General features: G+C 60.6%; 60 protein-coding genes, 2 tRNA genes and 2 pseudogenes (2 of these 64 cut by a window edge). 23 read left to right on the top strand and 41 right to left on the bottom strand.

Going from position 1 to position 54,836, the window contains the following annotated elements; translation table 11 throughout:
- Both NKI20_RS01655 and NKI20_RS01660 read right to left on the bottom strand, forming a co-directional pair.
- Positions 1-631, bottom strand: partial view of a putative bifunctional diguanylate cyclase/phosphodiesterase gene (locus NKI20_RS01655; protein WP_352827746.1) — the 5' portion only. It extends 899 nt beyond the left edge of the window; only the first 631 of its 1,530 coding nucleotides appear in the window; it begins with the start codon at positions 629-631; the stop codon falls past the left edge of the window.
- A complete protein-coding gene (locus NKI20_RS01660; protein ID WP_023757560.1) occupies positions 632-1,186 on the bottom strand; it encodes a heme NO-binding domain-containing protein in 555 nt (184 codons plus the stop codon). It lies immediately after the preceding gene.
- A gap of 263 nt (positions 1,187-1,449) precedes the next feature.
- Between NKI20_RS01660 and NKI20_RS01665 the strand changes: the two genes are divergently transcribed.
- Entirely contained in the window at positions 1,450-1,752 is a 303-nt protein-coding gene (locus NKI20_RS01665; RefSeq protein ID WP_352827750.1) for a hypothetical protein, read from the top strand.
- 199 nt (positions 1,753-1,951) lie between these two features.
- A complete protein-coding gene (locus tag NKI20_RS01670; protein ID WP_502898025.1) occupies positions 1,952-2,197 on the top strand; it encodes a hypothetical protein in 246 nt (81 codons plus the stop codon).
- Positions 2,198-2,524: 327 nt separating this feature from the next.
- On the opposite strand, the gene NKI20_RS01675 is transcribed toward NKI20_RS01670, so the two are convergent.
- On the bottom strand, positions 2,525-3,019 hold the full coding sequence (locus NKI20_RS01675; RefSeq protein WP_352827753.1) for an iron-sulfur cluster assembly scaffold protein: 495 nt from the start codon (positions 3,017-3,019) through the stop codon (positions 2,525-2,527).
- A 239-nt stretch (positions 3,020-3,258) separates the two neighbouring features.
- Here NKI20_RS01675 and folE point away from each other — a divergent pair, with 239 nt between their 5' ends.
- From folE to NKI20_RS01690, 3 genes are all read left to right on the top strand, one after another.
- Positions 3,259-3,894 carry a GTP cyclohydrolase I FolE gene (folE, locus tag NKI20_RS01680; protein ID WP_352607207.1) on the top strand — a complete coding sequence of 212 codons (636 nt, stop codon included), beginning with the start codon at positions 3,259-3,261 and terminating at the stop codon, positions 3,892-3,894.
- Between the two features lie 36 nt (positions 3,895-3,930).
- Positions 3,931-4,392 carry a phosphoribosyl-AMP cyclohydrolase gene (hisI, locus tag NKI20_RS01685; RefSeq protein WP_352726827.1) on the top strand — a complete coding sequence of 154 codons (462 nt, stop codon included), beginning with the start codon at positions 3,931-3,933 and terminating at the stop codon, positions 4,390-4,392.
- A gap of 84 nt (positions 4,393-4,476) precedes the next feature.
- Complete coding sequence (locus tag NKI20_RS01690; protein ID WP_023757566.1) at positions 4,477-5,442, top strand: patatin family protein; 966 nt, start codon at positions 4,477-4,479, stop codon at positions 5,440-5,442.
- A 6-nt stretch (positions 5,443-5,448) separates the two neighbouring features.
- On the opposite strand, the gene recJ is transcribed toward NKI20_RS01690, so the two are convergent.
- The 8 genes from recJ to NKI20_RS01730 all read right to left on the bottom strand — a co-directional run bounded on the left by recJ (position 5,449) and on the right by NKI20_RS01730 (position 12,707).
- Positions 5,449-7,233, bottom strand: coding sequence for a single-stranded-DNA-specific exonuclease RecJ (gene recJ, locus NKI20_RS01695; protein ID WP_352827757.1), 1,785 nt, complete (start codon positions 7,231-7,233; stop codon positions 5,449-5,451).
- A 196-nt stretch (positions 7,234-7,429) separates the two neighbouring features.
- Positions 7,430-7,639, bottom strand: a complete 210-nt coding sequence (locus NKI20_RS01700) for a DUF6434 domain-containing protein (protein ID WP_352827759.1) — start codon at positions 7,637-7,639, stop codon at positions 7,430-7,432.
- Between the two features lie 73 nt (positions 7,640-7,712).
- Positions 7,713-8,696, bottom strand: coding sequence for a class II fructose-bisphosphatase (glpX, locus tag NKI20_RS01705; protein ID WP_352827761.1), 984 nt, complete (start codon positions 8,694-8,696; stop codon positions 7,713-7,715).
- 206 nt (positions 8,697-8,902) lie between these two features.
- Positions 8,903-9,070, bottom strand: coding sequence for a Thivi_2564 family membrane protein (locus NKI20_RS01710; RefSeq protein WP_023757570.1), 168 nt, complete (start codon positions 9,068-9,070; stop codon positions 8,903-8,905).
- 70 nt (positions 9,071-9,140) lie between these two features.
- Positions 9,141-9,491 carry a hypothetical protein gene (locus tag NKI20_RS01715; protein WP_023757571.1) on the bottom strand — a complete coding sequence of 117 codons (351 nt, stop codon included), beginning with the start codon at positions 9,489-9,491 and terminating at the stop codon, positions 9,141-9,143.
- 101 nt (positions 9,492-9,592) lie between these two features.
- Complete coding sequence (locus NKI20_RS01720; RefSeq protein WP_352726819.1) at positions 9,593-10,906, bottom strand: homoserine dehydrogenase; 1,314 nt, start codon at positions 10,904-10,906, stop codon at positions 9,593-9,595.
- A 49-nt stretch (positions 10,907-10,955) separates the two neighbouring features.
- Complete coding sequence (locus NKI20_RS01725) at positions 10,956-12,173, bottom strand: LL-diaminopimelate aminotransferase (protein WP_352827764.1); 1,218 nt, start codon at positions 12,171-12,173, stop codon at positions 10,956-10,958.
- 45 nt (positions 12,174-12,218) lie between these two features.
- Complete coding sequence (locus NKI20_RS01730) at positions 12,219-12,707, bottom strand: hypothetical protein (protein ID WP_352827767.1); 489 nt, start codon at positions 12,705-12,707, stop codon at positions 12,219-12,221.
- 2 nt (positions 12,708-12,709) lie between these two features.
- On the opposite strand from NKI20_RS01730, the gene NKI20_RS01735 reads away from it, so the two are divergent.
- From NKI20_RS01735 to NKI20_RS01745, 3 genes are all read left to right on the top strand, one after another.
- A complete protein-coding gene (locus tag NKI20_RS01735; protein ID WP_023757575.1) occupies positions 12,710-14,545 on the top strand; it encodes a PHA/PHB synthase family protein in 1,836 nt (611 codons plus the stop codon).
- Positions 14,546-14,760: 215 nt separating this feature from the next.
- The gene (locus NKI20_RS01740; RefSeq protein WP_352827769.1) at positions 14,761-16,005 is read left to right on the top strand and encodes a D-Ala-D-Ala carboxypeptidase family metallohydrolase; all 1,245 of its coding nucleotides are present in this window, start codon (positions 14,761-14,763) and stop codon (positions 16,003-16,005) included.
- A 177-nt stretch (positions 16,006-16,182) separates the two neighbouring features.
- A tRNA-Glu gene (locus NKI20_RS01745) sits at positions 16,183-16,257 on the top strand.
- A 174-nt stretch (positions 16,258-16,431) separates the two neighbouring features.
- Here NKI20_RS01745 and NKI20_RS01750 read toward each other — a convergent pair.
- From NKI20_RS01750 to NKI20_RS01760, 3 genes are read right to left on the bottom strand one after another with little or no spacing between them, the layout of a single operon-like run.
- Complete coding sequence (locus NKI20_RS01750) at positions 16,432-16,836, bottom strand: TadE/TadG family type IV pilus assembly protein (RefSeq protein WP_352827772.1); 405 nt, start codon at positions 16,834-16,836, stop codon at positions 16,432-16,434.
- Positions 16,826-17,266: a TadE/TadG family type IV pilus assembly protein gene (locus tag NKI20_RS01755; RefSeq protein ID WP_023757578.1), complete on the bottom strand. Its 441-nt coding sequence runs from the start codon at positions 17,264-17,266 to the stop codon at positions 16,826-16,828. The genes NKI20_RS01750 and NKI20_RS01755 overlap by 11 nt, the downstream gene beginning before the upstream one ends.
- A gap of 4 nt (positions 17,267-17,270) precedes the next feature.
- Complete coding sequence (locus tag NKI20_RS01760) at positions 17,271-18,509, bottom strand: pilus assembly protein TadG-related protein (protein WP_352827775.1); 1,239 nt, start codon at positions 18,507-18,509, stop codon at positions 17,271-17,273.
- Between the two features lie 337 nt (positions 18,510-18,846).
- Here NKI20_RS01760 and NKI20_RS01765 point away from each other — a divergent pair, with 337 nt between their 5' ends.
- Positions 18,847-19,209: a hypothetical protein gene (locus NKI20_RS01765; protein ID WP_352827778.1), complete on the top strand. Its 363-nt coding sequence runs from the start codon at positions 18,847-18,849 to the stop codon at positions 19,207-19,209.
- A 72-nt stretch (positions 19,210-19,281) separates the two neighbouring features.
- Here NKI20_RS01765 and NKI20_RS01770 read toward each other — a convergent pair whose 3' ends face one another.
- Both NKI20_RS01770 and NKI20_RS01775 read right to left on the bottom strand, forming a co-directional pair.
- Positions 19,282-19,545, bottom strand: coding sequence for a DUF6074 family protein (locus NKI20_RS01770; RefSeq protein ID WP_352827780.1), 264 nt, complete (start codon positions 19,543-19,545; stop codon positions 19,282-19,284).
- Positions 19,546-19,683: 138 nt separating this feature from the next.
- Positions 19,684-19,980, bottom strand: a complete 297-nt coding sequence (locus NKI20_RS01775) for a DUF982 domain-containing protein (RefSeq protein ID WP_023757582.1) — start codon at positions 19,978-19,980, stop codon at positions 19,684-19,686.
- 283 nt (positions 19,981-20,263) lie between these two features.
- Here NKI20_RS01775 and map point away from each other — a divergent pair, with 283 nt between their 5' ends.
- Positions 20,264-21,091: a type I methionyl aminopeptidase gene (gene map / locus NKI20_RS01780; protein WP_352827784.1), complete on the top strand. Its 828-nt coding sequence runs from the start codon at positions 20,264-20,266 to the stop codon at positions 21,089-21,091.
- Here the strand turns inward: map and NKI20_RS01785 are convergent.
- The 4 genes and pseudogenes from NKI20_RS01785 to NKI20_RS01800 all read right to left on the bottom strand — a co-directional run.
- Positions 21,088-21,358, bottom strand: a pseudogene (locus NKI20_RS01785) (hypothetical protein); the annotation flags it as partial. The gene map and the pseudogene NKI20_RS01785 sit on opposite strands and share 4 nt — an antisense overlap.
- A 665-nt stretch (positions 21,359-22,023) precedes the next feature.
- Positions 22,024-22,695, bottom strand: coding sequence for an ABC transporter ATP-binding protein (locus tag NKI20_RS01790; RefSeq protein WP_352607028.1), 672 nt, complete (start codon positions 22,693-22,695; stop codon positions 22,024-22,026).
- Entirely contained in the window at positions 22,692-23,933 is a 1,242-nt protein-coding gene (locus tag NKI20_RS01795) for an ABC transporter permease (RefSeq protein ID WP_352827786.1), read from the bottom strand. Before NKI20_RS01795 ends, NKI20_RS01790 begins: the two co-directional genes overlap by 4 nt.
- Positions 23,934-23,940: 7 nt before the next feature.
- Positions 23,941-24,918 carry an efflux RND transporter periplasmic adaptor subunit gene (locus NKI20_RS01800; protein WP_502898026.1) on the bottom strand — a complete coding sequence of 326 codons (978 nt, stop codon included), beginning with the start codon at positions 24,916-24,918 and terminating at the stop codon, positions 23,941-23,943.
- A gap of 162 nt (positions 24,919-25,080) precedes the next feature.
- Between NKI20_RS01800 and NKI20_RS01805 the strand changes: the two genes are divergently transcribed.
- Entirely contained in the window at positions 25,081-25,770 is a 690-nt protein-coding gene (locus tag NKI20_RS01805) for a TetR/AcrR family transcriptional regulator (RefSeq protein ID WP_352827788.1), read from the top strand.
- A gap of 301 nt (positions 25,771-26,071) precedes the next feature.
- A complete protein-coding gene (radC, locus tag NKI20_RS01810) occupies positions 26,072-26,833 on the top strand; it encodes a RadC family protein (RefSeq protein WP_352827790.1) in 762 nt (253 codons plus the stop codon).
- A 92-nt stretch (positions 26,834-26,925) separates the two neighbouring features.
- On the opposite strand, the gene tnpA is transcribed toward radC, so the two are convergent.
- The 9 genes from tnpA to NKI20_RS01855 all read right to left on the bottom strand — a co-directional run bounded on the left by tnpA (position 26,926) and on the right by NKI20_RS01855 (position 35,004).
- Positions 26,926-27,360, bottom strand: a complete 435-nt coding sequence (gene tnpA / locus NKI20_RS01815; RefSeq protein ID WP_352827792.1) for an IS66-like element accessory protein TnpA — start codon at positions 27,358-27,360, stop codon at positions 26,926-26,928.
- Positions 27,361-27,464: 104 nt separating this feature from the next.
- Positions 27,465-27,764, bottom strand: a complete 300-nt coding sequence (locus NKI20_RS01820) for a MurR/RpiR family transcriptional regulator (protein WP_352827793.1) — start codon at positions 27,762-27,764, stop codon at positions 27,465-27,467.
- Positions 27,765-28,188: 424 nt separating this feature from the next.
- On the bottom strand, positions 28,189-29,190 hold the full coding sequence (gene iolG / locus NKI20_RS01825) for an inositol 2-dehydrogenase (protein ID WP_352607056.1): 1,002 nt from the start codon (positions 29,188-29,190) through the stop codon (positions 28,189-28,191).
- A 37-nt stretch (positions 29,191-29,227) separates the two neighbouring features.
- Positions 29,228-30,001 (bottom strand): TIM barrel protein, encoded by a 774-nt coding sequence (locus NKI20_RS01830; protein ID WP_023757591.1) that lies wholly within the window; start codon positions 29,999-30,001, stop codon positions 29,228-29,230.
- 1 nt (position 30,002) lies between these two features.
- Complete coding sequence (locus NKI20_RS01835; protein ID WP_023757592.1) at positions 30,003-30,962, bottom strand: sugar phosphate isomerase/epimerase family protein; 960 nt, start codon at positions 30,960-30,962, stop codon at positions 30,003-30,005.
- Positions 30,959-31,960, bottom strand: coding sequence for a Gfo/Idh/MocA family oxidoreductase (locus NKI20_RS01840; protein WP_032906992.1), 1,002 nt, complete (start codon positions 31,958-31,960; stop codon positions 30,959-30,961). The genes NKI20_RS01835 and NKI20_RS01840 overlap by 4 nt, the downstream gene beginning before the upstream one ends.
- 89 nt (positions 31,961-32,049) lie before the next feature.
- Complete coding sequence (locus NKI20_RS01845; protein WP_023757594.1) at positions 32,050-32,874, bottom strand: ATP-binding cassette domain-containing protein; 825 nt, start codon at positions 32,872-32,874, stop codon at positions 32,050-32,052.
- 10 nt (positions 32,875-32,884) lie between these two features.
- Positions 32,885-33,940, bottom strand: a complete 1,056-nt coding sequence (locus NKI20_RS01850; protein ID WP_352827799.1) for an ABC transporter permease — start codon at positions 33,938-33,940, stop codon at positions 32,885-32,887.
- Between the two features lie 98 nt (positions 33,941-34,038).
- A complete protein-coding gene (locus NKI20_RS01855; RefSeq protein ID WP_352827802.1) occupies positions 34,039-35,004 on the bottom strand; it encodes a substrate-binding domain-containing protein in 966 nt (321 codons plus the stop codon).
- Between the two features lie 338 nt (positions 35,005-35,342).
- On the opposite strand from NKI20_RS01855, the gene NKI20_RS01860 reads away from it, so the two are divergent.
- On the top strand, positions 35,343-36,371 hold the full coding sequence (locus NKI20_RS01860; RefSeq protein ID WP_023757598.1) for a LacI family DNA-binding transcriptional regulator: 1,029 nt from the start codon (positions 35,343-35,345) through the stop codon (positions 36,369-36,371).
- Between the two features lie 263 nt (positions 36,372-36,634).
- Positions 36,635-36,799: pseudogene (locus NKI20_RS33680) on the top strand (JAB domain-containing protein); the annotation flags it as partial.
- Between the two features lie 61 nt (positions 36,800-36,860).
- Here the strand turns inward: NKI20_RS33680 and NKI20_RS01870 are convergent.
- On the bottom strand, positions 36,861-37,385 hold the full coding sequence (locus tag NKI20_RS01870) for a hypothetical protein (protein ID WP_352827806.1): 525 nt from the start codon (positions 37,383-37,385) through the stop codon (positions 36,861-36,863).
- Between the two features lie 160 nt (positions 37,386-37,545).
- Positions 37,546-39,018: a trigger factor gene (gene tig / locus NKI20_RS01875; RefSeq protein WP_352827809.1), complete on the bottom strand. Its 1,473-nt coding sequence runs from the start codon at positions 39,016-39,018 to the stop codon at positions 37,546-37,548.
- 376 nt (positions 39,019-39,394) lie between these two features.
- Here tig and NKI20_RS01880 point away from each other — a divergent pair.
- Together NKI20_RS01880 and NKI20_RS01885 are read left to right on the top strand one after the other, a co-directional pair.
- Positions 39,395-39,479, top strand: a tRNA-Leu gene (locus NKI20_RS01880).
- A gap of 301 nt (positions 39,480-39,780) precedes the next feature.
- A complete protein-coding gene (locus tag NKI20_RS01885) occupies positions 39,781-40,632 on the top strand; it encodes a COG3904 family protein (protein WP_352827811.1) in 852 nt (283 codons plus the stop codon).
- A gap of 165 nt (positions 40,633-40,797) precedes the next feature.
- On the opposite strand, the gene NKI20_RS01890 is transcribed toward NKI20_RS01885, so the two are convergent.
- Positions 40,798-41,382 (bottom strand): GDYXXLXY domain-containing protein, encoded by a 585-nt coding sequence (locus tag NKI20_RS01890; RefSeq protein WP_352827814.1) that lies wholly within the window; start codon positions 41,380-41,382, stop codon positions 40,798-40,800.
- Positions 41,379-42,497, bottom strand: coding sequence for a DUF2157 domain-containing protein (locus NKI20_RS01895; protein ID WP_352827817.1), 1,119 nt, complete (start codon positions 42,495-42,497; stop codon positions 41,379-41,381). The genes NKI20_RS01890 and NKI20_RS01895 overlap by 4 nt, the downstream gene beginning before the upstream one ends.
- 235 nt (positions 42,498-42,732) lie before the next feature.
- On the opposite strand from NKI20_RS01895, the gene NKI20_RS01900 reads away from it, so the two are divergent.
- The 5 genes from NKI20_RS01900 to NKI20_RS01920 all read left to right on the top strand — a co-directional run bounded on the left by NKI20_RS01900 (position 42,733) and on the right by NKI20_RS01920 (position 45,731).
- Positions 42,733-42,873 carry a DUF1127 domain-containing protein gene (locus NKI20_RS01900; protein WP_013531315.1) on the top strand — a complete coding sequence of 47 codons (141 nt, stop codon included), beginning with the start codon at positions 42,733-42,735 and terminating at the stop codon, positions 42,871-42,873.
- 49 nt (positions 42,874-42,922) lie between these two features.
- Positions 42,923-43,063 (top strand): DUF1127 domain-containing protein, encoded by a 141-nt coding sequence (locus NKI20_RS01905; protein ID WP_023757605.1) that lies wholly within the window; start codon positions 42,923-42,925, stop codon positions 43,061-43,063.
- A 570-nt stretch (positions 43,064-43,633) separates the two neighbouring features.
- Entirely contained in the window at positions 43,634-45,052 is a 1,419-nt protein-coding gene (gene trmFO / locus NKI20_RS01910) for a methylenetetrahydrofolate--tRNA-(uracil(54)-C(5))-methyltransferase (FADH(2)-oxidizing) TrmFO (RefSeq protein ID WP_352827821.1), read from the top strand.
- A gap of 72 nt (positions 45,053-45,124) precedes the next feature.
- On the top strand, positions 45,125-45,415 hold the full coding sequence (locus tag NKI20_RS01915; RefSeq protein WP_352606997.1) for a type II toxin-antitoxin system ParD family antitoxin: 291 nt from the start codon (positions 45,125-45,127) through the stop codon (positions 45,413-45,415).
- Positions 45,399-45,731, top strand: a complete 333-nt coding sequence (locus NKI20_RS01920; RefSeq protein ID WP_352606995.1) for a type II toxin-antitoxin system RelE/ParE family toxin — start codon at positions 45,399-45,401, stop codon at positions 45,729-45,731. Before NKI20_RS01915 ends, NKI20_RS01920 begins: the two co-directional genes overlap by 17 nt.
- Before the next feature lie 8 nt (positions 45,732-45,739).
- Here the strand turns inward: NKI20_RS01920 and NKI20_RS01925 are convergent, their stop codons facing one another.
- The 6 genes from NKI20_RS01925 to yajC all read right to left on the bottom strand — a co-directional run bounded on the left by NKI20_RS01925 (position 45,740) and on the right by yajC (position 51,410).
- The gene (locus NKI20_RS01925; RefSeq protein ID WP_352606993.1) at positions 45,740-46,690 is read right to left on the bottom strand and encodes a sterol desaturase family protein; all 951 of its coding nucleotides are present in this window, start codon (positions 46,688-46,690) and stop codon (positions 45,740-45,742) included.
- Entirely contained in the window at positions 46,690-47,124 is a 435-nt protein-coding gene (locus tag NKI20_RS01930) for a hypothetical protein (RefSeq protein ID WP_352827825.1), read from the bottom strand. The genes NKI20_RS01925 and NKI20_RS01930 overlap by 1 nt, the downstream gene beginning before the upstream one ends.
- An 82-nt stretch (positions 47,125-47,206) precedes the next feature.
- Complete coding sequence (locus tag NKI20_RS01935; protein WP_352827827.1) at positions 47,207-48,049, bottom strand: phytoene/squalene synthase family protein; 843 nt, start codon at positions 48,047-48,049, stop codon at positions 47,207-47,209.
- Between the two features lies 1 nt (position 48,050).
- The gene (locus NKI20_RS01940; protein WP_352827830.1) at positions 48,051-48,443 is read right to left on the bottom strand and encodes an Mth938-like domain-containing protein; all 393 of its coding nucleotides are present in this window, start codon (positions 48,441-48,443) and stop codon (positions 48,051-48,053) included.
- A 27-nt stretch (positions 48,444-48,470) separates the two neighbouring features.
- Positions 48,471-51,020, bottom strand: coding sequence for a protein translocase subunit SecDF (gene secDF / locus NKI20_RS01945; RefSeq protein WP_352827833.1), 2,550 nt, complete (start codon positions 51,018-51,020; stop codon positions 48,471-48,473).
- 51 nt (positions 51,021-51,071) lie between these two features.
- Positions 51,072-51,410 (bottom strand): preprotein translocase subunit YajC, encoded by a 339-nt coding sequence (gene yajC / locus NKI20_RS01950; protein ID WP_008876289.1) that lies wholly within the window; start codon positions 51,408-51,410, stop codon positions 51,072-51,074.
- Between the two features lie 277 nt (positions 51,411-51,687).
- Between yajC and NKI20_RS01955 the strand changes: the two genes are divergently transcribed.
- Entirely contained in the window at positions 51,688-52,563 is an 876-nt protein-coding gene (locus NKI20_RS01955) for an ATP-binding protein (RefSeq protein ID WP_352827837.1), read from the top strand.
- A 39-nt stretch (positions 52,564-52,602) separates the two neighbouring features.
- Here NKI20_RS01955 and NKI20_RS01960 read toward each other — a convergent pair whose 3' ends face one another.
- On the bottom strand, positions 52,603-53,439 hold the full coding sequence (locus NKI20_RS01960) for a helix-turn-helix domain-containing protein (RefSeq protein WP_502898029.1): 837 nt from the start codon (positions 53,437-53,439) through the stop codon (positions 52,603-52,605).
- Between the two features lie 96 nt (positions 53,440-53,535).
- On the opposite strand from NKI20_RS01960, the gene NKI20_RS01965 reads away from it, so the two are divergent.
- A complete protein-coding gene (locus NKI20_RS01965) occupies positions 53,536-54,426 on the top strand; it encodes an NAD-dependent epimerase/dehydratase family protein (RefSeq protein WP_352827840.1) in 891 nt (296 codons plus the stop codon).
- 132 nt (positions 54,427-54,558) lie between these two features.
- Here NKI20_RS01965 and NKI20_RS01970 read toward each other — a convergent pair whose 3' ends face one another.
- Positions 54,559-54,836 carry the 3' end of a peptidoglycan DD-metalloendopeptidase family protein gene (locus NKI20_RS01970; protein ID WP_352827843.1) on the bottom strand. The gene runs 1,234 nt beyond the window's last position, so 278 of the gene's 1,512 nt are visible here — the last part of the coding sequence; its start codon lies off the right edge, out of view — the gene reads right to left on this strand; it ends in the stop codon at positions 54,559-54,561.

The following is a 54,836-nucleotide window of genomic DNA, read 5'->3' on the forward strand; positions in this document are numbered from 1 at the left end:
CCGTGGCATTGCCGGGGAAGCTTGCAAAACCGACCGAGCAACTGACGATCAACTGCAGGCGGCCACAAGCGATAGGCCTGCTCATGGCCTCCATGACCTTCGCCGCGATCTCGCGGGCACGTTCGCTGTGAATTGGCGTCACGCAGATAACACCGAACTCATCACCACCCAGCCGGCCTGCCACCTCCTGCTCCTTGCAAATTGCCCGCAACCGGTCGGCAACCGCCAGCAGCACCGCGTCTCCTACGGCATGGCCGTAATTGTCGTTGATTTCCTTGAACCGGTCGAGATCTACAAACAGAAGTTGTACACAGCCACCTTGAACATGGGCCGCATTGATGGCCGCGTCCAGATCGCGAGCGAAACTGCCCCGATTGGCGAGCGTGGTCAGAGGATCGCGCTCCGCAAGGAACAGGGCCTGCTGACGGGAGACCTCCAACTCGTGAGTGCGATCGAGGACGCGCATTTCGAGATCGTTGGCCAGCACAGTCAGGTGGCTGTTGGCGTTGTAGAGCTCAAGCGACTTCGCCTCGAGCAGCCATTCGGCCGCTTCACGTGCTCGCCGTTCGCGTTGGAGACGCCGTTCGAGACGCGCAACGCGATCCTCGGAATGGCTGGCTTCCGAGAGCATTTAAGCTATCGCACCTGTCTTCTGGATCGAAAAACGAACGAATTTCTCGCCGCCGTTTTCGTGGGAGCTTCGCTCTATTCGCACAGTCTCACCGTAGATCTGAGCCGCTCCAAGAATGAGGCCGGAGGCAAGCGCCTCGAAGGGACGGCTGCTGCGATAATCAAGGTTCATTGCCCCATGACCGACGCGCTCGGCCCGAAATTCCGGCAGCTCGGCATCGGGGTAGAGCTTACGCACCTCCACGTGGATATGCCTATCGATACTTTCGAGGAAATCAAAGAGGGTGGCTGCCGTCTTGAAGAAGTCGGGGAACGAAGCCTTGAAACGCCCGATCAAATGCTGGCCGAATAAACCCAGCAACTCGTCTGGCGGCGTGTGGCTTTGCGCGGCCAATGTGGTGACGAGAGATTGCATCTCCTTGTGGTCATAAGTTCCCACCGCGGTGTAGGCGCCACCGCTCGGCAGATCGGAAGCCTCTATGAGGTCATCCACCGCATCAGCCCCATAGGTCTGTTCCACGAAGCCCAGCAGTTCGGTGAATACCATACCCTTCATGTTGCCCTCACTCGCCTATTGGACCGACCCCAGTTCTGAGCCTAAACCGCAGCATAGAATGTATAGTTAAGGGTATAATTAAGAATGAAAAAAATCGGTCACATAAGTTGCCTCTCCGTACGCCGTCGACGTTGCAGGCAATGCTGGCGGCCCACTCCCTCGACAAGGAGGCGCGCCCTAGAGGAGCGGCCAGAATACCGGCAAACTCCGCGACGGCGTGGATATTGGATCGCTGGCGCCGTCGACAGACGCGGATCCGTCGGTTGGCGCAGTCTGTTCGGCGGCGCCGGTGGCACATCCGCCTGGCCGGTAGCATCGCGGTGCTGCGCGCCCGTCATTTGGAAACCTTGAAACCTGGCCGCTACCGGTTTGGTATCCGGGCCAACGAACTCTCCTTGGCGGCAACGGGGACGACCGGCCGCGTGACTTTCTCCGAGGTCTCAGGCTCCGAGACCTTCCTCTATTTCGATGCGCCTTTCGGGTCGGCGGTGATCCAAGTCGAGGGTGTGCACAGCGTAACTCTCGGTGACGACATTGCAGTCGCGATCAACCCCGATCGCTTCTAATGCTTCGCCGCCGACAGCGACGGCGTCCTGATGGCCGCGCCGGAGCCGTCCATGGGAGGGCAATCCTGATGGCCCGTCTACCTCGATGGCCTCGGCCACCGCTATGGCGCTGCCCCCTATGCACTTGAGAAGTCGGACATTCTGTCGAGGACGGCAAGACTACGCGTTGCTCGGTCCGTCCGGCTGTGGCAAGGCCACGATGCTGAACATCATGTCGGGATTGCTGTTCCCGTCGGACGGACGTGTCGTGCTTGGCGACCGGGATGTCACGCGCGTCAGGACGGCTGACCGTAACATCGCGCAGGTGTTCCAGTTCCCAGTGATCTACCCATCGAAAACTGTGTTCGGAAACCTGGCCTTTCCACTTGAAACGCCACCTTGGTTTGCTTGGCATGACGCCAAAAGAATATCGCTAAGTGAAGCCTGCCTTCCGACTTTCCGATAGTGGCGCCAAACTACGCCGCGACACGGAGGCTAGCGGTCTCGGCCGCAAGGCTGGACCTGTTGAGAAGGCGCCCGCGAAGCGGAAGGCGAAGGCTTAACGCCCCTCCACATGACGGAGCGTCAAGACTCAGATACCGCTTGGCGAAGCGGGCGGCGATGATTCAACAGCCCGCAGTTGTCTTTTTCATCTGGATAAGGGCGGCGCCCTTCGCGTCGACTGTCGCCTGACCAGCCGCCGAGGACTGTGCGCTGCCAGTCTGCTGGCCGGGGGCACAATCTTTTACCGTATTCGGTTTCGATGTGCCGCCCGTTATGGTGGGGTCAAGCTTCATTCCGCCGGCCGCACCATAATTCGTTCCTCGTCGGTTATCGGCCCTGAGGCCGCTTCTTCGGCGCGCTTCTTCTCGATCTGGCCGACGGCGTCGACGACGGCGTCGAAAGTCAGCATGGTCGAGGCATGCCGCGCCTTGTAGTCGCGCACCGGCTCCAAATATTTCAGATCCGCGAAGCGGCCGTCAGGCGGCGCGCCATTTTCCTTCAGCATCTTCAGCATGGCCTCACGCACCGCACGCAGTTCTTCGGCGTTCGCGCCGACGACATGCTGCGCCATGATCGAGGACGATGCCTGGCCGAGCGCGCAGGCCTTCACGTCATGTGCGAAATCCGTGACCACGCCGTCCTGCATCTTGAGGTCGACGATGACGGTCGAGCCGCACAGCTTGGAATGCGCCTTGGCGGTCGCGTCGGGATGTTCCAGGCGACCGATGCGGGCGATGTTTCCGGCAAAACCGAGAATTTTCGCATTATAGACGTCGTTTATCATTATTTTCCAATCCGTCGCCGCCAAGCGAACAGCGATTGCCGCTGCCGTGTCTTCCTTTCGCTCGTCATGACCTTATATAATGCTGGCAGTCCGGTATCGACAAGACAACGAAAGTCAGTGTCCTAGCCGGAAAGTTCACGCCACTTGCGGGGCTGGAAACGGGGCGAGTTTCCGACACCGAAAGGTCGTGGTCCGTTCAACTCGTTCCTCCGCCGAGAGGGACTACGGGAGACGCCTTTATGGATGCCGTTATTAAGAAACTCATGCCCCAGTCGGCCTATATGGAGAAGCCGGTTACCGACCGGCCGAGCGAAGCCGAAGTCGAGGCCGCCGTGCGCACGCTTTTGCGTTGGACCGGCGACAATCCGGACCGCGAAGGGCTGGTCGACACGCCAAAGCGGGTGGCCAAGGCCTTTCGCGAAATGTTCGGTGGCTACGACATGTGCCCGGCCGAGGAACTCGGCCGCACCTTCGAAGAGGTCGCCGGTTACGACGACCTGGTCATCGTCAAGGACATAACATTCCATTCGCATTGCGAGCACCACATGGTGCCGATCATCGGCAAAGCGCATGTCGGCTATCTGCCGGACGGCAAGGTCGTCGGCCTGTCCAAGATCGCACGCGTGGTCGATATCTTCGCCCATCGCCTGCAGACGCAGGAGGCCCTAACGGCCCAGATCGCCGGCGTCATCCAGGATGTGCTCAATCCGCGCGGCGTCGCCGTGATGATCGAGGCAGAGCACATGTGCATGGCTATGCGCGGCATCCGCAAGCAAGGTTCGACCACCCTGACCTCGACCTTCACTGGTGTCTTCAAGGACACGCCCGAGGAGCAGGTTCGTTTCGTCACCATGGTGCGCGGCGGCGGGGTCTAAATGGCCCTCGCCGGCCACCAAGAACAAGGACCGGCGATGTCGGCACTGGAATTTCCGAAAGCTCCGTCAGACAAGAAGGCGTTGGAGGAAGGCGCGGTGTTTTCACCGCGCTTCGACGCAGCCGGCCTGGTCACCGTCGTCGTCACCGATGCCGCAGACGGTATGCTGTTGATGGTGGCTCACATGAATGCGCAGGCGCTGGCACTGACGCTGGAGAGCGGCATCGCTCACTACTGGTCGCGCTCGCGCAATGGGCTGTGGAAAAAGGGCGAAACATCAGGCAATTTCCAGCAGGTTGTCGACGTGCTCACGGATTGTGACCAGGACGCCATATGGTTGCGCGTCAAAGTGTTGGGCCACGACGCAACTTGTCACACCGGCCGGCGTTCATGCTTTTATCGGACGGTGAGGCTTGTCGATGGCAAGGGGACGCTTGCCGACGACGGCAACAAGCCGCTGTTCGATGCGGAAAACACATATCGGAAACCACCAGTTTGAACCTTCTGCCTGACACCAGCGACACAAATTCATGATTTCGATACGGCCCGCCTGTATATTAGCCCCGGGACAAGGGAGATCTTGATGCTCGAGTGGGCGTCATTGCGTAACAGACCAGATGTCAGGGAGGCCAACGGCCTGTCCTCCTCCGGCGGCGCATCGGAAACAGCAAGTCAAACCGGCATTTCGCTCGCCTTGGGCGGTGGTTGCGCCCGCGGCTGGGCGCATATCGGCGTGCTGCGTGCGCTTGACGAAGCCGGCATCGAAGTCTCGATGATCGCCGGCACCTCGATTGGCGCGCTGGTCGGCGGTTGCTATCTCGCCGGCAAACTGGACGAGCTCGAAGAATTCGCCCGCAGCCTGACCAAGCGACGTATCTTCGGCCTGCTCGATCTCAACCTGCGCGGCAGCGGCCTTTTCGGTGGCATGAAGCTCGACGCCCGGCTGCGCGAGCACATGGCCGGCATTCGTTTCGAGGACCTGGCCAGGCCATTCGTCGCCGTCACATCCGAAATCCGCACGGGGCATGAAATCTGGCTTTCAAGTGGCTCGCTGATCACCGCCATGCGCGCCTCGTATGCGCTGCCCGGCGTGTTCGAGCCCGTGAATTGCAACGGCCGCGTGCTCGTCGATGGCGCGCTGGTCAACCCGGTTCCGGTTTCGGTCTGCCGCGCCTATGAGCAGCCACTCGTCGTGGCGGTCAACCTTCACTACGATCTGTTCGGTCGCGCCGCCGTCATCAAGCATAGTGCCGGCGAACTGGTCGTCGAAAAGGACGCGCCTAAGCCCGGCCAGGTCGACACCGAGCGCCAGTCGCACCAGACGCGGCTCGGCATCACCGGCGTCATGGTCGAGGCTTTCAACATCATCCAGGACCGGATTTCGCGCGCCAGGCTTGCCGGCGATCCGCCAGACATGTCACTGCAGCCGAAGCTCAGCCATATCGGCCTGACCGAATTCCATCGCGCCGACGAGGCGATCAGCCTCGGCTATCAGGCGACGATGGCGCAGATCGGCGAACTGACCCGGCTGCAAACGGTTCTCGCCTGATCGACGTCATGCCCGCGCCGCATCGGTGATGCGAAATTGCACAGTGCGGTTGCCGTTCCAGTAATTGCCCGACAACGAACCGGCGACGTGGATTGTCTTGCCGCGGTTCTTGAACAGGAATTCGCCGAGTGCGGTATCGACGGCGCGAAAGGCGATCGCCTGGATGCGGCCGCCGCTTTCCGATTGTAGCTCGACGCGGATGTGGTTGGTGCCGACCGGCCGCGCATCGGCCAGTCGGTGACGCGGCAGCACGAAGACGGGTGCCACATGCCCGGCACCGAAGGGTCCGGCCTTTTCCAGTGCGTCAAGAAGGCCGAGCGTCGCGCCTTCGGCGGCAAGCGCACCGTCGATCGCCAGGCTTTCCTCGCCCTGCAGGCGAAACACATCGGCCGCCGCCCGCTCTTCGAAAAACGCCCTGAGCTCGCCGAGCTTCGCCCGCTCCACGGTGATGCCCGCCGCCATGCCGTGGCCGCCGCCCTTGACGATCAGCCCGGCATCGGCCGCCTCGCGCACCAGCCGGCCGAGGTCGAAGCCCGACACCGAGCGGCCCGAGCCGGTGCCGGTGCCATTGGCGTTGAAGGCAATGGCGAAGGCAGGCCGCCGCGCATGATCCTTCAGCCGTGAAGCAAGCAGACCGACAATGCCAGGATGCCAGGTGTTGCTGGCGGTGACGACGATGGCAGGGCCATTGCCGCCGGCAAGCTCGGCATCGGCCTCGACACGTGCCGCCGCGAGCATCTCCTGCTCCATCAGCTGCCGTTCCTGGTTGAGCCGGTCGAGCGTCTCGGCAATACTGCGCGCCTCGACCGGGTCGTCGGTCGCAAGCAGGCGGCTGCCGAGCGCGGCATCGCCGATGCGTCCGCCGGCATTGATGCGCGGGCCGATCAGATAGGCCAGATGGAAGGTGCTGACCGGCTCGCCGATACGCGAGACCCGTGCGAGCGCAGCAAGCCCTTCGTTCTTCTGCTGGCGCGCCATCTGCAGTCCCTTGACCACGAAGGCGCGGTTGACGCCGGTCAGCGGTACCACGTCGCAGACGGTGGCAAGGGCGACGAGATCGAGCAGCGAAAGCAGGTCGGGCGGCGTGGCATCGGCCATCCGGCCACGCAGGATCCTGGCCGTCTGCACAAGGGCGAGGAAGACCACGCCGGCGGCACAGAGATGGCCCTGCCCGGAAAGGTCGTCGTCGCGATTGGGATTGACGACGGCAATTGCCGCCGGCAAGGCACCACCGACCTGGTGATGGTCGAGCACCACGACATCGGCCCCGGCCTCGTTGGCGGCATCGATGGAAACGGCACTGTTGGTGCCGCAATCGACGGTGACGATCAGTGTCGCGCCACGCGAGACCAATTCACGCATGGCGTCTGGATTGGGACCATAGCCCTCGAAAATGCGATCCGGAATGTAGATTTCCGAAGGCACCGAGAAATGCGCAAGGAACCTTTTCAGCAAGGCCGACGAAGCGGCGCCGTCGACATCATAGTCGCCGAAGATCGCCACCTTTTCCCTGGCCATCACTGCGGCGGCGATGCGGGCCGCCGCCCTGTCCATGTCGGTCAGCGATGCTGGATCCGGCAGAAGATCGCGGATCGTCGGGTCGAGAAACCGCTCGGTCTGCTCGGCGGTGACGCCGCGCCCGGCAAGCACCCGCGCGACGATGTCGGGCACCCCATACCCTTGCGCGATGGCAAGCGCGATCATGTCCTGGCGCTCGGTCAGCCGGTGTTCCCAGGAAACCCCTGATACCGACTGCCTGACATCGAGGAAGAGGCGCTTTTCGCCGGTCATACGTTTTGCCAACTCATGGTTGGCCGCACGATAATGCATGTCGCCCAAAAGTATGCAGCGGTTTTGGGACAACGAACAACAACCTAATGCGCGTCGCGTGAACGCGACGCGCATTGGGCCAAAGACAGGCAAGGCCAAGTGGTGCGCGGTGATGCGCCGTCCCGGGAGATTTCAAGAAAACTACGCTTTCCGCTTTTCAGCCTGGCGCCCGCAGCCATTCGTCGGCCGCATCGTCCATCGTCTTTTCCGCACCGTCCTTGAGCCAGGCCATGAAAGGCCGGTCGAACCTGAACGCATCGCCGCATTCCCGGATGAGAAAGCGGCGCACGTTCTGGGTACTGCGATAGGACTTCGTGATGGCGGTGGCGCGCGAAATCGGATCCGCGTGCCAGTCGAACGGGTTCATCGTCAAATCCTTGCAGCCGGCATCGGATGCGCCCAACTGGCTAACAATTGCAAGGTGGCTGCGCAAGCGGGCGTCAGAATTTGTCCAGGTCCTGATGGCGGGCCTTGATCTCGCGCACCGTCCGCGACGACGAGCGCAGCACGATCGTGTGGGTGGTGATATAGTTGCGGCCAAACTTGACGCCTGCCAGCATGTTGCCGTCGGTGACGCCGGTGGCCGCGAACAACACGTCGCCGCGCGCCATCTCTTCGGCTCGATAGACCCGCTTCGGATTGGAAATACCCATCTTTGCCGCGCGTGCGACCTTTTCCGGCGTGTCGAGGATCAGCCGGCCCTGCATCTGGCCACCGGTGCAACGCAGCGCGGCCGCGGCCAGCACGCCCTCGGGTGCGCCGCCAGTGCCGAGATAGATGTCGATGCCGGTTTCCTCGGGATCGGTGGTGTGGATGACGCCGGCGACATCGCCGTCGCCGATCAGCCGGATCGCAGCACCCGTGGCGCGCACGTCGTCGATCAGCTTGGCATGACGCGGCCGGTCGAGGATACAGGCAGTGATGTCCGGCACGGCGACGCCCTTGGCCCGGGCGAGATTGGCGATGTTTTCGGCCGGCGAGGCATCGAAATCGATGATCCCGTCGGCGTAGCCCGGACCGATAGCGATCTTTTCCATGTAGACGTCGGGCGCGAACAGCAGGCTACCCTTCTCAGCGATTGCGATAACGGCGAGCGCATTGGCCAGGTTCTTGGCGCAGATTGTCGTGCCTTCCAGCGGATCGAGCGCGATATCGACGGCCGGACCTTTCCCGGTGCCGACCTCCTCGCCGATATAGAGCATCGGCGCCTCATCCCGTTCGCCCTCGCCGATCACCACCGTGCCCTTGATGGCAAGCCGGTTGAGCTCCTGGCGCATGGCATCCACGGCGACCTGGTCAGCCGCCATTTCGTCGCCGCGCCCGCGTAGCTTGGCGGCGGCGACTGCTGCCCGTTCGGTGACGCGCACCAGCTCCATGGTGAGTATCCGGTCGAGACCGGCGACGATGTTCTGGGCCACATTCATCTGGTGATTTCCTCGTTGGCAATACAGCCTCCCGCCGGAGGTGGGCCTTTTTTGTCAAACGAGCATGACAACGGCAAGACCTGCCAATAGTTTTGTCCGAAAAGATAGCAATATCAATCGATTAAATTGCAATCTGAAACGACATCCGCCCGCTCGCTGCGGACCGCACCGGCCTTCAAAAGGTGAAAAATCGCGCCATTCTCTGCCTAGAACACCGCGAGATATTTGAGCAGCGAAATGATGCCGATGATGATGACGATGATCCGGACGATCTGCCGCGTCCTGCCATCCAATGGCAAGCGCTGGACAAGATAGAGAACCAGGATGATCACCAGAAAGGTGATCAGGATGCCGATCAAGGCAGATGAAGCCATGGTACCCTCCTCCAAAAGACGTGCTGAAACAGGGAAATAGGCCGGAAAAGCCGGCCTTGTCGCGCTGCGGTCAGTACCAGCGGCGCGACGTATCGTTCATCGACTGACCAATGGCGAACCCTGCCATAAAGCCGAGCAGACCGATCACGCCGACCACGGCCGTCGTCGTACCGGGATTTTCGCGCGCGACTTCCGAGACCGCATGGGCGTGTGTGCGCAGCTGCTGCGCGGTTCGCGACCTGCGGGTCGTGTCGTAGAACTCGGACGCCTGCTCGCTGGCGTCATTGAGCATTTCCGCGCCCCGTGCCGAAATGCTCTTGTTGATCTTGGTGATCTCCTTGCGCAGTTCGGCGATCTGCTTTTCCAGCGTCTTCTGGATGTCGTCAATATCAGGGGTGCCGGATTTGTTGGTGTCGGCCATGAAGCGGTTCCTTTGATTGCTGACCAAAAGAACGGCGCCGGCACGAATTCGTTCCGGTCGGCCGCGGCTGCTAGCCGTCGGACGCGGCTATCGGGCGGGAACTAGCCTGCCCGCTCGATGCGGATGACCTGCGGCTTGTCGGTCAGGTGGCCGTCCTTGGTGATGCCGTCGACGGCCTTGCGCACGGCGGCCTCTGTCGTCTCATGGGTGACGAGGATCACCGTCTTTTGCGCCGCCGCTTCACCGTTAACCGCGTGCTGAACGATCGATTCCAGCGAAATGTCGTTGTCGGCCATGCGCTTGGCTATTGCCGCGAACACGCCGATGCGATCATGCACGGTCAGCCGGATGAAGTAGCCGCCGGCATGGCTGCGCATCTGCGCCTTCTTGTAGGGCTTCAGCTCCTTCGCCGGCCGGCCGAACACGGGGCCATGCTGGAAGCCGGGCCGGCTCTTGGCGATGTCGGCGATGTCGCCGATGACGGCCGATGCGGTGGCATTGCCGCCGGCGCCGGGACCGGACAGCAGCAGCTCTCCAAGAATGTCGGTCTCGATCGCCACCGCGTTGGTGACGCCATGCACCTGTGCGATGACCGAGGCCGTCGGCACCATGGTCGGGTGCACGCGCTGCTCGATGCCGCTGTCAGTGCGCTGGGCGACGCCAAGCAGCTTGATCCGGTAGCCAAGATCGCCCGCCGCGCGGATGTCGGCCTGGGAGATGTTGGAAATGCCTTCCATGTAGATGTCGTTGGCGGCGATCCTTGTGCCAAAGGCAAGGCTGGTCAGGATCGACAACTTGTGCGCCGTGTCATGGCCCTCGATGTCGAAGGTCGGATCGGCCTCGGCATAGCCCAGCCGCTGTGCGTCCTTCAGGCAGGCGTCGAACGAGATGCCCTCGGCCTCCATGCGGGTCAGGATATAGTTGCAGGTGCCGTTGAGAATGCCGAAGACGCGGGTGACCGAATTGCCTGCCATCGCCTCGCGCATCGTCTTGATGACGGGGATGCCGCCCGCCACTGCCGCCTCGTAGTTGAGCAGCACGCCGCGCTTCTCGGCGATCTCGGCCAGCGCCACGCCATGCTTGGCGAGCAACGCCTTGTTGGCGGTGACGACATGGCGGCCGGCTTCGAGTGCCGCCTTCACCGACAAGCGCGCCGGCCCCTCGTCGCCGCCGATCAGTTCGACGAACACGTCGATTTCGGCGATCTGGGCCATCTCGACCGGATCGTCGAACCAAGTTGCCGCACTGATATCGACGCCGCGATCACGCTTCTGGTCGCGCGCCGAGACCGCGGTGACGATGATATCGCGCCCGCACTGCCGGGTCAGTTCCGCCGCTTTGTCGCGCAGCACGCGTGCCACCGATGCGCCGACGTTGCCGAGACCGGCTATTCCAACACGCAATGCTTCAGCCATGTCCGGCGACGTCCCTCAAGTCAGATCGAAATTGTCCGCAGCTGCAAGCTTACCGGTGAGCGGAAAGCGGCACGACGTTGTTGGGCTGCTTGGCGCTGGCCGCCAGGAAGCGCTTGATGTTGCGCGCGGCCTGCCGGATCCGGTGCTCGTTCTCGACCAGCGCGATGCGCACGTGATCGTCGCCATGTTCGCCGAAGCCGACACCTGGCGCCACCGCCACGTCGGCATGTTCGATGAGCAGCTTGGAGAATTCGAGCGAGCCGAGATGCCGGAACGGCTCCGGGATCGGCGCCCAGGCGAACATCGATGCCGCCGGTGCCGGAATGGGCCAGCCGGCGCGGCCGAAGGCATCGACCATCACGTCGCGGCGCTTGTGGTAGATGTCGCGAACTTCGGCGATGTCGGCGCCGTCGCCGTTGAGCGCGTGTGCTGCCGCCACCTGGATCGGCGTGAAGGCGCCGTAGTCGAGATACGACTTTACCCGGGTCAGCGCCGAGATCAGGCGCTCGTTGCCAACCGCAAAGCCCATGCGCCAGCCGGGCATGGAAAAGGTCTTCGACATTGAGGTGAATTCGACGCAGACGTCGATCGCGCCCGGCACCTGCAGCACCGAAGGCGGCGGATTGCCATCGAAATAGATCTCCGAATAGGCAAGGTCGGACAGGATGATGATATCGTTCTTCTTGGCGAAGGCGACCACGTCCTTGTAGAAATCAAGCGAGGCGACCAGCGCCGTCGGGTTCGACGGATAGTTGAGGATCAGCGCCAGCGGCTTCGGGATCGAATGCTTGACACCGCGCTCCAGCGCCGGGATGAAGCCGTCGTCCGGCTCTACCTGCAGCGAACGGATGACGCCGCCCGACATGATAAAGCCGAAGGCATGGATCGGATAGGTAGGGTTCGGGCACAGGATCACGTCGCCCGGCGCGGTGATCGCCTGCGCCATGTTGGCGAAGCCCTCCTTCGAGCCAAGCGTGGCCACCACTTGCGTGTCGGGGTTGAGCTTCACGCCGAAGCGGCGAGCGTAATAGTTGGCCTGGGCGCGGCGCAGGCCCGGAATGCCGCGCGACGAGGAATAGCGGTGTGTACGCGGATCGCGCACGACCTCACACAGCTTGTCGACAATGGCCTTGGGCGTCGGCAGGTCCGGATTGCCCATGCCGAGGTCGATGATGTCGGCGCCGCGCGAACGGGCGCTGGCCTTGAGCCGGTTGACCTGCTCGAAGACGTAAGGCGGAAGCCGGCGGACCTTGTGAAATTCTTCCATGGCAGTTCCAGACAGCAAAAGGGGTATTGGGCGCGCGCTATATACTTATTTGCAGGTAGGGTCGAGGGCGGCATCGCATTTGGCTTCGATCTGCTTCAGCGTTTCGTCGCCGTGCCTCTTGGCTAGCTCCGTCAGCGCCGCCTGATCGGCGACCTTCGGACTGCCGCCTTTTGCCGCCTGCGAATTCTCATCCGCCTTCAATTGCGCAAGCTTGGCGTTCTTCTCGGCTTCGGTGAACTGCGGCGCCGCCACCTGCGGCTTGATGTTCAGGTTCGGAAAGGTACCGGTATCCTTCGGTCCCGCGCTCACAGCAATCGGCGTCGGGCCGCTGGTGTTGGTGCTCGAGCACCCGGCCATCCCCATGAGGACAATCGCCGCACCGATGCGGCAAAAACGTCCGGCGTCGAAAAAAACAGTCTCGCCAATATTAATCGTCATATTGTTTCCTTGGCAGCCGATGTAGAGCGAGATTGGACCCGGTCGGATGTCCCATGTTAATATGTCAAGAAAAGGCCTCGGGAGGAACCCCGCCAACCATGTCCAAAACACCCGATTCGGGCAAAGCGGAAGATGACGAGCCTTCGACCGTCGAGCAATATCTGGTGAAGGACCCGGAACGCTTCGCCCTGAACGTGGCGCGCATGATCGAGCAGGCCGGCAAGGCCGCTTCCGCCTGGGCTGAGCCCCGCGAAAAAGGCGAGGTGCGCGATCACGTCGCCGAGCCGGTCGTCGACATGGTGAAGACCTTTTCCAAGCTCAGCGAATACTGGCTGTCCGATCCGCAGCGCGCGCTGGAAGCGCAGACGCGGTTGTTCTCCGGCTACATGACTGTCTGGGCCAACGCCATTCAGCGCACCAGCAACGCCGCGGAAGCCACCGAAGATGCCGTCAAGCCGGAGCGCGGCGACAAGCGCTTCCTCGACCCGGAATGGGGCCGCAACGCGTTCTTCGATTTTCTCAAACAGGCCTATCTCGTCACCTCGCGCTGGGCGGCCGACCTGGTCGAACACGCCGAAGGTCTGGACGAGCATACCCGCCACAAGGCCGGCTTCTACGTCAAGCAGGTGTCCAACGCCATCTCGCCGTCGAATTTCATCCTGACCAATCCGGAACTGTTTCGCGAAACCGTCGCCTCCAACGGCGAGAACCTGGTGCGCGGCATGAAGATGTTGGCCGAGGACATCGCCGCCGGCAAGGGCGACCTGAAGCTGCGCCAGGCCGACTACTCGCCTTTCGAGATCGGCAGGAACATCGCCACCACCCCAGGCAAGGTGGTTGGCCGCAGCGATGTCGCCGAGATCATCCAGTACGATCCGACAACCGAGACGGTGCTCAAGCGACCGCTGCTGATTTGCCCGCCATGGATCAACAAGTTTTATATCCTCGATCTGAACCCGCAGAAATCCTTCATCCGTTGGGCGATCGATCAGGGCCATACCGTTTTCGTGATCTCCTGGGTCAACCCGGACGAGCGCCACGGCACCAAGGGCTGGGAGGCTTACATCCGCGAGGGCCTGCAATACGGCCTCGACACCGTCGAAAAGGCCACCGGTGAACGCGACGTCAATGCGATCGGCTATTGCGTCGGCGGCACGCTCTTGGCGGCAGCACTGGCGCTGATGGCGCGCGAAGGCGACGACCGAATAAAGTCGGCGACGTTCTTCACCACGCAGGTCGATTTCACCCATGCCGGCGACCTGAAAGTCTTCGTCGATGAAGAGCAGGTCGCGGCGGTAGAAAAGTCGATGAGCGAAAAGGGCTATCTCGACGGCACCAAGATGGCGACTGCCTTCAACATGCTGCGGTCCGGCGACCTGATCTGGCCCTATGTCGTCAACAACTACATGCGTGGCAAGGATCCCCTGCCCTTCGATCTGCTCTACTGGAATGCCGATTCGACCCGCATGGGCGCGGCCAATCACTCCTTCTACCTTCGCAACTGCTATCTCGAGAACAACCTCTCGCGCGGCACGATGGAACTGGCGGGCCACACGGTTTCGCTCGGAGACGTCACCATTCCTGTGTACAACCTCGCCTCCAAGGAAGATCACATCGCGCCGGCGCTTTCGGTGTTTCTCGGCTCGAAATATTTCGGCGGCAAGGTCGAGTACGTCATGGCCGGATCAGGCCATATCGCAGGCGTCGTCAACCCGCCGGCATCCAACAAATACCAGTACTGGACCGGCGATACGCCGACGGGCGACTTCGGCCAATGGACAGCCAAGGCCACCGCTCATCCAGGTTCCTGGTGGCCGCACTGGCAAGACTGGATAGAGGCCAAGGACAACACCCGTGTGCCCGCTCGCAAACCCGGCAAGCATATGAAAACCTTAGGGGATGCTCCTGGCACCTATGTGAAGGTGCGTGTGTAACGGACTGTAATGTCTGGTGAGTTGACGCACCGGTAAAAGCGGGCGAAATGGTGTAGTCAACCATTGAGCAGCCGTAATTCGGCAATCACTGCAAAAATACTTCCAGGCTTGCGGATTTGATACAAGTCTCGTTTCCGGATCGGAGACAAAGGTCACCTTGACACGGCGTATCGCTGCCGCACCAGGGATATGCCGACCGGGCATCGAGGGGGAATTTGACTTTGAAATCAGCAGGATGGAGCCTCGCAAAGGGAGAACGCCACGCCATCGTGGCAGCGCTCTGCTCATTGCTTCTGGCCTCCTGCACCTCGGCTGGCGACCCGACGATGTCGGCTGGAATGCCCGGCTATAATGCCACGGCATCGGACATTAATAAGGCCTCTGGCGCCACGCCGACCGCCGTCGCCGATTCGTCCGAGGTCACGACCGAGCAGACGACCGTGATGACGGCCAGCGATACGACGCTTCCCGAGACGATCGCCTATGTCCCGATGGCCAAGCCCCAAGCCGCCTTTCCACTGACCACTCCGGCCGGCAGCGAAACGATTGTCGGACAAACGCCCCAGTCCTTGCAGCAGCAGGCACAGACAACGCAGCAGAGCGACGCGGTCGCCGAAAAGATCGCTGCCGCAGATGCCGGCGTGAATGCGCCGAAGCCGACAGCCGCTCCGGTCATGAACAATCCGGTCTATGTGACGGCTGGCGAGATGCCGCAGCCCGAAGCGCCGAAGAAAAGAGGCTTCTTGGCCTCGATGTTTGGCGCCACGCCTGCTTCGGCGACGCCGCTTATCAACACCCGGTCGGGCGAGCAGCCAGCGACGCAGGCCAAACCGGCGCCAACCGCGGCAAAGCCGATCATCATGCTCGCCTCGGCCAATTCCGCGGAAAAACCGGTGCAACTGGCTTCGACCGGCGGCGAGACTGGCCACATCACCGGTAGTGATGCCTTGCCCGGCGTGCGCCAGACAGCCCTGTTCGAAATCAAGCGCAAGTCCGGCCTCGACGACGAAAGCGACGTCGACCTCAACGAGGACGAGGGGCCAATCGGCGGCTCCTATCAGGTTGCGTCCGCCGCCGGCATGGCCCGGTTGGCGCCCAACGGGCTGCTCAAGCAGAACGAGAGCGTCGACGTGGCCTGCCTGAAGCCGTCGTTGGTCCGCGTGCTGAAGACGATCGAGGGCCACTACGGCCGCAAGATGATGGTGACCTCGGGCTATCGAGACCCGGCTCGCAACCGCCGCGCCAACGGCGCCAAGAATTCGCTGCACATGTATTGCGCCGCCGCCGACATCCAGGTCCCCGGCGTTTCGAAATGGGAACTGGCGAGCTACATCAGAACCATGCCCGGCCGTGGCGGCGTCGGCACCTACTGCCACACAGAATCCGTCCACGTCGACGTCGGCCCAGAGCGTGACTGGAACTGGCGTTGCCGCCGGCGCAGCGGCGGCGACGACGGCTAGCGGCGCGATTTCACGGGCCGGAAGTATGTTAGCAGCCACTGATCGCCAAGTCATGCTGGCACCCTGCCCAGCCCTGGCGAATGTGCCGTTTTTACAAGCCGGAAAAAAGTTGTCCAAGGTGGCGCCTGACGGGTTGCCGGTTGCGCGCAACGCCAGTATAAGCCGCTTCGTCTGAGCGCGCCCATCGTCTAGCGGTTAGGACACCGCCCTTTCACGGCGGTAACAGGGGTTCGATTCCCCTTGGGCGTACCAGAACTTTCCAAACGCAGCTTGCAAGGTGCCGGCCGGTTGACGCAACCGTGACAAAGGCGGCGTTGCGGCACAGCGTGCACTGAGAAGGGGCACCCGCCGATTAAGGCGCCCTCTTCACGGGTTGGTAGAAACACGGGACGGCGGTGCGACCGCCGCGTTCCCATACTGGGCAGCCTAACCGCCGACCAACGGCACGGTGACGGTTGTCGCGTAGTTGACCGGGAAGTTGCTGAAGTAAGGGAAGTCGATGACGAAGGCGTAGGTGGCGGTCAGATGCGCCATGCGGAAGCCACCACTCGCCGGGTCGATGACGATCGTGACATTCACATCCGTCAAACCCAACGCCTGCAGTTTCTGCGTGACGATCGATTGGATGTCGGCTTGGGTCAGCGTGTTCTGAAGCTGCAACGAGCGTGATGATGTTTCCAACACATAGCGAACGCTGGACACGGAGTGCATCGACCAGCCGAAGGCGAAGATCCCGAACAGCAGCATGACGAGGAAAGGCGCGATCAGCGCGAACTCCAACCCAGCCCCGCCCGACCGATCCTGACTGAACGCGTTCGTCTTAGCGGACACGGATCACCTCCAGATGGCCGATGGTGCTGGAACCGGAAAAGGCACCGAAGGCGACGGGCGGCAACCAGGTGGCCGTTGCCTGGATCTGAACATAGACCGATGGCGCCTTCGGCCCACTGCACATGGTGGAAGCGTCGACCACGGTCGTCCCGCACATGTAGATCCGGCTTAGCGTGACCTGACCGTCCTCCGGCCGATTCTCCCAACTCGAAATGGCAACGGCCTGCGTCGCCGTATCGTTGGTCGATCCTGCCATGATCAAGTTCGCCGCAGTCTTCACGCCAGCGCGCATCGACAGCGAACTCGTTACGTAGGACCAGCCGTCCAGAATACCAAGCAGCACGAGGCAAAGGATGGGCAGGACCAGCGCGAACTCGACCGCCGCAACGCCCGCATCATCTCCAAGGATCGGCGTCGATCGGCGTTCCACGTAGCTACTCGGCCAGTGCCACGGACTGCGCGGCTGGAATGTCGCGCATTCCGAGGCTCGAGCAATTCTGATTGACAGTCGCGCTGCCGGACCATTGAATCGTGTTGGCAACCACCTGGGTGCAGCCGCTGTTGCCCGAGAAATTGCCGAGGTAATTGACTTGTTGCTTGGGAAAATAGAGCGCGCCGGTCAAAAGCGAGTCCGCCGTGCCGTTGAAGGTGCTCTGCGCCGCGGTCCCCGTCCTGTCGCCATAGAACAGCACCCCGGAATAGGTGCCTGAGGTCGGCGCGCTCAGCGTCACCGTGGCGTTGCCGTTCATGCTGACGGTGTTGCTGCCTTGCATGAAGATGGTAACCCCGCTGCCCAAAATGACCGCACCCGCGTTGATCTTCAAATTGCCCTGCACGACATAGACGCCGGGAGAAAGCGTGATGGTGCCGTTGAGGTTCATGCCACCGCAATAGGTCCCGGGCTGGATTGTCTGCGTCGTCTTGTTGCCGTTAATATTCTTGCACGGGTTGCTGGCCGCCGGCGTTGGTAGGTCGGCAAATGGGTCGCTGGCGGGCAGCGCCTGGGTGATCGGCGCGGCGCAGACCGTGGTGACGGGATTGCTGAGAGAGACACCGCCCGCCGATATCAGGCAATCGACCTGGAGGGCCGCCGAGCCCTGAAGCTTGATGGCGTCCGGGGCGTTCGAATTGGACATGATGACGCAGTGTGTGACCTTAACGCTGGTATTGCCGGAAAACCCTACAGCCTGCGAGGCGGTCGGATCGAGCGCTTCCATGCAGGCCTTTGAGGCGTCGGTGATCAGGGCCACCGCCCTCGCCTGCTCGGGAACCTGGGCCTGGGTGAAGATTGAGGTGAACATCCGGTCGAGGTTCTGGCGGACTATGACCTCGACTGCTTTCTTCGTCGTATTCGGTCCCGACGTCGGCGGCGTGTTGACGACGATCGTGCCCGAGCCCAGCCCATTCGTGGCGGCCGACTGGGTCGCGGCCGCGACGATGGTCGGCTTGTCGGAACCCGAGATCTGTTCAAGCGCGCCGGCATAGGCGGCGGCATCGGCCGTCGCCTGCAATCTCAGGCTGTTGTAGTACCAATAGGAGGTCTCGACACCGAAGCCCGCGGCGCCGACAACAATGGGCAACGTCAGGGCAAAAATGGTGGCGACATTCGCGCTTGTTCCCCGGCGAATACCGTTCGCGATACGTCGAATCCCGGTGAAGCAAATGAAGGTCATAACCTAGATTAGAAAGCACGCATGTATGAACGAATGGCTAAAAAGTTCAGTTCATTTTTGATCAGCTATCTGTTGTCCTCAAAAAAATGGGTTCGTTGTCTGATCAGCGAGCATGCAAGGCAACAGACGTCTTAAAGGCCGTGCCCCGATGGATGAGTTCCGGGGATAGTTTACCGTTTGCTAACAGCACGATTGCAGAGCCGGAGGCAAGGATCGGCCGGCTCGCCTTCGCAATGGGACTTATGCGCGGCAAATCGGGGACCAAGGTCCGTCTGGCGGGTTCATCGACGACGTCGCATGATTCACCGAGCGGGACGGCCGACTCGAAGGATGGACCATGAAAAATCGAACCAATCTGCTCGCAGCGGTTGCGGCGCTCGCACTTCTCGACTCTCCGGCCTTCGCGGGTCCTGGCGGCAATGGTAATGGCGGCGGTCACGGCGGTGCAAACGGTAACGGCGGGAATTCAGCTGGAGCTGGTTCGCAGGGGCATGGAGCTGCAACATCAGCGGCGGCAAAAGATCCTTCCACCAGCGGTTTGACAAAGGCGCTCAGCGTCGTGGCGACCACGCCGGCATCGCCGCAGGCTACGCTCTCCCTGCAGGCAGCCCTGGACAAGCTCTTGGCCAAGAACGCAACCGAAGATCCGGCAGACACGACGGATGACTCATCGGACGAAACCACTGACTCTACGGAATAGATTGCTTTGGGGTAGTGGCGCTTTGACGTGACACTCCTTGTGGCCCGCGCCGGTTCGCCGGTGCGGCTTTTTTCAAGCGGAAAGAACTGGCATCGTCTCCGCGACTGTCCCAGCCGACATCTCTCTCTGTACGGCCAGGAAGAACCTGCGCACTTCGTCGCTGGCTGCTGTTCTGTCCCTGCCGGATCCGACAACGAGATCGAGCAACTCCGATGCCTTCGCTCTCCAGAAGGAGGTGGCGGTTTCGCCGTGCAGGTTGCAGAGCTTCGCAGCAACCTCTCTGACCAAGAACACCTGACGGTCGATCGGGAATGCACGAACTTTTTCTGGGGACATCTTCCGAACCATGAGACTGACGCAACGAATCAACCATTGCCAACAAGCAATGGCGTAGCCGGCAAGGTGGAAACGGAAGCTTAACGATGCGGACGTTGGTGCGCATTGCAATCGGACAAGGCGAAACGGTGGCAGCCCTCAGGCCTGGAGCGCCCTCGACCCACCGTCGCGCTTGCGCGGCGTCATCATGTCCCTGGCCATCAGCCCGCTCGCCCGGCAAAACGCCATGAACGCCCGGCACGCATCCTCGGTCTTGACCACGTCCACCGTGGCGCCAAAGCAGGCGTTGAAAGCTTTCTGATAAATCGGGCCCTGATGGCGCGCAGGCCAGTCTTGGAGAAAATCGAGCGCCTGTTCGACCCCGTAGATTTCCTCGACTGGCAGGCCGGGTGCGGGTGCGATGCGCACAGGCACCTCGAATTGCAATCTGTCCATCCCACATCTCCCGAACTGGCGTCACCGGGGGCGGCAATGCCGTTCGTCGTCAAAAAATTGCCTTGACCGGCTTTTGGCCCAGAAATGTGTCGTCACTTGGGATCGTCAGAAGGGAAAAGCAAGCCGCGCAAAAATCGGCTAGACATAGCCCCATGCAAGAGGAATATCCCGAAGCGCGGCCGCATTGGGCAGTTCTTCCTTGAACCTTCTGCCCTCAAGTGCCAAATCTGGGGAGATTTTCACATCGGCTCTCTTGCAGGGCCCTACCGCCTAAACGGACAAAATGGTCACCTATCTCGACGCAGCCGCTGCACCACTCAGAAACACCGGCCAGATCCGCCTCTATGGCGAGGAAGGCTTTGCCGGCATGCGCAAGGCTTGCGATCTCACCGCGCGCTGCCTCGACGAGCTGGTGCCGATGATCGAGCCCGGCGTCACTACCGAAACCATCGATCGCTTCGTCTTCGAATTCGGCATGGACCATGGCGCACTGCCGGCGACACTCAACTATCGCGGCTACACGAAATCGTCCTGCACCTCGATCAACCATGTCGTCTGCCATGGCATCCCCGACAACAAGCCGCTCAAGGATGGCGACATCGTCAACATCGACGTCACCTATATCCTGGACGGCTGGCATGGCGATTCCTCGCGCATGTATCCAGTCGGCACGATCAAGCGCGCCGCCGAGCGCCTGCTGGAAGTCACGCATGAATGCCTGATGCGTGGTATTGCGGCGATCAGGCCCGGCGCCCGCACCGGCGCCATCGGTGCTGCCATCCAGACCTATGCCGAGGGCGAGCGCTGCTCGGTGGTGCGCGACTTTTGCGGCCACGGCGTCGGCCAGCTTTTCCATGACGCGCCGAACATCCTGCACTACGGCAGCGCCAATGAGGGCGTCGAGATGCGGCCCGGCATGATCTTCACCGTCGAGCCGATGATCAATCTCGGCCGGCCGCACGTGAAGGTCCTGTCGGACGGCTGGACCGCGGTGACGCGCGACCGCTCGCTATCGGCGCAATACGAGCACACGATCGGCGTCACCGACACCGGTTGCGAGATTTTCACGCTGTCACCCAAAAAACTCGACCGTCCGGGCCTGCCAGCCTAGAGTTTTGTCGTGTAGGGCGGCGCTGGCACCTCAATCCCGGCCGTTTGCGTAGAGCACGGCGTCATACCCGACTGGCGTCTTATGACGATTGGACACCCGTAGCATTTCGGCAGGTCGATGGTGACGACCAGTCCGTTGAGTTGGCCTGCAATTCGATCCTGCCGCCGTGACCTCGATGATGTCGGCAACGATCGAGAGGCCCAGGCCGAAGCCATGCTTCGATGCAATGCCGCGCGACGCATCTTCCTTGAAGAATGGTTCGAAAACACAAAACGAACTGGCACGGAGCAATCGATCAATAATTGTCCTTTATGATTTGCCGTATCGGGATTCCAGCGCATCTGCAATTCGTTCGCAAAGCATTTCAGCGGTGACGGTCGTTAGGTGGAGGCGAATGCGGCTTCCCTGCGTATCGATTAGCGAAACAGCAACTCCGCTATCAGAATACTCGAGGTGGCGGAGAACGTAGGTGACCACGAAATCTGATGTTTCGCTGGATCTCTTGTCGAAGTCACCCACAGATTTTTCCTCCAATTCAGATTTTATCGATATTTTGCGGATTCCATGCAACCGAAACCAGGTGCAGTTCTTCGGATTGACTCTCGGCGTCGCCTGATTTCCGAATAAAGTACTTTGTCAGCTTACCATTTTCCGCAGCCTGTACCATCCATTTGCCATGACATATTTTACCTCCACGTTGTTCGACTTGGCACACCCTCCCTCTGCTCCGCTCGGCAAATGGATAATGAGGCCATCAAGCCGTGTACTTGACGCACACGAAGCGTTTCAGTTCTGCGAAAATAAATTCGCCATTCGCCTCAAGTGTGCCGGGTTTCTATTGATCCACAACAATAGACCCGAAGCAACGCATCGCCATTAGCAGCAGAAAGCCGGTGCTTGCAGGCAGGTTTCGCCTGAACATCGATCCACCCTCACTCGATCTTGCCATCGACAATATGCAGGCGGCGGTCCATCCGCTCTGCCATCTCGAGATTGTGCGTGACCGCGACCACTGTCTTGCCGCGATCGCGCACCAACTTTTCGAGAATTGTGAAGACCCGATCGGAACTCTTGGAATCCAGGCTTCCCGTCGGCTCGTCGGCGAGGATGAGCGGCGGGTCATTGGCGAGCGAGCGCGCCACCGCCACACGCTGGCGCTGGCCACCCGAGAGCTGGTCGGGCCGCTTGTCTAAATGCTCGGCAAGTCCCAACGAGCCAAGCAGGTTGCCGGCGCGCTCGCGCATCTCTTCCCGCTTCAATCTGGCGAGCTTGCGCATTGGGATCTCGACATTCTCACGCACCGTGAATTCGGGCAGCAGGAAGTGGAACTGAAACACAAAGCCGAGCATCTCAAGCCGCGTTCTTGCCCGCTCCTTTTCGTCCATGGGACCGGTGTCACGGCCACCGATCTTCAGAGTCCCACGGGTCGGCCGATCGAGCAGCCCGAGCAGATAGAGAAGCGACGACTTGCCGGAGCCGGATGGACCGGTGACGGCGATGAACTCCTTCTCCCCGATCTCAAGCGTGATGTCCTCGACGAGCGTAACGGGGACCGTTTCCGGCAGGATGCGCGTCAGCCCTTCGGACTCGACCAGCGTGGTCATGTCGCGCCTCTGATGATGTCGACCGGGTTTTGCATCGCCGCCCGACACGCCGGCAAATATCCGGCCACCGCCGCCGAACCGACCGCGAAGCCCGTGGCGATGACGTAATGCAGCACGCTCCAGGCGATCGGCAGATGCGTCATCTCCTGGCCGGTCGCAGCGATCTCGAAGCGAACCAGCGACAGCGCGTAGACCATCGCGAAGCCGAGCACCCAGCCGAGCGCCGAACCGCCGGCGCCGATCGCCACCCCTTCCAGCAGGAACAGCCGGCGCATGTCGGCCTCGGGGAAACCGAGCGATTTCATGATGGCGATGTCGCGCGCCTTCTCGTGGGTTATGGTGGAGATGATGTTGAAGATGCCGAAGCCGGCCACCAGCATGATCGCGCCGACCACGGTATACATGATGACGTTGCGGATGACGAAGGCTTCAAGGATGGATTCGTTGGCCTCTTGCCACGCCACGGCCTTGTAGCCGAGCTCGGCTTCAGCCCGCCTCGCCACCGCGGGCGCGCGGTTCGGATCATCGAGCTTGATCCGGATTTCGTTGATCGCGTTCGGCCGCACGGACACGATCTGCGCGTTCTTTAGAAGAACGTAGGCCTCGCTCTCGTCGCGCTGGGTCGTGCCGGTGTGGAACAGCCCGGCGATCTTGAAATTGCGCGCCTGGCCTTGCGAGGAAACCGCCGTGATCGTGTCGCCAAGCCCGGCGCCGAGCCGGTTCGCCATGGTGTCGCCGACGAGCACATTGTTGCCGCCGGCCGCAAGTGCGGCGAAGCTGCCTTGGACGAAATCCTCCACGATCGGCGATACGCCGGGCTCGCGCTCCGGCTCGACGCCGATGATGGTCGCGCCCACCTCTCGGCTGGAATAGCGGATCACGCCCTGTGTCTTGAGGCTCGGCGCGTAGCGTCCGGGAATCCAGCTCTCCAGCCAGGCGGTCGCCTCGGTCGGGTTGATGATGCCGCGGCGGTCGTCACGCGGCCTCAGCCCCGAGATCGCGACAGTGTCGAACATATCCTCGGCCGGCTGGCGTCGGGCTGTGCGTTGTTCGTCGGTGATGTCGACATGGGGCATCGTGTCGACGAGTTGGCGCACGAAGTCGTCCTGGCCGCCCTGCATGAGCGCTGCCATGGCGATCGAGAAGCCGACGCCGACCGCCACGCCGATCACCGCGACGAGCGTCTGCCGGCCGCGGCCGGCGATGTGCGTGACTGCGATGTCGAGGATCAGCGGCATTTCCACCTCACGATTCTCGGGCCGCGACGCGCGCGCCGTCGGCAAGGTCCGCTGGGTAGGGCGAAACGACCCGCTCCTGCTCGCCAATGCCGGACCACACCTCGACACCGTCGACGCCGCGGATGCCGGCGCGGATCTCGAGCCGCCGCGCCCTGTCGCGTTGGACCACGAATACGTCGTTCCCCTGGACCGCAGCCGAGGGAATCAACAGCACGTTCTTCGCTTCGCGGGTGACGATGTTGACGTCGGTCGACATGCCGATCCTCAGCGGCGTGTCGTCGGGCAGGTGCAGATAGACGCGATAGGTTTTCGTCGTCGGGTCGCCCTTGGGCGTGATGCTGTCAACCGCCGCCTCGAGATTCTGCCCGAGGAATGCATCGGCCCTGAGGAGCACTCGCTGGCCGACCTCGACGCGCGCAATATCCTCCTCGTTGACGTCCGCGACCACCCGCAGCGGACGCGGCTCGCCGACCCAGAACAGCACGGTGCCGAGCTCCGCGATCTCGCCCACCTCGCCGTCTTGCCTCAACACGACGCCGGGACTCGGCGCCCGCAATATGTAAGTCTCAAGCCGTGCCTTCTGCGCGGCAAGCTGCGCTTCTATCTGCGATAGTTCGCTACGCGCGCGATCGAGCGCCTGTTGGCTCGCTGCATTTTTTTGCGCGAGCACGGTTTGGCGTTGGACCTCCTGTTCGGCGAGCGCCCGCCGCGCCTCAAGTTCGCCAAGCACGGCCTTCGCTTCGCTGTCGTCAAGCTTGGCGAGCACATGGCCGCGCTCGACCCGCGATCCCTCGCAGTCGCACTGCTCTATGATCCTCTCGCGCACCACCGGCGCCACCTTGGCCCAGGTCTTGGGCTCGACTGCGCCGCTGGCATAGACGATCTCGGCGGCGTCGCCGCGCTTGGCGGTCACCACCGAGACAGGTATCGGCCTCAGAAAATGCCAGGCCGCGGCACCGCCTGCCGCCACCGCAACGATGGCCATACCCGCAATCCAGCGCCTCAACCGCATTGCAGTGCTCCCTTTTTGGCGAGACCTGTGGCGTCAGACCGACCGTCGGTCTATAGTACGGGAGAACGTCTTGGCGGCTGCCGCGTTCCGGTCCGTCGATCACGTTTTTCAGGAAAGCCGTCGCGGGAAACCTTATTGGCCAGAGCAAGAAAAGCGCCTGAAATACGCTCTGCCGAGCTTCTCGACTGCGCACAGCGCCTGTTCTTCGAGCGCGGTTATGACGATACGACGGTAGAAGACATCATCCGCGCGGCTGGCCTGTCGAAAGGTGCCTTCTACCACTACTTCGCCTCCAAGGAGGCGCTGCTGGAGGCGCTCGCGGCGCGGCTTGCCCGCGACAGCCTCGCCGAGTTGCAACCGATGCTCGACGATCCGTCGCTCGGACCAGTCGGCCGGCTCAACGCGCTTTTCGCAGGTTCGCAGCGGCTGAATGTCGAGCTCGCGCCGCAGCTCAGGACGACCTTTGCGGTCCTGTTTCGACCTGAGAACGTCGTGCTCTTCCACCGGGTCGATCTGGCTGCCAGGGAGCTTGCCCTACCGTTGATAGCTGATCTGCTGAAGAAGGGTAGCGAAGAGGACGCTTTTGACGTACCCGATCCCTTGGCGTTCGCCGACATGCTGCTGCAGATCAGGCTGATCTTTCGCGACGTGATGCATCGCGCGCTTCGTCAGGCCGACCAAGGAAACATCGAGGAGGCCGCGCGCCTGCTCGAAGAGCGCCTCAGGCTCTACGGTGTCGCGATCGACCGCCTGCTCAAGCTGCCCGACGGAACGATCAAAGCCGTGGAGCCCGGCTTTGCCCGCGCCTTCCTGCAGGCGGGCTAGCCATCTTGCTTCACCAAGGATTGCGGTTCCGCGCCACGCCTCCGCATGCTTGGCCAACATCCCTGCTTAAGTATAGCGAGGCAACGAGCCTTCGATCCCGTCACATGTCAGATGAACGTGGCCGCATGCGCTAAGCGATGTTAAGTCTTGTTGCGCAAATCGTGGTTTCATCTGGCCGCCATATTAGGAAGCCGGAGGCTGATAGGCAGCCGTCACGATCTGTCGGGATAGTCTCGCGATCGGAGAACAGAACTGTTTCGATCCGGGCCAGAACGGTTCTAATGTCAGCGCCGGGGGGCATATGGGCAACACAAGCGACGACGACGAGCGGAGTTTCTTCTCCGAAGCGCCGATGCGACCAGCGGCGAAAACCAAGCCGGCGATCGGCGAAAAGCCGCACTATCTCGGCCATCGCGACCGCCTGCGCGAGCGCTTTGCCTCGGCAGGTCCGGACGCCCTGCCCGACTACGAAGTTCTGGAACTTCTGCTCTTTCGCCTGATTCCTCGCGCCGACACCAAGCCGGCGGCCAAGGCGCTGCTGGCACGCTTCGGCACGCTGGCTGAAGTGCTTGGCGCACCGCTTGGCCTGCTTCAGGAGGTCAAGGGCATCGGCCCGGCTGTGGCGCTCGACCTGAAAATCGTCGCGGCGACCGCCCAGCGCATGGCGCGCGGCGAGGTCCACGGCCGCGAAATCCTCTCGTCGTGGACGCAGCTTCTCGACTATTGCCGATCAGTCATGGCGTTCGAGGCACGCGAGCAGTTCCGTATCCTGTTTCTCGACAAGAAGAACGCGCTGATCGCCGACGAGGTGCAGCAGACAGGCACCGTCGATCACACGCCTGTCTACCCGCGAGAGGTAATCAAGCGCGCGCTCGAACTCTCGGCGACCGCCATTATCCTGGTCCACAATCACCCATCAGGCGATCCCACACCATCACGAGCCGATATCGAGATGACGAAGGAGATCATCGACGCCGGCAAGCGGCTGGGGATCGCTGTGCATGACCACATCATCATCGGTCGCAAGGGCAACGCCTCGATGAAGGGCCTGCTGCTGATCTAAGTGGTGGGTTCCAAAAGGTGAGCGCTTGAGGCCCTTGCGGAAGTCGACCGGCTTCGTCGCCACCATGACCTTGACCGCACCCGTCGGCCCGATCACGACGTCGCCTTCAGCGCGCGGATCACTGCGGCCACCGTCTTGGTATCGGCGCCCCGGCCGACGCGCATCGTGATGCCGTCGATCTCAAGCTCGATCATGCCGGCGTCTCGAGTGGCTTGCCGTTTCCGCTGCTTCGGTGGATGCCTGGGTACAGGCTCCGCTGCCGCCACAACCGCCGGCACGAAGACAGGAGAATCTTGCTGCACCGAAGCGGCCTGTTTGCCCGCTTCGCGGCGCCAGGCGAAGACCTGCTGCGGCCTGAGGCCATACCGGCGGGCGACCTCGAAAATGACTGCATTCGGCTCCAGCGTCTCCGCGATGATCCGCGCCTTGTCATACACCGACCGATGACGCCGACCGCCGGCACCGTTGATCACCTCGAAACGCCGAGGCTGCCGATCCGGGTCAAGCGTAAGATCAAGTCCAGACACAAGCCGATCTCCGATCCTCAATGCAGAACCGGCAACCTCACAGATCACGACCACTCCCGAAAGGTGGTCCCACAACAGCGCTTACGGTTATTGCGGCTTTCCTGTCAGCATAGGGTGTCCGCGGCTCGTATCGAAATCTCCCGGATGTGCTGACGAAAAACCTGTCGGAACTCCCTGAAGTTATCGAACCCGAGAGCAGTGGCCACTCTGACCACGGTTGAGGGCGACACTCCGCATCGGTTCGCAAGCGATTGCGCGGTGCCGAATGCTACAATTTCAGGATGGGCGAGAGCCGTGCGTGCGACGCGCTCCTGTTGCTCTGGAAGGCTAAGCCTGGTTGCTACAATCATATCCTTTAGCTCGGCGATGGTCGTCAGGTTTCGAATGGTTTTTTCCGCGCTCATGATCATGCTTCCGGTGCTTGTTCGGCCATGACTTATTGGGAAGGGTCGTTGGAGGTTGTCATCTAACCCCCGAACTTTGCGTGATGGAAACACAGGCCTGCGCCATGTATTAGGAGGAGAGATCGCGGAATCATGCCCGCTTCGACGACGAGCCATCCGGCACAATCCACGTTCTTCACAAGTGGACGACCGGATCGAAGTCTGGGAAAACGTTCCTTCGGATGGCGAACATTCCCGTCCGCACCATCGCTGAAGCTGATATCCTGTGGCCGGTACCTGTAGTCGCAGCAGCTCGTTTGATCGAGTCCTTCGCGTCGCATCCTCCGGCATCAGGAGTATGCGGCGGCTCGATCCGAAGGTCGGGCCGCCGCTAGATCGGATAGGAGGAGTTGTCCGACAGAGATTGTTTTGCTTCTCCGAAAGCTCAGCCAAGAATCTCTACCAATTTCACCGGAGACCCGTTCTTTGCAGACTGGGTTGCAGCTTCCGCCATGGCGAGCGCTGCGACACCATCATCAAGGTTGACCGGCAGAGCCGAGCCTGTCTTCACAGCGTTGACAAATGCTGCCCATTCCGCCGCATAGGCGGGCATGTAGCGTTCGAGGAAGAAATAGGTGGGCTTTGCGCCCGTGACACCGGAAGTCGTGGACTTGACCAAGGTGTTTTCCAACATGTTCTGCGCCTGTAGCAGCCCTTCGGAGCCGAGAAGCTCCAGCCGCTGGTCATAACCATAGACGGCTCGGCGGCTGTTCTTGATCACGGCGATCCGGCCATCCGCATAGGCAAGGGTCACGACGGCGGTATCGACATCGCCTGCCGCGCCAATTTCCGGATCGACAATCGATGTACCCACCGCCGAGACGGAGACCGGCGCTGTCCCCATAACGAAATTAGCCATGTCGAAATCATGGATCATCATGTCGCGGAAAAGACCACCCGAAACCTTGATATAGGCGATCGGCGGCGGCGCGGGGTCGAAAGAAGTGATCGAGAGCAGTTCCGTCTTGCCGATTTCACCACGGTCGGCTGCTGCCTTGAGAGCCGCAAAGTTGGGATCGAAACGGCGGTTGAAGCCGATCATCACCGGCTTGCCGGTAGCGGCGGCCACCTTCTGGCAAGACTGTGCCCTTGCAAGGCTGAGGTCGACAGGCTTTTCACAAAGCACGGCCTTGCCCGCTGCCGTCGCCCGCTCGATCAAGTCGGAATGGGTATCGGTGGAGGTGGCAATCAGCACGGCATTGATGGCGGGATCATTGAGGATCGCATCGGTCGAGCAGGCTTCGGCGCCATACTGGGCGGCGATCTTCTCAGCGGCGGCCTGATTGATGTCCGAGACAGCCGCAAGGCGGCTGCCGGGATTGGTGGAAATGGCGGTGGCATGGACGCCAGCAATACGGCCTGCGCCCAAAAGGCCGACGTTCAGAATGGTGGATGACACGGATGATCCTCTTAGGAAAACAACATCAGATAGTGAAAGCGGTGCGGAAGGCTTCGAGTGCAGCTTCCGGATCACCGGAGGCAAAGGCTTCCATACCGACCGGCCCCGCGTAGTCCATGGATTTCAGGGCTTTTGCGACGCCATGCCAGTTCACTTCGCCCGTGCCCGGCTCGCAACGGCCGGGATTATCAGCCACCTGAACTTCCCCGATCCAGGGCAGGCAGGCCTTACACCAGCGGATAAGATCACCTTCACCGATCTGGGTATGGTAGAGATCGAGGTTAATTCGCAGTTGCGGGCGGTTGACGGCTGCAACGAGCGCAAGCACGTCTGCCGTCGAGCCGAAGGGGCAGCCGGGGTGATCGATTGGGTTGAGGTTTTCCAACGTGAAGACCTGACCCTCGGCTTCTGCCAGATCGCAGATGCGGTTGAGTGTATCGCGAGCCCGCTGTTCCATGCCCGGCGCGAAGGCACCGATCTTCAGGATCGGAATGCCCATGTCGCCAAGCCCTGTGCCATGCAGATTGAGGCGGTGGACACCGAGCCGCTTGCCGACCTTCGCCGTTTCCGTGGCAGATGCCAGAAGCATCTCACAACCTTCTGCATCGGTGAGCCGACCTTCGAGATAGCCATTCATGATAGTGAAGGTGGCACCGGTTTTTTCAAGCGCATCAAGATTCCAGGCGGGCCAGTTCCAAAGGCCAACGCCGAAGCCCATTTCCTTCAGGCGGCTTGCCCGCCATTCGATTGGTTTGTCGCGCCAGAGCATTTCGGCGCAAGCAGCAAGTTGGAAGCTCATCTTAGATTTCCTGAAGTTTGAAATCGGCCGGTGCAACCGGCATGACACCCTTGAGAAGGGCCACGGATTTTTCGAGGCCCTCAAGTGAGTTGAGAAGCACGTCCTCATGCTCGATTGAAAGCCAGCCGTCGTAGCCAGCCATCTTTAAGCGATAGCAAAACTGTCGCCACCACTCCTCACTGTGGCCGAAGCCGAGTGTTATGTATGACCAGGAGCGGGCTGGAATGTCGGTCAGGTTGCCGTTTTCGAGGAGGCTGGTCACTGCCTGTTTGGGAGCGTTCAGGAATGTGTCCTTGGCATGGACGTGATAGACGGCCTCCCCCAATGCCTCGGCTGCTATCAGCGGATCGGCTCCCATCCAGAAGAGGTGCGAGGGATCCAGGTTCGCGCCAACGACAGGGCCGACTTCTTGACGGAGTTTCAGGAGCGACGGCACATTGTAGACGCACTGGTTGCCATGCAGTTCGAGCGCAATCTTTCTCACACCGCATTCATTTGCCAGCGCCACGATCTCGGTCCAGAACGGGAAGAGTTTTTCTTCCCACTGGTATTTGAGGATAGCTTGCGTTTCCGGAGGCCAGGAAGAGACGACCCAGTTTGGCATGGTATCGGACGGATTGCCCGCAGGCAGGCCAGACATGGTGCAGACCGTATTGATGCCCATCTCGCCTGCGACCCGGATGGTGTTCTTCAGACCTTCGCCCTGAGCCGGATCGGACGGGTGAAGCGGATTGCCATTGGCATTGAGGCTGATCACATCAATCCCACGATCTGAAAAGCCCTTGAGGAAGTCTTTCTGCGCGACCGTGTTACCCAGCATGGATTTGAGATCGAAATGCGGTGCGGTCGACCAGCCGCAGGTGTTGACCTCAATACCGGAGACGCCCATGCGTGCAGCGTTGTCGAGAAGGTCGTCGAGCGGCATGCCGCCGAGGCTGTCAGACACAAAACCCAGTTTCATGCGTAGAACTCCGGCTTGGGAATCATGGTGACGAGCTGCTTCTGCCCGGAAGCGAGTGCCGTCACGCCTGCCTCGGCGGCAACTGCTGCGGCATAGCCATCCCAGCAGCTTGATGCGATCTCGGGAAACACGTCTGTGTCGACGAAGCGTAGGAAGGCGCGGTTCTGGCGGCGATAGGCATCGAAATAGCGGGTCCGCCAATCGGCATCGTAGCCGGTGTGGACGCCAAGCGAGCGTTCGAGATGGGTATAAGCGACATGGCTCATGGAAATGCTCGCCTGCTCGCCCACGAGTTCGGCACGAACGTCGTAGCCGTACGCAGCGTTGTTGTTGATCTCGATGTTGACGAGCTGGCCATCGACGGTTTCGAGGACCATGAAGACGGGCGCGACGCGTCGATCAGAGCGCTTCGGCTGGAAGGCAGAGATCCAGGCATATTCGGTGCCAAGTACATGGCGCACGACGTCGAACTCATGCGGGGCGGAGTTGGTGATTGCCATGGCACCGGTGAAGTCGGAGGCTGGCGTTTCCACATTGCGGTGGAAGTTGTGCATCATCAGGACTCGGCCAAGCGTGCCATTTTCAATTGTCTCTTTCATCTCGACATAGGACTGGTCGTAGCGCCGCATGAAGCCGAGCTGGACGAACTTTTGACCAACTTCCTGTTCGGCCTGCATGATCGAGAGGCATTCGGCCGAGGACTGCGATAGGGGCTTTTCGCAGAGCACCTTCTTGCCTGCGTTGATGCAGGCGAGTGACAGCGGCGCATGAGTGACGTCCGGGCTCGCGACGATCACCGCATCCACATCGGCACGGGCAATCACGGCTTCCGGATTACTTGCAACGTCTGCCGCACCATGGGCATCGGCCACCTTGCGCGCGCGGACTGTATCCATGTCGCAGACCACCTGAAGGGTCGCGCCCGGCATTTCCTCCACGACGATCTTGGCGTGGTCAGCGCCCATCAGACCTGCACCAATGACTGCTACACGCACCATTGGACAAACTCCTTCCATTCGGTTGGCACAAGAGCTCAACCGCTTCCATTCAACAAATTCCACTACTTGTCGGCTATGCCAATATTCACTCAGTGAGCGGGCGGTGGCGGAAGACCGTCATGGGTCTCCATATACCCTTCAAGTGAGGCTTCGAGACTGGCCATGGATTCACCACCGGCCATCAGATCAGCGATCTGCTCGCGTGTCTTTTCCCCCTTGCGGAAGTCGGCCGCGATTGCACCACGAATGAGCACTGCGAAGTGATCGCCCACTGCCATGGCATGCATCACCTGATGGGTGATGAAAATGACCGCGAGGCCACGACGCTTGGCCTCATTGACGATACGCAGTACGTGAGCAGCCTGCTTGACGCCGAGGGCTGCCGTCGGTTCGTCGAGAATGAGCACACGGGCTCCGAAATAGACAGCACGGGCAATCGCGAGCGACTGGCGCTCTCCTCCGGAAAGGCCACCGACCAAACGATCCCCGTCGGTGATGCGTGTGATCCCCATTTTCTGAACCTCTGCAACCGCCACTAGGTTGGCAGTTTTACGGTCGAAATACTTGAACGGTCCCCAACCCTTTGTCGGCTCCGAACCCATGAAAAAGTTGCGTCCTATGGACATCAATGGATATGTCCCGCCGAATTGGTGAACCGTAGCTATCCCGCGTTCCTGAGCCTCACGGGGACTGGAGAAAAGTGCGGGCTGACCATCCATCAGAATTTCGCCACGCGTCGGCTGATAGACACCAGACAGCGTTTTGATGAGCGTCGACTTACCCGCGCCGTTGTCGCCAAGCAGGCAGAGCACTTCGCCTTCACCCACCTTGAGGCTGATATCGTTCAGAACATCAATATGGCCAAACGATTTGTCGACGTTTCGAAATTCGAGAACGGGTTTCTTATCGGACATTGTCGCTCTCTTATTTCTTCTTGAACGTCGACCAGCTGGTGGCCAAATGACGAAACGTGTCGTTGAGCAGGACAGCGATCAAAAGCATGACACCGATAATTAGGAAGGACAGGTTTCTGTCGATCTCCGTGAAACCAATAGCTTGGGTAACAATCGAAAGGGTGAGCACCCCGAAGACAATGCCCATTACAGTACCAAAACCACCCGTGAGGAGAACCCCACCTACGACCACGGCGATAATGGTGTTGAAGATTAGGCCAAAATTGGCCTGAGACGTTGCGGAGCTGAATGTCATCACCTGAAGGACACCAGCAAAGGCCGCCGATATGGAACACAGCATGAAGAGTGCAATCTTCATCCTGGTTACAGGAATACCTGCGTTTCTCGCACTTTCTTGGTCTCCACCAAGAGCGAAGACCCAGCTTCCCTTCGGAGAGTAATGCAGAAAGAAGACGAAGGCTGCGATAAGCCCACCCCACCAGAAGACGGAAGAATTGAAGCCATACACCTTCCCGCCGAAGAGCGATTTTGCCCAATCTGGCGCGTGATAGAAGGAATTGGTGTTGTTGATGAAGAAGATCGACAGGTAGAGCGTGATGCCTGCCACTGCAAAGAGCGTCGCCAATGTCACGATGAACGACGGCACGCGCGTGTGAGTTACGATGTATCCATTGATGAAGCCGATCAGTGCACCGATGGCAAGCGCTGCAGCTACACCGACAAGCACAGGCACCTGATAGTGCTCGCAGACAATCGCAACTGTCATCGTGGACGCGGGAAGTACAGCACCGGTTGAAATATCGAGTTCACCGGCAATCATCAGGAACCCGACCGGAATTGCAATCATTCCTATGAGTGACGCGAAGTTCACCCACGTAGTTACACCAGCTACGGACAAAAAGTTGCGGCTATATCCGAACATCGCAAAAAGGATGAATACAGCCACGAAACCCATGAAAGCACCAGCGGCAGGGGTGCGAAAAAAGGCCTTAATGGATGAAATGGCCGATTCACTCTCGATGGCGGGTGTTTCAACGGTGCTGGTTCTTTGGTTTGTGGCGGTCATGGAAGCAAAATCCTCAGTTGGCGCAGACGAAGCTACATAGAGGGAGCATGGATGAGACCCGGCCAGGTTAGCGGCCAGGTCTCAGCCTCGGGCCAGCCTCAACGTGCGCCGAGTTTGACGCCTTCGATTGCCGAAGCAACATTGGTCTTGTCGACAATCGCCGGACCAGTCAGAACCGGCTTCGTTGCAATCGCAGTGCCGAACTTCAGGTTTGCAAACAGCATGGAGGTTGCGAGGAACCCCTGCAGATAAGGCTGCTGGTCGATTGCGAAGGTTTGGGTGCCCTTCGAAATGCGATCCAGAACCGAGGCGGACATATCGAAGGTGCCAAGCTGAATCTTGCCGGCCTTGCTCTGCTGATCGATGGAGCTAGCGGCAGCATCTGCAGCCCATGCAGCGAGCGTGATGACGGCGTCAATGGACGGATCGGCGATCAGCTCGGATTTGATTGCTTCAGAGGTACCATTCATGTCCTGGTCAAGGTTAGCAGGAACACGGAGGATGAAGGTGTCTGCGCCAGCCTTCTTTGCACCGTCTTGAACGCCCTTGCAGCGGGTCTCGAGATTTACGGCACCTGGGTTCTGGATGTGGCAGAGGATTTTCTTTGCACCATGAGAAGCGAGATACTTGCCACCCTCAACACCTGCCAGATATTCGTCCGACCCGAAATAGTTTAGCGAGTCGTAATTATCCATCTCACTCTGGCCAGCGTTGAAGGAGATGATCACCACGCCCTTGTCCCGCGCGGCCTTAAGGGCAGGGGTTTCGGATTCTGGCAGCCAGTTCGGGATAGCAATACCTTTAGCACCCTGGGCTACAGCCTGTTCGATTAGCGAAGCGAGGTCCGGGCCGAAGTTGTCATAGTTTTGGGTCTGCATGAAATTGACGGTGCCGCCATTGGCCTTGACCATCAGCGAAGCATCATCGACGCCCTTCTTGACCATGTTCCAGAAGCCATCTTGGGCCGAACCCACGATGACGGCGATATCCGTGTCACCCGCATGAGCGCTGGATGCCAGCATGAATGCCATGGCTGCGGTGGCGATTTTCTTGGTGAACGACATGTCGAAATTCCTCCTCAGGTTAAAGCCGCATGGCTGCGGCTCGTCATACTTTTTTGCCTTTTTTGGCCGTGCGGCCGATCCCGGTAGGCACGCGCAGGTCCGCGATCTCAACACAACGACGTTGAGCCTCCTCGTCCCAATTGTGCGCTGGGCCTCCCCCCAAAGCGCTGACAGCTCGTAGATCGCTGAGCACTGTCAACGCGTAATGAATGCTACATTGACATCTTTCAGGTCAATATGGATTACTATCTCTTCGGAAAATCGTCTCAAATCGTTTCGAAAATTTGTATGGATGATATTTCTTGAGACGCCGAAACCAGAGTAATGGAATTTTTGACATGAAGAGACCAACCATTCCGGACTTGGCAAAAGCTGCAGGTGTATCCGTGTCAACGGTCAATCGTGTACTGTCCGAGCCTGAATCGGTCCGGAGCAATACGCGCACACGCGTTTTGGCAGCCGCTGAGGAAATCGGCTTCTACGGACTTGGCACCATCAAGCAGGCGGCGAAGCCACAAGAGGTGATCCACCGTGTCGGGGTTTTGCTGCAGCGACGGGAGAGACGCTTCTATCGCCTACTCGGCGATTCAATTGCGCAAGCTGCGGAAGCTTATCCTGCCTGCAATATCGATCTAACGGTCGAGTACATGGAAGACCTCACGCCGGAGAAAGTCGCGGCACATATTCAGTCGCTCGGCGGGCGGTGCGAAGCACTTGCGATTGTAGCGCCGCAGCATCCTGCCGTTGCTGACGCGATTGACGCAGTTCTTGAAAGCGGCGTGCCGGTCGTTTCACTTATCGGCCCCCTCACGGCCAAGGGAGCCATCAGCTTTGTCGGGCTCGATAATTGGAAAGTAGGACGCACCGCTGCCTGGGCGTTTGACCGCATGGTGCGGGAACCGGGCAAGATAGGCATTCTTGTCGGCAGCCACCGATTGCGGAACCAGGAAATGAACGAAAGCGGGTTTCGTTCTTACTTCCGTGAACATAATTCGGAATTCACGCTGCTCGAACCGTTGCCAACTTACGAGTCAGCCGTGGTTGCCCGTGAACATGTCGAAAAGCTGCTGACAGATCATCCGGATATGTGCGGACTATTCATCTCAGGGGGTGGTGTTACAGGTGCGATAGCCGCACTCAGGGCTACTCCAAAACGGGAAGACTTCGTTACCGTAGGCTATGAACTCTTTGAAGATACGCGGGCTGCTTTGATAGACGGTACGATTTCGCTGATCCTGTCACACCCCATAGAGCGTTTTGCATCTGAGACTATCGCAACTCTGGTGAAAGCGAAGAACGCAGGTCCTGATAACGGGGTATTTAGGATCACGTTTCCATTCGATATGTACAGCCCCGAGAGCGTTTGATGACGACTTGGCTCTTAAGTTGGCCATCCAAATGGCAGGCTGGGGTGCACCTACGTCTTCACGTCCGCTTTGGGCCACGTGCGGCCAAGAAGGCTTAGGAGCAACAGAGTATCGTGAAGTGCCGCCGCCCGTCCATGAACCAGTCTGATGGCGCGTGACATTCACGGGGCCCCATGATTAACCGCTCTCAATTACCGGCATCAACGCCTTCCGCCAATCTCATTTTTCGACGCTTTTTCAAGCTGTTACGTCGTTTCTCAAGATTGATGCACAATCATCTTTCAGGTGATCCGACGCCGTCGTGCGCCGATATCGAGATGACGAAGGAGATCATCGACGCCGGCAAGCGGCTGGGGATCGCTGTGCATGACCACATCATCATCGGGCGAAAAGGCAACGCCTCGATGAAGGGCCTGCTGCTAATCTAAGTGGTGGGTTCCAAAAGGTGAGCGCTTGAGCAAACAATGCCGCTTTGGCCCGTCGATCCGGTCACGGCGGGTCGGCATTGCAGTTGCCGGCCACTTGGTTGACCGCTTCACCGAACCCGGAAAGGTTGAAGTCGGCCTCGCCGCGTCCCGAAAGCAGCCCGAAGCGCCACGATAGCTGGAGCCGGTTCGCGGCAGCAAGGCGCCTGATGCCATCGGCACCATCGCGCACCAGCGTCCTGCCGCGCGGCCCGACCGACCAGCTTTCGTCGAACTTGCTGCCCTGGTCAACCGTCACCGACATGGTGATCTTGCGGCTGGCCGAGACACCGTCATTCAGTTGCAGCCATTCGGTCCAATGCGGCTCGCCGTTTGCCCGGCAGGCAATCGTTAGGATCGGGCTGTAGCTCAAGGCGCCGCCACCGGTGATCAGCTTGTTGGTGGCATAGAGCGAGGCCGTGACGACGCCGTCTTCGCCCGTTTCGAACCGCCAATTGTCAAGCACCGCTTCGGCACGGGCAATGCCGCATACCGAGACCAGGACCAGGGCAATTGCCGCAGCGTGTCCCATTTCGACGAACAGCTTCAACACGTCCTCCAACAACCCAAGCGGCTGCAATAGAAGCGCAGATAATGATCAAAGCTTGGTCGCCACAGGCCCGTCTTGCGCGAAGCGCCGCGGCTGTTGCAGTTTGGCAACGAAAAAGGCCGCCCGAGGGCGGCCTTCCTGCTTTTGCTAGGCACTGGTGTTATTCGGCGTCCTTGGCGGCCTTCTTCTTCGGCGCGGCCTTCTTCTTGGTCTCTTCGGCGTCGTCGGCCTTCTTCTCGTCAGCCTTCTTGGCGGCGGCTTTCTTCGCCGGCTTCGCCTTAGCGGTTTCGTCCTCCTCGTCGTCGGCCATCAACTCTTCCTTGCTGACCTTGACGTCGGTAACCGAAATCTGGCCGAGTAGATGATCGACCACCTTCTCTTCGAACATCGGCGCGCGTAGCGTGTTCAGCGCTTCCGGGTTGTTGCGGTAGAATTCGAAGACTTCCTGCTGCTGGTTGCCGGGATAGCGGCGCACCTGCTCGAACAGGCCGCGCTGCAGCTCGTCATCCGATACGGTGACGCCGGCCTTCTCGCCGATTTCAGCCAGCACCAGGCCGAGGCGCACGCGGCGCTCGGCGAGACGCAGATACTCGGCGCGCGCCTCTTCTTCCGTCGTCTCTTCGTCGGCGAAGGTGCGTCCGGCCGCTTCCAGGTCGCGAACGACCTGCGCCCAGATGTTGTTGAACTCGGCATCGACAAGTTTCGATGGCGCCTCGAACGAGTAGGACGCGTCGAGCTGGTCGAGCAGTTGGCGCTTGACCTTCTGGCGCGTCATGGCCCCGAACTGGTTTTCGATCTGGCCGCGCACCACGTCACGTAGACGCTCCAGCGACTCCAGGCCGAGGTTCTTGGCGGTCTCATCGTTGATTTCCAGCGCGCCGGGCTGGGACACTTCCTTGACGGTGACGTCGAAGGTCGCTTCCTTGCCGGCAAGATGCGCCGCCTGATAGTTTTCCGGGAAGGTCACGGTGACCTGCCTTTCGTCACCGGCCTTGGCGCCGACCAGCTGATCCTCGAAGCCGGGGATGAACTCCTTCGAGCCCAGCACCAGCGGCTGATCGGTACCGGCGCCGCCATTGAAGGCCTCGCCATCGATCTTGCCGACATAATCGATGGAGACGCGGTCGCCAATGGCAGCCTTGCCGGTCTTCGGCTCGTAGCTGCGCGCCGATTCGGCAACGCGCTGGACCTGCTCGTCGATCTCGCTGTCCGGCACGTCGAACACCTGGCGTGTCACCTTGATGTCGGAAAAGTCCTTGATCTCGATCGCCGGAATGACCTCGTAGTTGAGGCGGAACTCGAAATCGGCGCCGCCGGCCAGGATCTTCTCAGCTTCCTTCTCGTCCTCGGTCATGATGACTTCGGGCTGCATGGCAGCCTTCTCACCACGCCCGGTAATGATCGAACGGGTCGAATCGTTGAGGATCTCATTGACCACTTCGGCCATGAACGACTTGCCGTAGACCTTGCGCAGGTGCTGCACCGGCACCTTGCCGGGACGGAAGCCGTTGATGCGGACCTTGTTCCTGGCGTCCGAAAGCCGTGCCATCAGCTTGGCTTCCATGTCACCGGCCGGCACGGTGATCTTGATCTCGCGCTTGAGACCGGAGTTGAGCGTTTCGGTGACCTGCATCGTAAAACCTTTGTTTTCACCAATGAGACTGCACGGCCTCTGCCGTTTACAGCCTGCCGGTATATTCTTGCCGGGAATGGCTTTTGGTACGGAACCTGGCGATTTGACCGAAAATCCGGCTCAAACTCTCCCAAACTGCGTTCCAAAATGTGAATAAGTTCTTGTTTTTCCTACTTCTTATCACATTCTGCAGAAGCGGATCGGCGCGTCCCGTCACATTTGACACGCCTTTTGTCACAGGCGAGGCCAATTTTCAACAGTCTTCGCATTTCGGCGAATGACCGACATTTTGATCCTGATCCAACATCTTGTCTCTGACCCAACATCTTGTCTCCGACATTGACAGAATGATGGCTACATGGGATTGCCGGTCCATGCGGATGTGGCGGAACTGGTAGACGCCCTGGATTTAGGTTCCAGTGCCGAAAGGCGTGGGGGTTCGAGTCCCTTCATCCGCACCAATTTTTAGGCCAATGACCGCTTCGAATTAAATCCAACTTTCAATGAAGGCCCTTGAAATAGTTCGTTGACAGGTTCTTACTTGCGGCAGGCAGGTTGGGGCGCTGTCGGGCTGTGCGAGTAGTTTCTCTAGTTGTGGCGGTAGCGTCAATTGTCGCGGCAGCAACATGTAAAGTTGAGGCCCTAGAATACACGCCTGCTTCGTCTCCAGGGCAGCAGCCGTTTCTTGTTGTTTCCGGCGAGTTCAACAACAATGAACCCCTGAACGCTTTTAGCAACGCGGTTGTGAGCAGCGGGGCCCGGATGATCGTATTCAACTCCCCCGGCGGCAATGTCGGCAGCGCGCTTCGGTTGGGGCGTATGATCCGCGCGGCGGGGTTGGATACGCTACAGGTTCGCCAATTGCAGTGCGCTTCAGCCTGCTCACTGGCCTTCTTGGGTGGCGTCCACCGTGTTGCCGAACCAGGTTCTATAGGCGTTCATCGGGCGTTCTTGAAACCGGCTGACGGGATGTCCAGAGAAGAAGCAAAGGCCCGTGTCCAGCTCGGAACGGCCGCAATCACATCCTATGTAGTCGAGATGGGAGTGGACCCCAAGCTGATGGAATTGGCTTCGAGCTATGACAAGCATGACATAAGGTATCTATCGGCCAGCGAAATGGCAGAGTTACGTGTGACCAATGTCGCAGCGAACCAATCGCCCCCAGATACACCGCAGGTGTCGACGAGGCCAGATCCTGCGCCCGTACCAGTGCCTGCACCCGACGCAAGGCAACAGGCGGAGAGCGCTGCGGTCGCCTTCGTCAAGGATCTCCTCGAGCATCATGGCGACAACGACGATTTCGCTCTTGCTCAAGTTCAAGCGTCCTACGCTCGCACGGTCGACTATTATGGCAAGTTGACGAACCTGAGTTCGATCATTCAGGACAAGAGGAAATATTACCAGCGATGGCCCGAACGCGCATATAACGTCCGCAATGACAGCATTGTGGTCACCTGTGCAAACGATCGCTGCATGGTTTCTGGCGTGTATGACTGGGTTGTGCGCAGCCCCTCGATACACAAGCAGGAAAAAGGCGTAGCAGACTTTAGCTACACAATATTGCTTGGCCCCTATCCCAAAATCATCGCCGAGACGAGTAAGGTCCGGAGTTGATCAGCGGAGTTCTCCATCCCTGAGTCAGTGAACTTTCTTGCGAACAATCTATTGGCTATTTCGTATAGTGGCACACGCTCCGCCCGGCGGGGTACCACAGTTGATACAAAAATGAGTCCATTCCGGCGCCGCGCTGTTCGCACCGATCACCGGCATCCATCGTTATTAATATAGCGGTTCCTCGAACAGCGTCCTGTCACCGTCGACCAGCGCCTTGATTTGCGCGGTGCCGTCACTGGCGAGCGCGAGCCGGATGCCGAACGGCCGCACCCGCATGTCGTTCTGGATCGCTGTCCCCTCGCCTTCCGGCAAGTAGAAGCGCTCGATGCCATAGTCCGGCGCGATGGTCGTGACATCGCCGCGAAGATCCCAGCCCTCGGTGACATGGCCAACGATATCAACCTCGTCGGCAGCGGCCGGCGTCGGCGCCTTGCCGAACCAGGCGGTCGTCGGCTGCCAATAGGCGTCGGCGCCCTTCCTCAGACGGACGACGATCATGGTGTCGTCACTCGAAAATTTGCCGGGCGGAATGTTGGCGATCATTTTCACCGGTATTCGCGAAATCTCGTAGCCGAGGACAACATAGTCGCCGCGCAGGAGGTCGCGCGGGTCGATGGGTTCGACCTTCAGCAGCACCTCCTTGCCGTTGCGCAGGATCGCCGCTCGGCCGGCGATGATCCAGCTCAGGAAGCCGATCTGGACAAGCGCCAGCACCAGCGCCGAGACAACAAGTCTTTTCCCGGTCATCATGCTGCGACTCCCCCGGCGACAGGACCCTTCATGCGTTTTTCCACGCGCATGATGACCAGCGCAAGGACGCCGAGCAGCACCGCGGCCGCCAGCAAGAAGCCGGCCGTGTCGAGCATCGATTGCAAGGTCACGACATAGATAATGGCGAGTTCGAAGGCGAAACCGGCATAGGCAAGCCAGCGCAACCCACGACTCTCCCGTCCCGCCAGCACGATTGCCGCGACGATGCCAGCCAGGGCGATGACCGAAGCGATGGCGAAACCGCTGTTGTAGGTGCTTTCATCGGCCAGTTCGAACTGGATCATCGCCAAGCCGGTCAGGAAACCGAGCAACGCGTGCAAGGGTAAGCGGCCGCCGAGTTGCACGATCCTGTCGACGGGGTCTGGCGCCATGACCGAGGCCGCGAACAGCAACGCCGAGACGATGACCAGCGGGATCGCAACCTGCAGCGTGTCGTGGTTCGTGATCAGCAGCACCAGGTAGGACAACACCGACAGGATGATCAGGTGCCGCGCCGGCTGGCTACGGGTCCAGAACGAGACGGCATACAGCACTGTCGCCATGACGACGAAGCCATGCGGAAATTCGCTGCGGCTGACATGGTCGAAGCCTCTCAGAAACAGCCAGGCATCGGCAATGCCGACAGAAGCGACAGTCAGCGGGTTCGAACGCAACATCACCGCCGCCAATGCCGTGCCGGCGCCCCAGGTGACCAGAGCCGAGGCCTCGTCGCCGGACAGATGATACATCTGGCCTATAAGCGCGATCGAGCCGCCGAAAGCCGCTGCGGCCACGATCCACAGCGCCTCGCCGATCGCCGCATGGTCGCGCGTCTTCAACACGGCGCCGCCGATGTAGCCGCCAACGATAACCGCAAAGAGTGCCAGAACGCGCGCCAGCCGCGGAACCGCGTCCCAGTTGGCGGCGACGAAAATCAGGATGGCGGCGCCGAACAGCAAGGCAGCCATCATCGCCAGGATCGAGCCGAAGCTGAGCGATTTGCGCTCGCTAGCCTCGATATCGCGCGCGAGCGAATCGGCCGTCGGCGCATTGATCAGCCCGGCCTGCTGCCAGCGGGCAATATCCACCCTGACCCGCGACGAATAACCCGCCATGCCGCTTCTCCCCAGTTTGGTCTTCTTGTCAGCCGACGAGGTCAAACCGTTGACGCTGCGGCATTTTCCGATTCGGGTTTCTTTGTGTCAGGTCCGTGAACGCGCGTTAATGCTGCATTGCACAATTTGCATTGCTGCCATGCAGCCATAGCGCTTTTAAATCGATATAGGCCCGCCTATTTATGGTTCGTACACAAACGGAATGATCCGCAAGAAAGACGAAACGAGAACTACCATGAACCTGATCCGCAACTACCGCAACTGGCGCCGCTACAGAGACACTGTGTCCGAGCTGAGCCGCCTGAGCAACCGCGAACTGACCGACCTCGGCATTAGCCGCAGCGATATTCCTTACGTCGCTCGCAAGGCGGTCTAATTCTTCGGACCGCGAATGGTCCGAACCAGTTTTGAAAAAGAGAACGACAATGAACCTGATCCGCAACTATCGTAATTGGCGCGTTTATCGCGAGACGGTTACCGAGCTGGGTCGCCTCTCGAACCGCCAGCTGCATGACCTCGGTATCGTCCGCGACGAAATCAAGGTCATCGCCCGCCGGGCGATCTAACCAGAATTTCGCCAGGGTCGACCTCCTCCCCGACCTTGACGGATCCGGTCAACCTTCACCTCCTCCCGAGGGTTGACCACAAAAACGGCGCCCGCCGCACCTCCTCCCGCGGCGGGCGTTGTTTCCCCGGGGCAAGGCTGATTTTGCCCCAGAGGTTTCGCCCCTCGTAAAAACAGCGAAAGAGTTTTCGTCAAAGCCGACCTCCTCCCCGGCGATGACGAATGGGCCCGACCTTCACCTCCTCCCGAAGGTTGGCCACAAAAACGGCGCCCGCCGCAACCTCCTCCCGCGGCGGGCGTTGTTTGCCAGGGGCAAAATGAATTTTTGCCCCAAAGGGTTTCGCCCCTTTCAAAAACAGCGAAAGAGTTTTCGTCAAAGCCGACCTCCTCCCCGGCGATGACGGATACGGTCGGCCTTCACCTCCTCCCGAGGGTCGACCCCAAAAACGACACCCGCCGGACCTCCTCCCCCGGCGGGTGTTGTTATATTCGGGGTGATTGCCCGAACCGCTGTTTGCCTGCACCGCGCAGGCAATTGCAATCGCCGCATCAAGCGATTATTCCGACGCTCATGAGCAAAAATCCTATCCACATCATCGGCGGCGGACTCGCCGGTTCCGAGGCTGCCTGGCAGGCAGCACAGGCTGGCGTTCCCGTCATCCTGCATGAAATGCGGCCCGTTCGCGGCACCGATGCACACAAGACCGATAGCCTGGCCGAGCTGGTCTGCTCCAACTCCTTCCGCTCCGACGACGCCGAAAACAACGCCGTCGGCCTGTTGCATGCCGAAATGCGGCTGGCCGGCTCGTTGATCATGAGCGCCGGCGACGCCAACCAGGTTCCGGCCGGCGGTGCGCTTGCCGTCGACCGCGACGGATTCGCCGACGCGGTGACGAAAAAACTCGAAGCACACCCGCTGATCACCATCCAGCGCGAGGAAATACCGGGCCTGCCGCCGGCGGATTGGGATCAAGCGATCATTGCCACCGGTCCATTGACCGCACCCTCACTTGCCCAGTCGATCGCGGAGGCGACCGGCGCCGATGCGCTCGCCTTCTTCGACGCGATCGCGCCGATCGTCCATTTCGACACGATCGACATGAACATCTGTTGGTTTCAGTCACGCTACGACAAGGTCGGACCCGGCGGTACCGGCAAGGACTACATCAATTGCCCCATGGACAAGGACCAGTACCTTGCTTTCGTCCAGGCGCTGGTCGACGGCCAGAAGACCGAGTTCAAGCAATGGGAAGGCACGCCCTATTTCGACGGCTGCCTGCCGATCGAGATCATGGCCGAGCGCGGCGTCGAGACTTTGCGCTATGGGCCGATGAAGCCGATGGGGCTGACCAATGCCCACAACCCGACGGAAAAGGCCTATGCCGTCGTCCAGCTGCGGCAGGACAATGCGCTGGGCACACTCTACAACATGGTCGGTTTCCAGACCAAGCTCAAGCATGCCGAGCAGGTGCGCGTGTTCCGCACCATACCGGGTCTCGAAAACGCCGATTTCGCCCGGCTCGGCGGCTTGCACCGCAATACCTATATCAACTCGCCGACCCTGCTCGATGCTTCGCTGCAACTGAAATCGCGCCCGGGACTACGTTTTGCCGGCCAGATCACCGGCTGCGAAGGCTATGTCGAGAGCGCTGCGATCGGCCTGCTCGCCGGCCGCTTCGCCGCCACTGAGCGGCTCGGCCAGGCGCCGTCGCTGCCGCCGCTCACCACAGCGTTCGGCGCGCTGCTCAACCACATCACCGGTGGCCACATCGTATCGGATGACGAACCGGGAAAACGCTCCTTCCAGCCGATGAACGTCAATTTCGGCCTATTCCCGCCCGTGGAGGCGCCGAAGTCCGAGGGCAAACGCATGCGCGGCAAGGACAAGACCGTTGCCAAGCGCCACGCCATCACATCACGCGCACGCGCCGATTGCCGGCAGTGGTTGGGACTGCCGGTGCAAACGGAAACGGCCGAAGCGGCGGAGTAGCAGCTTCTTCTCCTGATGGACCTTACGCGTCAAGTAGGATATTATCCCACTTCGCGCGTAAGAGAGACTGCCATGGAATCCGCCGAGAAACTATCCGTCACCGTCACGCCCGCAATGGCGCGCATGATCCGCGAAAAGGTTGAAGACGGCTCCTTCGGATCGGCCAGCGAGGTCATCCGCGCCGCCCTTCGTGCCTTCCAGCGCGAAGAGGAAGAGCATGCCGAGCGCATGGCCTCGATCAGGGCCCGGGTTAAGGCGTCGATGGAGGATACAAGGCCAGGCCGTTCGGGAGAAGAGGTTCGCGCTCACCTCCGGGGCCTCTTCGCCCAGTATTCGAGCCGTGCTGATGATTCGGCGGCTTGAGGTCGAGTATCGCGAAGATGCCAGAAATGATCTTGCCAACATTTTCAGACATGTAGTCGAGGCCAGCGGAAGTCCCGATGTCGCGCTGAAGTTCGTTCTGCGGATCGAAGACCGGTGCCAGAGCATCGGCAACGCGCCTCGCGGCGGTCGTTCCCGCGACGACATCCTGCCGGGATTGCGAACAGTTCCGTTCGAGCACTCTGCAGTCATCGCTTACATCGTCGACGACAACTTCGTCCGCATCGTTAGTGTTTTCTATGGCGGCCGCGACTATGAGACGCTCATGCGTGATGGCGGGTCGAGAGAACCTTCCTGAGGCGATAGTTATTCGGCTGGCTCGACACCAGCCATCGGCAACCCTAGCTTGCCGGCCTCGTCAGGATTTCGCCTGACATAGGCAGCCTTCAGGCTTTCCGAGGTTTCGCGGGAGCCGTCATGGCTCCAGCCCGGCGGCTTGATCAGGTAATTCAGGCGATCGCTCAAGGTCAGCCCCGGCGCAAGAGCGTCCCTGAACATGCCGATCCATTCATGGAACGCGACCTTCAGCGGATTGAAGGTGCCCAGATTCCTGACGATGCCATAGCGCGGCCGGTCTTCCTCCAGCTCCCCGACGAAGGTGCCGAACATGCGGTCCCAGATGACCAGTGTGCCGGCATAATTGGCGTCGAGATAGCGCGGGTTGGTGGCGTGGTGGACGCGGTGGTGCGAGGGCGTGTTGAAGACGAACTCGAACCAGCCCCACATCTTGCCGATCGTCTCGGTGTGGATCCAGAACTGCCAGACCAGATTGAAGCCGAAGGTGAAGGCAATGACCGCCGGATGGAAGCCGAGCAGCACCAGCGGCGCCTGCAGCACGAACATGAAGGTAAACAGGCCGGTCCAGCTTTGCCGCAGCGCCGTCGACAGATTGTAGTGCTGGCTGGAATGGTGGTTGACGTGCTCCGCCCATACCCAGCGCACCCGGTGCGCGATGCGATGATAGAGATAGTAGCGCAGATCATCGAGCAGGAAGGCGGCAAGGAACACCCAGACCGACAGGCCGAGATTGAAGACGCGGAATTGCCACAGCCACAGCAGCGCCCAGTAGGACACGACGCCAAGCAGCAGCCCGGCAACGACATTGCCGGTGCCCATCATCAGGCTGGTCAAGGTGTCGCGCGTCTCGAACGATCCCTTGGCGCGGCCGGTTCGCACCAGCCAAAGCTCGATCAGGATCGCGGCAACGAAGAACGGAATGGCCAACTGAGTAACCTGCGGGAAGTTGTAGTCGTCCATCACGCAGCCTCCCGGGCGGAACTTGGATGTTGCGGCTGAAGTGTCTTCAGCAAGCCTTGTGCATCTGCTGCGCTGGAAAAGCGAAAGCGGCCGCCCTTCCAGGTGAAATCGGCGAGCCGGAACGAGACCGTGTTCACATCTCCGACGTTCAAAACCGCCACATCTTCAGGCGTGACGATGCGGGTCAAAAAGCAGTCGCCGATGCTATGAACGATCCCGATGCGCCCTCGCCCGATATCCAGAAAAGCGGTCCTGGCGTCCGCCGTCAGGCGGATCAATGCCGCTATCTCGTCGGGAAAATCCTCGGCGAATCGGCGCATTGCTTGATCGGCGCCGGCCAGCGTTGCCGTCTTGCTGCCGCCGGTGAAATGCACCGCGGCAACCGACAGTGCAATGCCAAGGGCGACGATCGCGATCAGCAGCGGCAGGCTCATGAACGGGTATCTCCTCCGGCCGGCCTGTCGTCTTTGGCGATAGTTCTGGCTCGAGGACTCCTTAGCATGATTGACGTTTACGTCAAAATGCCGGCCAGCCTTTGGTCGCGCGGCGCAAAAGCAGCCAATGCCGGCGCACGGCGGACAGCCGCGCCACACCGTCGAGTGGGGAGCCGCGCTCCATTTTCGTGAGATAGGCGCGCGACAGCGCCAGCGGTAGAAATGCCGGGCGCAGCGAGACCGCCAACGCCGCAGCACCTTGCTCGAAGGCGGAAAGATGGTCCCGCGCCAGAGCGGTCATTGCCGCCACTGCGCGCTTGGCACCGGGACCGCCATCGCCTGTGATGAATTCTTGCGGCGAAGAGCCAGCCGCAGCAAGGATATCGGCTGGGATAAAACACTGTCCGCGCTTGCGGTGCAATGGCAGCAACAGCAGCAGGCCGGTCATCGCCTGCGCGCAGCCTGCCCTGCCCGCCAGTTCGGCAAAGCGCGGCGCCTCGCCGGGATCGAGCACCATTGCCGCAAGCTGAATGAGCGCGGCGGCCGTCTCGCCGCAATAGCCTTCAAGATCGGTGCGCGACGGCATCGGGTCGTCGTAAAGATCGAAGATGCGCGCATCGAGCATGTTCTCGAAGGCCAGTCTCGGCAGGTTGAATGTCGCTATGGTGGCATTCAAGGCTTCGGCTGTGGGATGGCCGGCGCCGGCCTCGCCGCCGGCGGCTATGACATCGCGCCACCATTGCAGGCGCACCTCGCCCGGCAACGCTTCGTGGATGCGGTCGCGGATGCCTGCGACTTCGGCGTTGAAGGCGTAGAGCGAAAACAGCGCGTCGCGCTTGTCTGCCGGCGCATAAAGCGCCGTGAGATAGCGGTCAGGGTCGCCGGCGCGCACTGCGTCCATGACGATTTCGGCATTTTGAGACATGTCAGTCGACGGCAATGAGCGCGGCGGCCACGGCGCGCTCTTCCGCCAGAAGGACATTGTAGGTCCGTACCGCTGCACCGGTCGACATCGGGTCGGACGCAATGCCGGCCGCTTTCAGCGCGGCCCGTAGTGTGGCGGGCAATGGCCTGAGATCCCTGCCCATGCCGACCAGCAGTATCTCGACTTTTTCGGCTTCTCCCAGCAGCTTGTCGAAATCCGCCACAGTCAGGGCAAACGGATCCGCCGGTTCCCAGCCATGGATGCCGGATGGCAGGCAGAGCAGCGAGCCGCGATGCGACATGTCGGCAAAGCGGAACCCGCCATTGCCGTAGGCTTCGATCGGCGCGCGGCCGGGAAAATGAGCCTCGCGGATGACGATGCCTTTGCTGGTCACCGTTTTGTCACCCTTCGGGGCGGCGCGTCAGGTCGCGACCGCCTTGCCACCGCCGAGCGGCTTCTCCTCGTCTACCGAAGCCTGCGGCCGCAGCTTGAACAGGATCAGCAGCGGTGCCGCGATGAAGATCGACGAATAGGTGCCGAAAACGACGCCGAACAGCATCGCCATGGTGAACGAGCGGATCACCTCGCCGCCGAAGAGCACCAGCGCCAGCAACGCAAGGATCGTCGTCACCGAGGTCAGTGTCGTTCTCGACAGCGTCTCATTGATGGCGTTGTTCAAGAGTTGCGGCAGCGGCATCCGCTTGTACTTTCGCAGATCCTCTCGAACACGGTCATAGACCACGATCGTATCGTTCAGCGAATAGCCGATGATGGTCAGGATCGCCGCCAGCGATGACTGGTTGAATTCGAGCCCGCTGATGACAAAGAAGCCAAGTGTCATGACCACATCGTGCACCGTCGCCACGATGGCACCGACCGCGAACTGCCATTCGAAACGGAACCAGACATAGATCAGAATACCAAGCAGCGCGATCAGCATGGCGATCGTGCCTTGCTTGGCGAGTTCGCCCGAGACGGTCGGCCCCACCACTTCGACGCGGCGGAAGTCATAATTGTCCTGCAGTTCGCCGCGCACCTTGTCGATGACGGTCTGCTCGGCATTCTCGCCGCCATCCTGGGTCCCGACACGGATCAACACGTCGTTCGGCGTACCGAACTGCTGGACTTGCACCTCACCGATATTGAGTTCGGTCAGTCGCGCGCGGAGGTCTGCGAGGTCGGCATTGCCGCTCTTGGCCTGAACCTCGATCAGCGAACCGCCCTTGAAATCGATGCCGTAGTTGATGCCGACCGTCATGAACAGCACCACCGACAAGATCGACAGCACGCTCGACAGCGTGAACGTCCAGCGACGGATTCCCATGAACGGAATTTTCGTGCCGGCGGGGACGAAGGTCACTGGCGCACGCGGCAACTCCTTCGGGCGAGCGCGGCGCAGCCAGATCGAGACCAGCAGACGGGTGAAGGTGAACGCGGTGAAGACGGTCGTCAGGATGCCGATCGCATACGTGATGGCAAAGCCCTTGACCGGTCCGGTACCGAGATAGAACAGCACCACGGTCGCGATCAGCGAGGTGATGTTGGAATCGACAATCGTCGCCAGCGCTTTGGTGAAACCGGTATCGATCGCCTGGATCACCGAGCGGCCGGCACGCCGCTCCTCGCGGATACGCTCGTAGATCAGCACGTTCGAGTCGACTGCCATGCCGATGGTCAGCACAATACCGGCGATACCCGGCAAGGTCAGTGTCGCGCCGAGCAGCGAGAGCAGTCCGACGATCATTGCCACGTGCACCGCTAGCGCGATGTTGGCGAGGAAGCCGAGCAATCCATAGGCAACGAACATGAACACGACGACCAGGATCGAACCAATGATGCCGGCGACCTTGCCGGCATGGATGGAATCCTGGCCGAGACCCGGGCCAACCGTGCGCTCTTCGATCACCGTCAATGTCGCGGGCAAGGCACCGGCGCGCAGCAGCACGGCCAGGTCGTTGGCGCTCTGGGCGGTGAAATTGCCCGAGATCTGGCCGGTGCCGCCGAGGATCGGCTCGCGGATCTGCGGCGCCGAAATCACCTGGTTATCGAGGATGATGGCAAACAGCTTCCCGACATTCTGCGCGGTGGCTTGGCCGAAACGCGCAGCCCCCTTCGAATCGAAACGGAAGGAGACCACCGGCTCATTGTTCTGCGAATTGTATGTCGCCTGCGCATCCACGAGATTTTCGCCGGAAACGATGACGCGGTTCTCGATCAGATAGGGAACCGGCGGGTCGTCCTGCGAATAGAGCACGGACGAGCCGGCGGGCGGACGACCGTTGAGGGCGTCCTGCACCGGCATCGACTGGTCGACCATCTGGAAGGTCAGCTTGGCGGTCTGGCCGAGGATTTCCTTAAGCCGCTGCGGGTCCTGAAGACCCGGCACCTGGACAAGGATACGATCGTCGCCCTGCCGCTGCACGATGGGTTCGGTCGTGCCGAGTTCGTTGACGCGGCGCTCGACCACCTCGATCGACTGCGTCAACGCCGTCGATGTGCGATATTTGATGCCGGCGTCGGTGACGTTGAACTTGAGCAGGCCGGGCTCGGAATCGTCGAGCGTCATTTCCTGGATGGAGCCGCCGGTGAACAGGCCGGCAGCAACCGGATCGGTTAGCGTCTTCAGCGCCGTCTTGGCGGCATCCACTTGAGTGAGATCGGTGATGCGGACCTGCAAGGTCCGCCCCGTGCCGGCAAGGCCGGTATAGCCGATCTTGGCGTCACGCAGCAGTGTGCGGATTTCGTCGCGGGTCGTCTCCAGCCGATCCTTGATCAGATCGTTCTGATTCATTTCCAGCAGGATGTGTGAGCCGCCCTGCAGGTCGAGGCCGAGCGTCATCTGACGCTTCGGCACCCAGCTGGGCAGTTGGGCCAAGGTGCTTGCGGGAATGAGATTGGGCGCGGCGAGGATCACCGTGATGGCAACGGCCACCCAGATCAGGATCATCTTGAAGCGCGAAAAATACAACATATGGCGTCGTCCGTCAGAGCGTGTCCGCGGATCGCTCCGCCTGAAATCTGGTTATTTCTTGGCGTTCTGGTTCGCCACCGGCTCGCCCTTGACGCGCACGTCGGCGATCGTCGAACGCAGCGCGGTCACCTTGGTGCCACCGCCGAGGTCGATTTCGAGCTCGTTATCGTCGATCACCTTGGTCACCTTGCCGACAAAGCCGCCGCCGGTGACGACCGTGTCGCCGCGACGAACTGCCGCCAGCATCTCGCCGCGCTTCTTCAACTGCGTGCGCTGCGGCCGGATGATCAGAAAATACATGATCACGAAAATCAGGACAAACGGCAAAATGCTGATGAACATGTCGGGAGAAGCGCCGACGCCTTGAGCGTATGCCGGTGTCACGAACATCGAGGTACTCCTGAATTTAGAAAACAGCCGCCAACTTGGCGGCCCCTTGAAATTTGGCCGGAATATAGTCGGTAAAGTTGTCAATGCAACTGCGCGGCCAGCCAAATCGGCTGCTTTTCCGGCCTGTTGGGCCGTGTTAGAGCATGATCGCGAAAAGCGCGAGCCGGTTTTGCGAAAAGATCATGCTCGAACAAAAGGTTGCAACCGATTTCGAACCTCGACGCGACAGGCCAGCTTCACGCTCGCGCACTTCAAAACGAGAAAACAAAAGACAGACATGACCGACAGCAGCATTGAAGCCCTGAACCAGAAACTCGACAGGCTGATCGAGGCGGTGAGCCGCCTCGCCCCGCCGCCAGTGCCCCAAACCGACCTCGGCGAGGCCGATTGCTTCGTCTGGCAGGCCGATCCGGGTTATCTGGAGCCTGTGCGCAACGTCAACCGCGTCGACATCGGCCTGATCCGTGGCGTCGACCGCGTCCGCGACATCCTGGTCGACAACACCGAGCGCTTCGCCGCCGGCTATCCGGCCAACAACGTGTTGTTGTGGGGTGCGCGCGGCATGGGCAAATCGTCGCTGGTCAAAGCCGTCCATGCGCGGATCAACGGCGAGGCCAGGTCCGGCCTACCGTTGAAGCTGATCGAAATCCACCGCGAGGACATCGACACGCTGCCGAAGCTGATGGGATTGCTGAAGGCAGCCCCCTTCCGCTTCATCCTGTTTTGCGACGACCTCTCCTTCGACCACGACGACACCTCCTACAAGTCGCTGAAGGCGGCACTCGAAGGCGGCGTCGAGGGACGCCCAGCCAATGTCATCTTCTACGCTACCTCGAACCGTCGCCATCTCCTGCCGCGCGATATGATCGACAATGAGCGCTCGACCGCCATCAACCCGTCCGAAGCGGTTGAAGAGAAGGTCTCGCTCTCCGATCGTTTCGGCCTGTGGCTCGGCTTCCACAAATGCTCCCAGGACGAATATCTCGACATGATCGACGGTTATGTCCGCCATCACGACCTCGCCATTGATCCCGAGCAACTGCGCGCCGAAGCATTGGAATGGGCGACGACCCGCGGCAGCCGCTCGGGCCGCGTCGCCTGGCAGTTCACCCAGGACCTCGCCGGCCGGCTCGGCAAGCCGCTGAAGGATTGATGCGTTGGATTGCGTCACCAACGCAATCCAACGACAAGGTCATTTGAGCCGCGACGCCCGTCGCAAGTCACGCGGCGTTTGGCCGATCTCGCGGCGCATCCAATGCGCCAGATGTGACTGATGTGCGAAGCCCGTCAACTCCGCCACCTCGCTTGTGCTGAGATCGCCTCGCTGCAACAGGACGCGTGCGCGTTCGACGCGACGTCGTAACACGTAGCGGTGCAGGGTAAAGCCCGTCGCCACCTTGAACCATGTCCGCAAATGCGAACTGCTCGCGCCGGCAACCCGGCTCAGTCGATCGATCGAGAGGGGCTCGTGTAATGCCGCCTCAATGTGCTCCAACACGCGCTTGAGCTGGGTATCCGACAACCGGTTCGTTCGATCGATACCAGGATCATCGAGGCCAAGCAGCCTCACCGCGAGTGCGGCGCCAATGCTGTCGGCAAACAAGGAACCACTCGGCGCGTTTGCATTGAGATCGCTCTCGAGTGCTCGAGCAAGATGTTCGATGCGCGGGTCCCGAAGTAGGTGGCGTGTGTCGAGCCGCGATGCTCGCGCCTTGCCACCAAGTTCCGCCGCCACCCTTTCCATCAAGGCCGGCCGCAATGCAATCTCAATGGTGTCGAATGGGCTTTCGGCCTCGAAGCCGCCCTCTTGGCCGGCGGGTACCAGGTCGATATCGCCGGCTCGCCTCACGAAATATCGTCCAACCTCATTGCAGTAAGAGCGCGTCGCCGCGCTTGCATGCACCATGATGCGATGGTGTGACACCCGCGACAGACGATGGACGCCTGCTTCGACATGCCGGGAAACCATCGTTACGTGGGACGAGGATTGGTCCGAAGCGAATTGCGAACGCATGCTCTCTCGATTCATGGCAAAATCTGTTGAAGATTTGGCAATTCTCGCGCGATTTTCAATGCCGCGAACCTGTACTTCCGCCTCTCCATCAAGGTTGAAAGAGAGGTTGCGATGAGTTTCTATGTTGTTGTCGGTGCAGGGCCGGTTGGAAGCGAGACCGCTCGCCTTCTTGGCGAGGAAGGACATGATGTCGTTCTCACAAGCCGAAGCGTCGGCTCGAACGCGTTGCAGAACGTGCGGCCAATACAGGCCGACGCCACGGATGCCTCGGAGCTGTCGCGCATCTGCCGAGACGCCGATGTCATCTTCATGTGTGCGATGGCCACCTATCATCGGTGGCCGACCGACTTTTTTCCCATCATCGATGGCACCGTGCGCGCAGCGGAAACTGTCGGCGCGAAGCTCATCGTGCTCGGAAACCTCTATGGTTATGGGGAAAATGCCGATAGCCCGCTTCGCTCCGACCTGTCTCTGGACCCGACTTCGAAGAAAGGAACTGCCAGGACCATCATGTGGCAGCGGGCGGTCCGTGCCAAAGTACCGGCGATCGAAGTGCGGTCAAGCGACTATCTGGGACAGGGCGCGATCAGCTATTTCTCACTGGTCGCGCTGCCCTCCATAATCGAGGGGAAGCCCAACGCTTTCTTTGGAAACCTTGAGGCAACTCATGCCTGGAGCTTCACCAAGGACGTCGCCAGGACACTTGTCGCGGCCTCCCGCTACACGGGTGAATGGGGACGGGCATTTCATGTTCCCTCGCAACACGCCTCCCCCCGGGAACTCATCTTGAAAACCGTGGCGATGCTTCGCCGGGAGGTTTCAGAAGTACGTTCCTATTCGGTCTCAGAGATGGAAGCATTGGGCATGCATGAGCTTGTCGAGATGAGCTACCTCTTCGAAAGGCCCTTGCTGGTCGATTCATCCGACGCAGAGGCACTCTTAGGGGTGAAGGCCAGCAGCCTTGAAGTGATGATCGCCGACACGCTCCGCGATCATCTTTGAGTCTTGAGGAACAAGCATCTAGCGACCAACTGAAAGAGCCCGCTCCTGGCGGAGCGGGCTGAGCCGGCGGGCCGGACTGGAGGTCGACGGCCTGCAAATCCCTTTTTTTGTTCTATCCGAGATAGCCCCCGACTATTCGAGATAGCCGGAGGGATCGACCGGGGCAGAGTTCTTGCGCACTTCGAAATGCAGCTTCGGCGAGTCCGTCGTGCCGCTCATGCCCGACAGTGCGATTTCCTGGCCGCGCTTGACCTTCTGGCCGCGCTGCACCTCGATCGAGCTGGCGTGGCCGTAGACGGTCACCAGGCCATTCTCGTGGCGCACCAGAACCGTGTTGCCGAATTCCTTGAGCCCGTCGCCGGCATAGATGACGACGCCGTTCTCGGCCGCCTTGACCGGCGTTCCCGTCG

This window comes from Mesorhizobium sp. M0830 (assembly GCF_040319965.1).
Classification (GTDB): domain Bacteria; phylum Pseudomonadota; class Alphaproteobacteria; order Rhizobiales; family Rhizobiaceae; genus Mesorhizobium.

Coding starts and splice junctions, on each gene's coding strand:
- yajC (WP_008876289.1), bottom strand. CDS start 51,410: ATGTTCGTGACACCGGCATACGCTCAAGGCGTCGGCGCTTCTCCCGAC.
- NKI20_RS01900 (WP_013531315.1), top strand. CDS start 42,733: ATGAACCTGATCCGCAACTACCGCAACTGGCGCCGCTACAGAGACACT.
- NKI20_RS01915 (WP_352606997.1), top strand. CDS start 45,125: ATGGAATCCGCCGAGAAACTATCCGTCACCGTCACGCCCGCAATGGCG.
- NKI20_RS01820 (WP_352827793.1), bottom strand. CDS start 27,764: ATGAGCGCGGAAAAAACCATTCGAAACCTGACGACCATCGCCGAGCTA.
- NKI20_RS01855 (WP_352827802.1), bottom strand. CDS start 35,004: ATGTCGTTCACCAAGAAAATCGCCACCGCAGCCATGGCATTCATGCTG.
- NKI20_RS01735 (WP_023757575.1), top strand. CDS start 12,710: ATGTCCAAAACACCCGATTCGGGCAAAGCGGAAGATGACGAGCCTTCG.
- NKI20_RS01710 (WP_023757570.1), bottom strand. CDS start 9,070: ATGGCTTCATCTGCCTTGATCGGCATCCTGATCACCTTTCTGGTGATC.
- NKI20_RS01660 (WP_023757560.1), bottom strand. CDS start 1,186: ATGAAGGGTATGGTATTCACCGAACTGCTGGGCTTCGTGGAACAGACC.
- NKI20_RS01960 (WP_502898029.1), bottom strand. CDS start 53,439: ATGAATCGAGAGAGCATGCGTTCGCAATTCGCTTCGGACCAATCCTCG.
- NKI20_RS01760 (WP_352827775.1), bottom strand. CDS start 18,509: ATGACCTTCATTTGCTTCACCGGGATTCGACGTATCGCGAACGGTATT.
- NKI20_RS01830 (WP_023757591.1), bottom strand. CDS start 30,001: ATGAGCTTCCAACTTGCTGCTTGCGCCGAAATGCTCTGGCGCGACAAA.
- NKI20_RS01895 (WP_352827817.1), bottom strand. CDS start 42,497: ATGGCGGGTTATTCGTCGCGGGTCAGGGTGGATATTGCCCGCTGGCAG.
- NKI20_RS01795 (WP_352827786.1), bottom strand. CDS start 23,933: ATGCCGCTGATCCTCGACATCGCAGTCACGCACATCGCCGGCCGCGGC.
- radC (WP_352827790.1), top strand. CDS start 26,072: ATGGGCAACACAAGCGACGACGACGAGCGGAGTTTCTTCTCCGAAGCG.
- NKI20_RS01770 (WP_352827780.1), bottom strand. CDS start 19,545: ATGTCCCCAGAAAAAGTTCGTGCATTCCCGATCGACCGTCAGGTGTTC.
- NKI20_RS01765 (WP_352827778.1), top strand. CDS start 18,847: ATGAAAAATCGAACCAATCTGCTCGCAGCGGTTGCGGCGCTCGCACTT.
- NKI20_RS01720 (WP_352726819.1), bottom strand. CDS start 10,906: ATGGCTGAAGCATTGCGTGTTGGAATAGCCGGTCTCGGCAACGTCGGC.
- secDF (WP_352827833.1), bottom strand. CDS start 51,020: ATGTTGTATTTTTCGCGCTTCAAGATGATCCTGATCTGGGTGGCCGTT.
- trmFO (WP_352827821.1), top strand. CDS start 43,634: ATGAGCAAAAATCCTATCCACATCATCGGCGGCGGACTCGCCGGTTCC.
- recJ (WP_352827757.1), bottom strand. CDS start 7,233: ATGACCGGCGAAAAGCGCCTCTTCCTCGATGTCAGGCAGTCGGTATCA.
- NKI20_RS01790 (WP_352607028.1), bottom strand. CDS start 22,695: ATGACCACGCTGGTCGAGTCCGAAGGGCTGACGCGCATCCTGCCGGAA.
- NKI20_RS01955 (WP_352827837.1), top strand. CDS start 51,688: ATGACCGACAGCAGCATTGAAGCCCTGAACCAGAAACTCGACAGGCTG.
- NKI20_RS01775 (WP_023757582.1), bottom strand. CDS start 19,980: ATGGACAGATTGCAATTCGAGGTGCCTGTGCGCATCGCACCCGCACCC.
- NKI20_RS01935 (WP_352827827.1), bottom strand. CDS start 48,049: ATGTCTCAAAATGCCGAAATCGTCATGGACGCAGTGCGCGCCGGCGAC.
- NKI20_RS01835 (WP_023757592.1), bottom strand. CDS start 30,962: ATGAAACTGGGTTTTGTGTCTGACAGCCTCGGCGGCATGCCGCTCGAC.
- NKI20_RS01860 (WP_023757598.1), top strand. CDS start 35,343: ATGAAGAGACCAACCATTCCGGACTTGGCAAAAGCTGCAGGTGTATCC.
- NKI20_RS01845 (WP_023757594.1), bottom strand. CDS start 32,874: ATGTCCGATAAGAAACCCGTTCTCGAATTTCGAAACGTCGACAAATCG.
- hisI (WP_352726827.1), top strand. CDS start 3,931: ATGTCGGCACTGGAATTTCCGAAAGCTCCGTCAGACAAGAAGGCGTTG.
- NKI20_RS01925 (WP_352606993.1), bottom strand. CDS start 46,690: ATGGACGACTACAACTTCCCGCAGGTTACTCAGTTGGCCATTCCGTTC.
- NKI20_RS01965 (WP_352827840.1), top strand. CDS start 53,536: ATGAGTTTCTATGTTGTTGTCGGTGCAGGGCCGGTTGGAAGCGAGACC.
- NKI20_RS01725 (WP_352827764.1), bottom strand. CDS start 12,173: ATGGAAGAATTTCACAAGGTCCGCCGGCTTCCGCCTTACGTCTTCGAG.
- NKI20_RS01800 (WP_502898026.1), bottom strand. CDS start 24,918: ATGGCCATCGTTGCGGTGGCGGCAGGCGGTGCCGCGGCCTGGCATTTT.
- NKI20_RS01700 (WP_352827759.1), bottom strand. CDS start 7,639: ATGAACCCGTTCGACTGGCACGCGGATCCGATTTCGCGCGCCACCGCC.
- folE (WP_352607207.1), top strand. CDS start 3,259: ATGGATGCCGTTATTAAGAAACTCATGCCCCAGTCGGCCTATATGGAG.
- NKI20_RS01905 (WP_023757605.1), top strand. CDS start 42,923: ATGAACCTGATCCGCAACTATCGTAATTGGCGCGTTTATCGCGAGACG.
- NKI20_RS01920 (WP_352606995.1), top strand. CDS start 45,399: ATGATTCGGCGGCTTGAGGTCGAGTATCGCGAAGATGCCAGAAATGAT.
- NKI20_RS01885 (WP_352827811.1), top strand. CDS start 39,781: ATGATCGTATTCAACTCCCCCGGCGGCAATGTCGGCAGCGCGCTTCGG.
- NKI20_RS01850 (WP_352827799.1), bottom strand. CDS start 33,940: ATGACCGCCACAAACCAAAGAACCAGCACCGTTGAAACACCCGCCATC.
- NKI20_RS01690 (WP_023757566.1), top strand. CDS start 4,477: ATGCTCGAGTGGGCGTCATTGCGTAACAGACCAGATGTCAGGGAGGCC.
- map (WP_352827784.1), top strand. CDS start 20,264: ATGGTCACCTATCTCGACGCAGCCGCTGCACCACTCAGAAACACCGGC.
- NKI20_RS01840 (WP_032906992.1), bottom strand. CDS start 31,960: ATGGTGCGTGTAGCAGTCATTGGTGCAGGTCTGATGGGCGCTGACCAC.
- tig (WP_352827809.1), bottom strand. CDS start 39,018: ATGCAGGTCACCGAAACGCTCAACTCCGGTCTCAAGCGCGAGATCAAG.
- glpX (WP_352827761.1), bottom strand. CDS start 8,696: ATGAATGTGGCCCAGAACATCGTCGCCGGTCTCGACCGGATACTCACC.
- NKI20_RS01675 (WP_352827753.1), bottom strand. CDS start 3,019: ATGATAAACGACGTCTATAATGCGAAAATTCTCGGTTTTGCCGGAAAC.
- NKI20_RS01890 (WP_352827814.1), bottom strand. CDS start 41,382: ATGATGACCGGGAAAAGACTTGTTGTCTCGGCGCTGGTGCTGGCGCTT.
- NKI20_RS01930 (WP_352827825.1), bottom strand. CDS start 47,124: ATGAGCCTGCCGCTGCTGATCGCGATCGTCGCCCTTGGCATTGCACTG.
- NKI20_RS01670 (WP_502898025.1), top strand. CDS start 1,952: ATGCTGAACATCATGTCGGGATTGCTGTTCCCGTCGGACGGACGTGTC.
- NKI20_RS01715 (WP_023757571.1), bottom strand. CDS start 9,491: ATGGCCGACACCAACAAATCCGGCACCCCTGATATTGACGACATCCAG.